This window comes from Bacteroides sp. An322, assembly GCF_002161765.1.
In the GTDB taxonomy this organism is placed as follows: Bacteria; Bacteroidota; Bacteroidia; order Bacteroidales; family Bacteroidaceae; genus Phocaeicola; species Phocaeicola merdavium.
Window position 1 is genome coordinate 115343 of the sequence record NZ_NFIN01000001.1, and the last position, 57671, is coordinate 173013.

Genomic DNA, 57671 nt, shown 5'->3' on the forward strand with positions numbered 1-57671 from the left:
GACACCATGCCGCAATCGGACAAGGCATTCGAATTGGCAAAACAAGCACTATTGAAACGTCTCGCTACTGCCCGTACCACAAAAATGGGTATTATCAATGCTTATCTCAATGCCAAACACAAAGGCATTGATTACGACATCAACGAGAAAGTGTACAATGCCGTAACCTCACTGACCTTGGACAACATTGCCCGTTTCGAAAAAGAAGCTATGGCAAACAAGCCTTACCGTTACCTCATCCTTGGCAACGAAAAGGAACTTGACATGAAGGCTCTTGAGAAAATCGGTCCAATTAAACGGCTGACTACTGAAGAGATTTTCGGATACTAAAATCAGTTGATAATTGATAGTTGAGGGTTGATAGCCTAATCATAACGGATTGCTTTTATAACTCTCAACTATCAATTAATCAAATAAATTTATTTTTGCAACAAAAAATGATACGGAAAATACAACCACAAGACATCCAAGCCATAACCGACATCTATAACTTCTACGTTGCCCATAGCACAGCCACCTTCGACCTCACTCCCCTCACTCTTGCGGAAATGCAAACCAGGCTGGACGCTATCACGGCGCATCACCCTTGCTTCGTATTCGACACAGACGGAGAAATCGCAGGATATTGCTATGCCCATCCATGGAAAGAACGCGCCGCTTATAGCCAAACATGGGAAACCACGGTCTATGTCGCGCCCGGCAAAGAACGGAAAGGAATCGGCAAGCAGCTCATGAACAAACTTATCGAAACCTGCCGCCAAGCCGAATGCCACTCACTAATAGCCTGCATCACCGAAGGAAACGAAGCCAGTTGCCGCCTGCACGAGGTTTTAGGGTTCACCCAAGTCTCCCGTTTCAAAGAAGTAGGATTCAAATTCGGAAAAACATTAGGGATAGTCGACTATCAACTGATTCTCTAAATAATCCCTACGGTCCGCATACCTCCCAAAGAAGAGCCGGCTCCCACTTTAAACGCATACGGCTTCATCAGCCATCGAAGCCGTATGCGTCGGGCAACGCACCCTGCTTCGTAGCCCGATGAAGCCGTATGCATTTTTGTCAGCAAGCAAATGACATACTGGCAGGACCTCAGCGTTTTCTTTTTTCAATGATTTTTCTTACCTTTGTGTATTCTAACAAACGAAAAGACACATGATGAATCTAACAGAATTATACAGCCGTTTCCTGGAATGCGGAACGGTGACTACAGATAGCCGGAATTGTCCGGAAGGCTCGATGTTTATTGCCCTGAAAGGCGAAACATTCAACGGCAATGCCTTTGCCGCACAGGCATTGGCAAAAGGCTGCCGGTATGCGGTAGTAGACGAAGCGGAATATGCCGGCGAACGGTGCATCTTGGTAGACGATTGCCTGAAGACACTCCAGCAACTGGCAAACTACCATCGGAAACAACTGAAAACACCTGTCATCGGCATCACGGGCACAAACGGAAAGACAACAACCAAGGAATTGGTTTCTTCCGTGCTGGGCAAAAAATACAACATCTTGTTTACCCAAGGCAACTTAAACAACCATATCGGCGTCCCCATGACCTTGCTACGCCTAACGAAAGCGCACCAAATGGCAGTAGTAGAAATGGGAGCCAATCATCCGGGCGAAATCAACACACTGGTACACATTGCCGAACCGGATTACGGACTGATTACCAACGTAGGCAAAGCCCACTTATTGGGCTTCGGCTCCTTCGAGGGAGTCATCAAGACCAAAGGTGAATTGTATGATTATCTGCGCGAGAAAGGCAATGCTACCGTCTTTATCCAAAACGAGAACCCGTATCTGAACGGCATCGCCCACGGATTGAATTGCATACGCTACGGACAGACACCCGGACTTTTCATAAGCGGAAAGCTTACGTCTTGCTCTCCTTTCCTCGCCTTCGAATGGACTTCAGGCGAACACACACATCAAGTACAGACCCGCCTCATCGGTTCTTATAACCTCGACAATGCGCTGGCGGCCATCGCCGTAGGCACATATTTCGGAGTTGCAGCCGAAGACATTTGCCAGGCTTTATCCGAATATACGCCTCAAAACAACCGTTCCCAGCTGGTAGACACCGGACATAACCAACTGATAGTAGATGCCTACAATGCCAACCCCACCAGCATGACGGCAGCACTGGAAAACTTCCGTCAGATAAAGGCAAGCCCTAAAATGGTCATTTTAGGCGACATGCGGGAATTAGGCGAAGCCAGTTTGATAGAACACCAGAAAATTATCCGTCTCTTAGACGAATATCGTTTCGAACGTGTGCTATTAGTAGGTCCTGAATTTGCTAAAGCCACTTCGGCATACGAACATTTTAATAACGTAGACGAAGTAAAGAAAGCCTTGGAACAAAACAAGCCCGAAGGCTTCACGATTCTGATAAAAGGCTCGAACAGCCTGAAGCTGAGCCTGCTTCCAACAAGTTTATAATCACAAAATAATAACCTTATAACGAACCTATTCCATGAAGACCAAACTCAAACCAATTTCTTTTTGCGGTGCTTTCCTTATGCTTGCCGCAATAGGGGCAAATGCCCAAAGTTACAATTGGATAAGCAGCACAGAAGAGGATGTCTGGCAACAGGCAAAAATCAGTCTCCAAAGTAAACCTACCGGTACGGTTGACCTGACAGTAAACGAAAATGAAAAGATTGTCACGTTCAAGGCATGGGGAACCACCTTTAATGAACTAGACTGGGATGCACTTGGTGTGCTGACCCGCAATGAACAGGATGAAATATTACACAACGTATTTTCGCCCGAAGGTGACTTGCGCATTACCCGTGGACGCATTTCTATGGGAGCAAACGATTATGCCCGCTCTTGGTATAGTTGCGATGAAGTGGAAGGTGATTTCGAATTACGTTACTTTAATATCAACCGTGACAAACAGGCGATTATCCCTTTCATACGTGCGGCTCAGAAGTATAATCCGAAACTGACCTTCTGGATATCTCCTTGGTCTCCACCCAGTTGGATGAAAATACATGGTGATTATCCGGTATTGAGCAGCAAATATAACAACCTTTCGCCCCAATTGGATTACCTGCTCTATGGGAACATAGGCGGAAAGACAGACCCTGATGAAATGAAGTTGACGGGCGAACGAAACGGAAAATTCCCCCGCCAATTAGCGACTACAGATTACATGATACAAGACCCGCGTTATTTGCAAACCTATGCCAATAGCTTCTGCAAGTTCATTGACGCGTATAAAGAGCAAGGTATTCCTATTGATATGGTGATTTACCAAAACGAAGCATACAGCTATACGCCTTATCCCGGATGTGCATGGACGGCAGAAGGAACTATCCGCTTCAATAAAGAATACCTTGGACCGACTCTCAAACGTCTGCATCCCGAAGTGAAATTGTACTTGGGCACATTCAATACGAACCGACAAGACCATGTAGAGAAAATCATTGCCGACAAAGAACTTCAAGCCTACATCAGCGGCATGGCTTTCCAATGGGAAGGAAGAGAAGTGCTTCCTTCTATCCGTCAACAACATCCCGAATGGGATTACATCTGTTCGGAAAGCGAATGCGGTTGGGGAAGCTTCGACTGGAAAGCAGGAGAACATACCTTTGAATTGATGAACCATTATCTGGGCAATGGATGCAAAGAATATACATTCTGGAATTTCATCCTGACCGATAATGGTGAAAGCCCCTGGGGCTGGAAGCAGAATGCGTTGATTCGTGTAGACTCGAAAGCACGGACATTTACTTATACGCCTGAATATTATGCCGTAAAGCATTATGCCCATTATATTGGTGCAGGAACGGAAGTGATAGCATACAAGCCGGAAGGTGAGGATAAGAAACCGGTCTTGGTAGTGCGGACTCCAGAAGGGAAATGGGTGGTTATGGTTGGAAACTTCCAAGACACAGAACAATCCTTGACTTTGCAAATCGGGAAACGTTATCTAAACGCTACACTGGCTCCCCATTCAATGCATACATTTGAGATGAGGTAATATTCATAAGGAATTAGGAAGAATTAAGAGAAGGAGTTGAGAAGTTAGGCTTCTTGGTTCCTTCTTTTTTGCCATAAGACAGGGGCGTAGGGATATTCTGAAATGTATTACCGGTTGGCGGGGGTCATCTTCCCTGATGTTTTCAAATAGATTATTTGCAGAAGTCAGAAAAACTTGCAAATATTGCAATAAAAAATTGAACTACATAAAAAAAGAAAGCGAACATGAAACGTAAACTCTTATTCCTGCTCTTGTTCTTATGTGGATATAGCATGGCATACCCTCAACTGGTTCAAGTAGGCGAAGGATATAGCAATACCTCGGTCAATACAACGGTTTTCCGAAATAGTTCGTTAGTGACCGATGGAGATGTGCAATACATCTCTTATTATGACCCCGAAGGCTATTTGGTATTAGGGAAACGGAAACTGAACGAATCCGACTGGACCTTGCAACGTTCTCAATATAAGGGCAATGTGGCAGACGCACACAATGTTATCAGTATGATGGTGGATGGCGAAGGCTATATCCATGTGTCTTTCGATCATCATGGGCATCCGCTCAATTATTGCCGAAGCCTAAAGCCCGGTTCATTGGAATTGGGTCCTAAAGAAGCAATGACCGGTACAGATGAGCAGGATGTGACCTATCCGGAGTTTTATAAAATGCCGGAAGGAGACTTGATATTCGTGTACCGTTCGGGAGCTTCGGGACGGGGAAACCTGATTATGAACCGTTATGACCTCGATACCCATAAGTGGGAGAGAGTGCAGGACATCCTGATAGACGGGGAAGGGCAACGCAATGCCTATTGGCAACTCTATGTAGACGAGAAGGGTACGATTCATCTTTCATGGGTATGGCGGGAAACATGGTTGGTGGAGACCAATCATGACTTGTGCTATGCCAGTTCGCCCGATGGAGGAAAAACGTGGTATAAATCTACGGGTGAGAAATACACGCTTCCTATCCGCAAGGACAATGCCGAATATGCATGGCGCATTCCTCAGAATAGTGAGTTGATTAACCAAACCAGCATGTGTACCGATGCCGACGGGCATCCTTACATCGTGACCTATTGGTGGGAAGCGGATTCGGATGTTCCGCAATACCGGGTCGTATGGAACGACGGGAAGCAATGGCAGATGCGTCCGGTGGTGGAACGTACATTGGCATTTTCCCTGAAAGGCGGAGGTACGAAGATGATACCCATTGCCCGTCCGCGTATTGTGGTAGACGGAAACAAGGCATACTTTGTTTTCCGGGATGCCGAAAGGGGAAGCAAAGTTTCCATGGCATATACCAAGGACTTGAGACAAGGCGAGTGGAAGGTGAAAGACCTGACCGATTTCCCGGTAGAAGCGTGGGAACCCAGCTTGGATACGGAGCTTTGGAAACAACAAAAACGCTTGCATCTTTTCGTCCAGACCACTTATCAGGGAGACGGAGAGAAGACCGTTGATAAAGCTCCTACACCGGTATATGTGTTAGAAGTAGATACGGAGTAGGGTTCATCTGTGTGCTATAAAAAACACATACGGTTGCGTAGCCCGATGCATGCGGGTGAGTTGCCCGATGCAGCCGTATGCGTTTGCTGATGCAGCCTAATGGGATGAAAAACGAATTTATTAACTTAAACCAATAACGACTATGAAACAAGTATGGAAAGGAGCAATGTTATTCTTGCTCACTTTATTACCTTTTGCGAGTGCGCTTGCCAAGCCTACTGAAGCAGAGCAAGTACGGAAAATCATTGATAAGGTCAATCAGCATTGGCAGGCGACTAATTCGCCCGAAGTGCGTTCCTTCTGGGACAATGCGGCTTATCATACCGGAAATATGGAAGCCTATTTCCTGACCGGAAATGAGGCTTATCGTGCTTATTCCGAAGCATGGGCGAAACATAACGAATGGAAAGGCGCAAAGAGCAATAACCGCGCAGAATGGAAATATTCGTATGGAGAGAGTGATGAGTATGTATTGTTCGGCGATTATCAGATTTGCTTCCAGACCTACGCCGACCTGTATATGCTCGACCCGGATGATTATAAAATCCGCCGGGCACGTGAAGTAATGGAATACGAGATGAGCACTCCCAATCACGATTATTGGTGGTGGAGCGACGGTCTGTACATGGTGATGCCGGTCATGACCAAGCTTTATAAGATTACCCATAATCCTCTCTATTTAGAGAAATTGTATGAATACCTGCTTTACTCGGATAGCATCATGTTCGATAAAGACGAGAACCTGTACTATCGTGACGCGAAGTATGTATATCCAAAACACAAAAGCCTGAACGGGAAAAAAGACTTTTGGGCACGAGGTGACGGATGGGTATTGGCTGGTCTGGCTAAAGTATTGAAAGACTTGCCCGAAGATTACGAGCACCGTGCTTTCTTTGTAGAAAAGTTCCAAAAAATGGCGAAAGCCGTTGCGGCTATCCAACAACCCGAAGGCTATTGGACCCGAAGCATGATGGACCCTGAACACGCTCCCGGACCGGAGACAAGCGGAACCGCTTTCTTTACCTACGGCATGTTGTGGGGAGTAAATCACGGTTATTTGGATGAAGCGACCTATATGCCCGTCATTCAGAAGGCATGGAAATACCTGTCGGAAAAGGCTTTGCAAAAAGACGGTTCGGTAGGTTATGTACAACCTATTGGCGAAAAGGCGATACCGGGTCAGGTAGTAGACGCGAAGTCTACGGCTAACTTCGGTGTAGGCGCATTCCTCTTGGCAGCTTGCGAATATGTGCGTTATTTGGAAGCATCTACTCAACCCGACCGGGCTTATTGGTGCCGGCTCGCTTATCAAATGGCTGAACCCGTATTGAGCAATATGGCGAAAGGAGAACTCCAAAAGAACATGCAAGTGGAAGTAAGCCCGACATGGGACGGACGCGACAAGCGGGTGACTTATATGGAGTGCTTCGGACGCCTGATGGCAGGTATCGCTCCGTGGTTAACCTTGCCCGATGATGATACCGAAGAAGGAGCCATGCGCAAACAATTGCGTGAATGGGCATTGAAGGCATATACAAATGCGGTAGACCCCAATTCTCCCGATTACTTATTGTGGCGCAATGAAGGACAACCCTTGGTGGATGCGGCATACGTAGCCGAAAGCTTCCTGCGCGCATTCGACCAATTGTGGATGCCTTTAGACGAAACGACCAAGAAACGCTATATTAAAGAGTTTACCCAGCTTCGACGCATCGACCCGCCTTATACCAACTGGTTGCTTTTCTCGGCGACTATCGAAAGCTTCTTGGCTAAAGCCGGAGCACCGTTCGATATCTATCGCATCAATTCGGCTATCCGTAAAGTGGAAGAATGGTATACAGGAGACGGCTGGTATGCAGACGGACCCTCGTTTGCGTTCGACTATTATAGCAGCTATGTGTTCCACCCCATGTACCTCGAAACTCTTGATGCGTTGATAGATGCCGATAAACATTCACGCCTGGATTATCCCAAATACTATCAGCGTGCCTTGAAACGTGCCCAAAAGTTTAGCTTGATATTGGAACGCTTCATTTCTCCGGAAGGGACTTTCCCTGTATTCGGACGTTCGATTCCTTATCGGATGGCAACGATGCAGCCTTTGGCGCTTATGGCATGGTACAAGGAATTGCCGGCTGGGGTTACTCCGGCTCAAGTGCGTTGTGGATTGACCGCGGTATTGAAACGGATGTTTGCTTCGGGAAACAACTTTAACGAAGGAGGCTTTCTTACTATCGGATTTACGGGCCGCCAGCCTAACATTGCCGATTGGTACACCAATAACGGAAGCCTTTATATGACTTCGCTTGCCTTCCTTCCATTAGGACTTCCTGCATCGGATGCTTTCTGGACCGATGCGCCTCAGGATTGGACTAGCAAGAAAGCTTGGAGTGAACAACCTTTCCCGAAAGATCATCACTGGTCGGATGATATTCAAACAAGAGATTTATACTAACAAATAATAAGAAGTCCTCGCAATTACGGCTCTTTCATTGAAAACACTAAATGGATTCCGCATTTGCCAAATACCTGTAGGGGCAAGGTTTGCCTACCCGAATACATCCACAAATAGAACGGTGATGTCTTCAGGCGGGCAACCCCCGCCCCTACGGTTAAATGAAAGAGTCGTGATTAAAACCCTAACCGCTTGAACTCGCTTTCAAAATTCGGAGTGAACACGCCTGTGCCCAAGGCGTTGCGGATGTCTTCTAAAGTCCAAAAGCGTCCGCCGTCTAATTCTTCGCTGGGAGTGATTGTGCCGTCGTAGGTCGTGCGGTGGCTGAATACCAGTTCCTTCTCGCGGTCGGATTCGAATACATAATGAGTCAATGGTTGAGGCGTGAAGCCGGTGATGCCCAATTCTTCGCGGGCTTCGCGTCTTAATGCCATTTCCACGCTTTCGCCCAAGTCGATATGTCCGCCTACCGAAGTGTCCCATTTGCCCGGCTGTATGTCTTTCCATTCGGGACGCTTTTGCAGGAACAGTTCTCCTTGGCTATTGAATACGTGCAGGTGTACTACGGGATGCAGCAATTTGCTTCCGTTATGGCATTCGCCCCGTGTCGCCGCTCCGGTGATATTGCCTTCCTCATCTACGATGGGGAACATTTCTTTGTTGTTGTCGCTTGTCATATTCAGTATTTTTTCAATGCCGCAAATATACGGATTTTCATCTGATTTATCCGATGTTTCCGGATGAATTATCAGGATGTCTTCGCGGTAAACCACCTGATTCAGGAATTTGTTTTAATCAGTTGAAGAACTCGTATCGGGGAAAGAATACTTCATGGAGCGGTTGTGATATTTTGTATAGAATTAGATAAGATCTCATTAGTGGGGATTCATAAACTTTTGTACCTTTGCGAAAACACATTAGATTATGAAAATGCACAAGAAATCTGTTTATCGTTTTTGTTTGATGGTGGGAGCTTGGCTAGCTTGCACCTCCATGTTTGCCGGAACTCAGGGTGAAGGCAGCGTATTCATTCCGGCGGATGATGCACACATTGTTTATATGGGACGCATCAGCCACCGCATCCCGAAAGCCGTGACGTTCACTTATCCGGGTGTGAGCATCTTTGTCAACTTCGAGGGAACTTCGCTCCGCATGAAAGCCAAACCGGGAAGCGGGGATTTTATGGTAGAGATAGATGACCAGTTGCCTTACCGCATCAGTTTTACAAAGGACGATTCGGTATTGACATTGGCAGAGGGATTGCCCGAAGGCGTACACCGTGCACGTATCATGTATATCTTGGAAGGATTCGAACTGAAGCCGGTGTTCGAAGGCTTCTACGTGGACGAGGGATGTTCGTTGGCTGAGGCTCCCGTATTGCCGGAACGCCGCATCGAGTTTATCGGAAATTCCATTACCTGTGGCTATGGCGTAGAATCGAACGACCGAAACGACCCTTTCACTTACGAAATGGAGAATCATTTCTATACGTATGCGGCAAAGACGGCACGTGCTTTGAATGCGCAACATTTGGTTGTGGCACGTTCGGGCATCGGCATTTACCGGAACTTCGGAGCACCTACTTCCGGAAGCAAAGACTGTTTGCCGGCGATGTATGAACAAGTCATGTTTACCGACCCCACAGAGTTATGGGACCATAGTCTATATACCCCCGATGTGGTCTGCGTAAATTTAGGCACGAATGATACAGGTGACGGCAAGTATGATTTCGGTTTGTTGACCGACGGGTATCGGAAATTTGTCAGTCATTTGCGCGATATCTATCCGAAAGCCAAAATCGTATTATTGAGCGGTTCGATGTTGAGTGGAAAACCATTGGACGATGTGAAGCGGGCTATGGATACGGTAGTGTCAGAACGTAAGCAAGCTGGAGATTCCGAAGTTTACCGTTTCGATATGTCTCCTCAAACAGGTGCGCTGGGATATGGGGCGAATTGGCATCCCTCGATGCGCCAGCAACAGAAGATGGCAAACGAGCTTGCGGCGTATCTGAAGGAATTGATGAATTGGTAAAAGATTATCAATTTGATATAATTTGTTAGGTTAAAAACGATTTGTTATGAAAAAAAACATTGTAATGGCTTGTCTGTTAGTAGCTATGCAGACAGGTGCGTGGGCAAAAGTTGTCTTGCCCGACATTTTAAGTGACAACATGGTGCTTCAACAACAAACTGAAGTGAAGTTGTGGGGAAAAGCCAATCCGAATGCACAAGTGAACATCCGGGTATCGTGGAGCGGACAGACTTACACGGTTCAAAGCGATGCTTCGGGCAAGTGGCTGGCTAAAGTACAGACTCCTGCAGCTACTTACGAAGCACAAAGCATCACATTCTCGGATGGTGAAGAGACCAAACTAAGCAACATCCTTATTGGTGAAGTATGGTTTTGTTCCGGCCAGTCAAATATGGAAATGCCGTTAAACGGTTTCTGGAATTGTCCGATAGAAGGGGCGAATGAGACCATTGCTACCGCTTCGCAATGGAAAGGCATCCGGGTGGCTACGATTGAGAAAAACGGACAGTTGGAGCCTGTGGAAACCTGTCCTGGTAAATGGAAAGTAAGTAATCCGGAAAATGCGCCTGCTTTCAGTGCCACAGCATTCAATTTTGCCATGATGATGAATCGGGTGTTGGATATTCCTATCGGCATTATCAATTGCAGTTGGGGTGGTTCAACCGTAGAAGGATGGCTTCCTGCAAGCATTGTGAAGAATTATTCTGATATTGACTTAAAACGTGACATCCGGAAAGAAGAGCCGCACGACTGGTGGCACTACATGAGCCCGACCATTATGTATAACGGTATGCTGAAGCCTTTGCAGAATTATACCATTAAGGGATTCCTGTGGTATCAAGGCGAATCAAACGTGGGACATCCCGATTATGCCGAACGTCTGAAAACAATGGTAGACTTGTGGCGTAGCGAATGGGGATTAGGCGAACTACCTTTCTATTTCGTGGAAATCGCTCCTTTTGGTTCATACGAGGGGACAGGTAGCGCATTTTTACGTGAACAGCAGTTTAAGGCACAATCTATTATTTCGAATAGCGCATTGATTTCGACCAATGACTTAGTAGAGCCGTATGAAGCGAAGAATATTCACCCGAAGAACAAGACCGATGTGGGCAAGCGTTTGGCTTACTTGGCTTTGGCGAAGACGTATGGCGTGAAAGGCATTGCGGCTACAGGTCCTTCGTATAAGTCAATGGAAGTAAAAGACGGCAGTGTTATCCTCTCTTTCAACAATGCCGAAGACGGATTCAGCCGTTTGAGCGATATGCAAGGATTTGAAGTGGCAGGAAGCGACAAAGTATTCTATCCTGCAAAGGCAGAAGTGTACAATAATCTTCAAATCAAAGTAACATGTGATAAAGTTGCCGCTCCGGTAGCGGTCCGTTATTGTTTCCGCGATTTCCAGCCGGGCAATGTAGCCGGTATGCGTGAACTTCCGCTGTTCCCCTTCCGAACAGATAATTGGTAATAAAATATAAAACCAAATACCAAAAAATGCCAACTTGCCTTATAAACAGACAGGTTGGCATTTCTTATATCTTATCAAGAAAGACTTACCAAATGTTTACTCGATTTTCTGGAGCCACATAAAGCGAATCATCTGGAGTGATATTAAATGCATCATACCATGCTTGAATGTGAGGCAAAGCACCATTTACACGCCATTCGCCCAATGAATGCGGATCAATTTTAGTATATACACGGATTTGTTCATCGCGGATATTACCAGCCCACAAAGTTGCGTATGCTATGAAGAAGCGTTGTTCGGGAGTGAATCCGTCTTTCACTTCCAACGGAGCATCTTTAGTCGCATTTTGGAAAGCCAAGTAAGCGATGTTCAATCCTCCATGATCGGCAATATTCTCTCCTAAAGTCAATTGACCATTTCCGTGCAAACCTGGAAGCACTTCAATGTTATTAAAGAAATCCACCATCACTTGTGCACGTTCTTTGAAACGGTCTGCATCACCTTCTGCCCACCAGTCTTTCAAGTTTCCGTCTTTATCAAACTGACGTCCTTGGTCATCAAATCCGTGAGTCATTTCATGACCGATGACTACACCAATAGCACCATAATTAGCAGCATCATCAGCATTCATGTTAAAGAACGGCGGTTGAAGAATTGCAGCCGGGAAGCAGATTTCGTTGGTAGACGGATTATAATAAGCATTTACCGTTTGCGGAGTCATTAACCATTCGTCTTTGTCTACCGGTTTACCCAAACGGCTCATCATATCATTGAAGCCCCATTCTGCAGCACGACAAATGTTAGCCCAATATGAATCGTTCTTGATTTCCAGTTTTGAATAATCTTTCCATTTATCAGGATAACCTACTTTTACATGGAAAGCATCCAGTTTCTCATGAGCACGCATTTTTGTACTATCGCTCATCCATTCTTGCGCATCAATACGTTCGCCCAAAGCTATTTGCAAATTCTTTACCAGATTAACCATACGTTCCTTGGCTGCTGCAGGGAAGTATTTTTCTACATACATCTGTCCGACCAGTTCTCCTAAAACGCCGTTTACCGAGTTTACAGCACGTTTCCAGCGCGGTTGGTTCACTTGGCGTCCCGACATCACCTTACCGTAGAAATCGAAGCGGGCAGCTACGAAATCATCGCTCAAACAAGATGCAGCTGCATCAAGCAAATTATATTGCAGGTAAGAGATATGTCTAGAAAGCGGAAGAGTCGAAATCAATTTTCCAACTTCTTGAATCGGTTCGATTTGTTCCACATTCAGTTCGGCAGGAGCTTCGATGCCCAAAGCTTTCATGTATGCGTCCCAGTCGATACCTTTGATTTGCTTCTTCAATTCATCGTAAGACATTTTATGATAGTTAGCTTCAGGGTCACGGCGTTCAGTCGCACTTTTCGATACCTTGGCAATAGCGGTTTCGATTTCCATTACATCTGCTACCTTTTGCTGAGCATCAGCTTCCGAGAATCCGGCAAGCGTAAACAATTTGCCGATGTATTTCTTATATTCGTTACGAATATTTTCAGTGATGCTATCGGTATCAAGATAATACGTCTTTTCACCCAAATTGATTCCGCCTTGGCTCATTTGGAATATATTGAGTGAACTATTCTTCGGATCGGCATATACATAACAACTGAAATAAGTGCCGATGCCCTGCGTACGCATCAATTCTGCAGAAGTCGGGATAATTTGGGCTTTATCAGTCAATGCGGCAATTTTATCCAACATCGGTTTGATAGGAGTTACACCTTGTTCATTGAGAGCTACGCTATCCATTGCCAATTTGTACAAATCGCCTACTTTTTGAGCAGTAGTTCCCGCTTCATTTTGCTGTGCTGCTAATCCTTCAATTAACTCACGCAATTGTTTTTGATTGTTCTCAGCCAGTTCATCGAATGTGCCGAAACGTGAATATTCGGCAGTCAAAGGATGTGCGTCATTCCAACCTCCACATGCATAGCGGAAGAAATCAGTACCTGCGGATACGGTAGTGTCCATATTCGCCAAATCAATGCCCGAAGTGTTCGTGGCATTCTTTTGTCCGGTGCAGCCTGCCATTGCCAGTGTAGCAAAAGCAGCTACAGCTACATAATGTTTTGTTTTCATATTGTTATTAATTAAAACTTAATTCTTCATTCTCAATTCTTCATGTTCAAGCGAAAGATTTTCCCATTCGGTTTCAGCTTCAGCTATCTGCTTTTTCAAGACCTGATGAGCTTCATAGAGTTTCATATCAGAAGCTCCTTCGGGAGTTGCCATTCTGGCTTCCAATTGAGCAACTTGTTCCTCCATATCACCGATAGAGTTTTCCAAACTCTCAATCTGTTTCTCCAACTTACGGATTTTGCGGTTCAACTCTTTTTGAGCTTCATACGAAAGTTTACCTTCGCTTGCAGGTTCTTTTTCTTCTTTTTCCTTCGGCTTGGAAAACGATGAAGAAAGTTGCAACTCATTCAAATTTTCCATATTTTTCTTTTGAAGGAAATCGTAAATACCCCCAATATGTTCTTTCACCAAACCACCTCCAAACTCATACACTTTAGTCACTAAACCATCAAGGAACTCGCGGTCATGAGAAACAACAATCGCTGTACCGTCAAATTCACGGATAGCGTCTTTCAATACATCTTTCGAACGCATATCCAAATGGTTGGTAGGCTCGTCCAATATAAGTAAGTTCACCGGTTCAAGCAGGAGCTTTATCATTGCCAACCGGCTCCTTTCACCTCCCGAAAGCACTTTTACCTTCTTGTCAGAAGCCTCGCCTCCAAACATGAATGCCCCTAAAATATCACGTATCTTCAACCGGATATCCCCTTTGGCTACTTGGTCAATCGTATCAAATACTGTCAGATTCTCATCCAACAATTGTGCCTGATTTTGTGCAAAATACCCTATTTGCACATTATGCCCAATAGTCAATTTCCCCTCAAAAGGAATTTCATCCATAATGCATTTCACTAACGTTGACTTTCCTTCGCCATTCTTTCCGACAAACGCCACTTTCTCTCCTCGATGAATCGTCAGATTTACATCGTGAAATACGACATGGTCCCCATACGCTTTTTTCAAATTCTCACATATTACCGGATAATTACCCGAACGAATGGCAGGAGGAAATTTCAAGCGCAAGGCAGAAGTGTCTTCCTCATCAATTTCGATAGGGACAATCTTTTCCAATTGTTTGATACGGCTTTGCACCTGTACGGCTTTAGTGGCTTTATAGCGAAAGCGTTCGATAAATTCTTCGGTGTCTTTTATTTCTTTCTGCTGGTTTTCGTAAGCACGAAGTTGCTGTTCCCGGCGTTCTTTCCGAAGAACGACAAACTGGTCGTAAGGCACTTTGTAATCGTAGATATGTCCGCAAGAGATTTCAATAGTACGATTGGTTACATTATTAATAAAAGCCCGGTCGTGACTTACTAGCACAACGGCTCCCGGTTCCATTTTCAAGAAATTCTCCAACCATTGAATACTCTCAATATCCAGATGATTGGTAGGCTCATCTAAAAGCAAGACATCCGGATGACGCAACAAAAGTTTTGCCAACTCAATACGCATACGCCAGCCTCCGCTAAATTCACTTGTAGGGCGGTCAAAATCAGAACGATTAAAACCTAACCCCACTAAAGTACGCTCGATTTCTGCTTTATAATTTGTGCCTCCCATCATCAAAAAGCGTTCATTTTCATGCGTAAAACGGTCTATCAATTCATGATAACTTTCCGAATCATAATCTGTACGATCAGCAAGTTCTTGATTCATTTTCGCTAACCGGTCTTGCATCTCGAAAATATGTTCAAATGCCATTTCAGCCTCAGCCCTTACCGTACGTGTGTCGCTCAATATCATAACCTGAGGCAAATATCCAATGGTTATTCCCCGTTGAACAGCAACAACTCCTGCAGTAGGATGTTGAAGCCCGGCAAGAATCTTCAGCATCGTAGATTTTCCTGCACCATTCTTGCCGACCAAGGCTATACGGTCTTTCTTATTGATGACAAATGAAACATTTTCGAATAACGGAGTCACACCAAACTCCACCTTCAAACTTTCTACAGAAATCATATATTCGTCTTTACTTTACAAAATGCAGGCAAAGGTAGCATTTATTTTTAGTATTTTGCGCATAAAACCAGAAAATAAACGCAGAGACTCAAAAGCGCAAAGAATAAATTTAGAAAAGGCAAAGCTCACAGAGAATAAAAAAACCTGCGACCTTTGCCTCCTCAAAAAAATAAAAAACTTTGCGTTTCTGCGTCTCTGCGTTTGCTTTCAAATCATTATTCGGTGTAACGTTCGATGGTCTGTGCACGGTCGGGACCTACCGATACAATCTTAATCGGTGTTCCGAGTTGTTCTTCCAAGAACGAGATGTATGCATTGAACTCTTCAGGGAATTCGTCTTCACTGGTCATCTTCGTCATATCGGTTTGCCAACCTGGCATTTCCACATAAACAGGTTCTACACCTTCTGTAATATCAAACGGGAAATCACTGGTTTCTTCACCGTTTACCTTATAAGCTACACATGCTTTTACCGTAGGGAATCCGTCGAGCACATCGCTCTTCATCAGGATAAGCTGAGTAACGCCGTTCACCATAATCGCATAGCGCAACGCTACCAAGTCCACCCATCCGCAACGGCGTTCGCGTCCGGTTACGGCTCCGTATTCATGCCCCAAGTCACGGATGGTCTTGCCGGTTTCATCAAACAATTCAGTAGGGAACGGTCCTGCACCTACACGGGTGCAATAGGCTTTCATGATACCATATACTTCACCAATCTTATTCGGTCCTAAGCCTAAACCGGTACAAGCACCTGCACAAATGGTATTAGAAGAAGTGACAAATGGATATGAACCGAAATCAACATCAAGCATCGTGCCTTGTGCGCCTTCGCACAATACGCTCTTACCTTCATTCAAGAGACGGTTTATCTCATGTTCACTGTCTACCAAATGGAATTGACGTAAATATTCAATACCTTCCAACCATTGTTTCTCTACTTCAGTTATATCATATTCATAATTCAGACTCTTCAGAATCTTCTCATGACGTGCTTTAGCAGCAGCATATTTCTCATCAAAGTTATGCAAAATATCCCCTACACGCAATCCATTACGACTTACTTTATCTGTATAAGTCGGTCCGATACCTTTCCCGGTAGTCCCTACTTTCGAATCGCCTTTAGCAGCTTCGTATGCCGCATCCAATACGCGGTGAGTAGGCAGGATAAGATGTGCTTTCTTTGAGATGTGCAAACGTTCTTTCAACGGATGTCCGCTTGCTTCGAGTGCTTCAGCTTCAGCCTTGAACAAAGCCGGGTCAAGCACCACGCCGTTTCCGATAATATTGACTTTATCTCCTTGGAATATTCCCGAAGGAATCGAACGGAGTACATATTTCTGACCTTCAAATTCCAGTGTATGACCGGCATTAGGCCCTCCTTGGAAACGAGCAACCACATCATAACGCGGGGTCAGTACATCTACGACCTTCCCTTTTCCTTCATCGCCCCATTGCAAACCTAACAATACATCTACTTTCATATATTTAAGTTTTTAAGTTTTTGAATTCTTTCTACGTTTGGCTGCCATGCATTTATTACACAATCCATATATATATAAGGAATAATGCAATACATGAAAACCTTTTACCTTCGTATCCACAATAGCCTGTTTCAGATTCTCGTCTTCAAACTCGGACACTTTTCCACACGAAGTACAAATTATATGATGATGCGTCTCATTGTTGTACGAACGCTCATATTGAGAAGTGTTACCAAACTGATGTTTAATCACCAGCCCTGCATCAATCAACAAGATAATCGTATTATACAATGTCGCACGACTGACCCGGAATTTTTCCTTTTCAGCCATATACGAATATAACATATCAATGTCAAAATGTCCCTTAATGGAATAGATAGTATCGAGTATAGCATAGCGTTCGGGCGTCTTTCGATGTCCGTTCTTCTGCAGATAATCTGTCAGAATCTGTTTTACTTTTTCTCTGATATTCTCTTCCATTCAGTCAGTCATTTGGGGTCAAAGTTAATCTTTTTTACGTAATTCTGAAAAGGATTCTTTGGAAATTTTAATTCTCAATTTCCAAAGCCAGCAAACGCACTTCGGGATTCTCCGATTTCAAATAGTGTGCCAATTGTCTTCTAAGCCCTTTACGGTGCTGCTCCGATTGCCCTGCATACTTACGCAATGCCAATGCAGCAGCTTTACGCACTGTAAAATACTCACTTTCAATCGAAGTCAACGCTTGGTCTAAAAATTCAGCTTCAGCACGTTCGTTCAGAACCAAGCCTTTACCCAACAGACGTGCCATGAGCAGGAAACCGCACAACTGGAAGTATTCACGTTCATCGGCAATCCATTGAAAAACAACGTCTGAAGCGTACGGAAGGCGTTGAAAAAGATTCATTACAGTATATTCAGCCAATTCCGGATACCGCATGTCCTCTATCCATATCTCTGCAATTTCAGGATAGAACGTCTCTACCGGTTGAAGCAAGCCTGCCATAATCTTACATTCACGGATATTTTCTTTCCATAATGCTTGAGCTAATTCATGATTGGCTGCATATCCTGCCGCTATCTCTTTTATGCGAGGATATTCAATGCCGAAATTGATTTTATAGTCCATCCCTTTTTCTCGCATACTCTGCGATACGGGTCCATTCATATACAAACGGAACTTTGACTTGATTTCTTTCAATATTTCATGTAAATCCATACCTCTATTATAAATTCGAATATTCACGGCTATAGCGTAACATCTGTTCGGCATAACCTTCGGTATAAGACACTTGCACATCGGTCACATTGCCTTCCGCATCGGTTTGCAGCGTATAAACCGGATTAACAAAGCCTTTATAGGGAGCCAGATGAAGACGTTCGTAGCGTTGCAACACTTCGACATGCAATTCCGGGTCTACCTGTACGCCATAGTCTTCCACCAAACGGCGTGCTGCTTCATAATCCCCTTCGCTTTTGATGCGTTGCACTTCTGCCAATAATTTCCCGAACAAGACACGGAGCTGCATGTAATCATTGACCCGCACGTAGTTTTTCCCTTCACGTACTACCATTTCCACCACATTTGCTTCCCGTCCTTGTTCCAATGCCCAGCGGGCAATCAACTGGCGGTTCCGCATGTGAGCTTCTTCCACTGTACGCCCAGGCTCTATCCGTACCAATTGAGTCATCAACCCGTTCATCATATACGAATAATATTCGGCTTTATAAGCTTCGGCATCGGGAACCAATCCTAATTCCACCAATTTAGCGTCAGCAAGATAATACAATCCGAACAAGTCGGCACGGGCTTCCTCAATGGTCGAGCCGTAAGCTTTCAGGGCATCTGCATCTACCCCCGGAAGTAATTTGCCAGACCCGTGCCCCAAGCATTCGTGCAAGTCTGTATGCAAATCATCGGTTATATCCGCATAAGTATCCAATAGCTTAAGTTCTTCTTCACTATATACAAATTCTTCCCGGAATCCGTTGCCACGTGCGGCACGATTATAGGCTTCAGTCAGATTTCCAATTGTCACTGATTTCGAACCATGTACACTCCGTATCCAATTTGAGTTCGGCAAATTAATGCCAATTGCCGTTGAAGGATATAAATCACCTGCAAGAATAGCCGCTGTTATGACTTTCGCCGATACGCCTTTTACCGTCTCCTTCTTAAAACGTACATCTACCGGCGAATGGTCTTCAAACCATTGTGCCTGACTACTGATAATTTCAGTCCGCCGTGTAGCTTCAGTATCTTTAAAGTCTACTATCGATTCCCAACTAGCTTTCATTCCCAACGGATCACCATAACTTTCAATAAATCCGTTTACGAAATCGATATGCGATGCCGTATCTTTCAACCACGCAATGGAATAAGCATCAAACGTGTGCAAATCACCCGTACGATAAAAATCTATCAAGAGACGGATGACTTCATGCTGGGTTTCGTTTTCAGCGATTGCCTTGGCTTTCTCTAACCAATCAACAATCTTTTCAAGGGCTGCCGAATACATACCTCCCAATTTCCACACTTGTTCCTGCATCTGTCCGTTTTCTTTTACCAAACGGCTGTTCATCCCATACATAACCGGCTCTGTTTGACTTCCTTTTGCCTTTTGAACAGCATAAAACGCCTCTGCCTCCTCTTGCGTCACCCCTTCGTAATAATTTGCAGCCGAAGTCAATACCAAATCTTCCCCATCTACCTGATTTACTCGTTTCGACATGACTTCCGGATCGAAAATCACGGGAAAAAGTTTATCGCACATGTCCTGTACTGTTTCTCCTTTACCCAAAGGCAACACCGCCACCTCAACCGATGCAATCAAATCCGTAAGGTATTCTGCCGAGAATCCGGGAACAAACTTATCGCAAGCATAATGATGATGAATGCCGTTTGAAAACCATACCCGTTTCAGGTAGACTTCAAACTGTTGAAAATCTGCTGTTGTCCGGTCTCCTTGACAATGTATGTAAATGGCTTCCAGCAGTTTTCTGATTTGTAAGTTGTATTTCCCATTTTGGTCAAACAATATGTCCCTGCCTTCCAATGCTGCCTGCGAAAGGTAGTATACCAGCATCTTCTGTCTCAAGGACAATTGTTCAAACCCCGGTACACGGTAACGCAATATCTGCAAGTCTGCAAACTGCTCTACCGTATAATGAAATGTTTCTTCCATGTTGAGCTTCTAAATTTTTGAATTTACAAGTTTCCGTTTCCGGTAACCATTCGGAGTTTCCCCGACATTCTTATAAAAAGCAGCATAAAACGACTGGCGGTTTGAAAATCCAACCATGGCACTGATTTCTTCCACATTCTTGTCGGCATACCGTTTGTCAACCAATAAATGCATCGCATCTTTAATACGATATTCATTTACCAGACACGAATAATTCATTCCAAAACGGGAATTAATCACTGCCGACAAATAACGTGTATTTGTTTTCAACTCTTTCGCCAAATTTTTAGCTGAATATTCCGGATCTTTGTATTTTTTGTGCAATACCAAGATCTCTAGAATCTTATCATATAATTCATCTGCCAGTTCTGCGCGAATCATGTCACGGTAAGCAGCTTCTTTTATTTTACGTTCATGCATATTATAAGGTTTCCTCTCGGAAGTTACAATATGCTCCAATTCTTTTTTTGTTGTTTCTCCCATCTGTCTCTGTTTTTTATTGAATAGTTATATTTATACAAAAATCGCAAGTTTTTTTCTATTCTACAATAAATCCTTGGCTTATTTTTCACAATACACTATTTTTTAGCAATAATTTCTATTTTTATTATCTTTGTGCCCGATAAATGAACGCACTTATGTACAAAATACTTAAATCCTATTTCGGATACACCAGTTTCCGTCCTCTGCAAAAAGAGATTATTACCTGCATCCTTCAGAAAAAGGACACATTGGTATTGATGCCTACCGGAGGAGGCAAATCTCTTTGTTACCAAATCCCAGCTTTAATGACGGAAGGGACTGCTATCGTTGTCTCTCCCTTGATTTCCTTAATGAAAGACCAAGTAGAAGCCTTGCAAGACAACGGAATCATTGCCCGTGCATTAAACAGCACGAATGACGAAACCGCCGATGCTGCCATCCGTTTCGAATGCCGTCAGGGAAGGGTCAAACTATTGTATATTTCTCCCGAACGCTTATTGAACGAAATCAATTTTCTATTGAAGGATATCCGTATTTCCTTGTTCGCCATCGATGAAGCTCATTGTATTTCCCAATGGGGACACGACTTCCGTCCCGAATACACGCGCCTAAATATCCTTCGGGAACAATTCCCTCAAGTGCCCATTGTAGCCCTGACCGCTACTGCCGACAAAATTACCCGCCAGGATATACTGAAGCAATTATCCATGCGTGACCCGCAAGTTTTCATTTCATCTTTTGACCGTCCCAACCTCAGCCTTGACGTAAAACGCGGTTATCAGCAAAAAGAGAAAAACCGTACGATTCTTGAATTTATCAACCGCCGTGCGGGAGAAAGCGGCATCATCTATTGCATGAGCCGGAACACGACCGAAAAAGTGGCTGATATGCTGGAAGAACACGGCATATCTACAGCGGTCTATCATGCCGGACTCAGCACAGCTGCCCGCGATGCAGCACAAGAAGACTTCATCAATGACCGTGTACAAGTGGTTTGCGCCACAATTGCTTTCGGAATGGGTATCGACAAATCAAATGTCCGTTGGGTCATCCATTATAACCTTCCCAAAAGCATCGAAAGCTTTTATCAGGAAATCGGACGAGCCGGCAGAGACGGCTTGCCCAGCGACACCTTGCTGTTCTATTCGTTTGCCGATATTGTATTATTGTCCCGTTTTGCCAATGAAAGCGGCCAGCAAGAGCTGAATATGGAAAAACTGAAACGCATGCAGCAATATGCCGAAGCCGATATTTGCCGAAGACGCATCTTATTGAACTATTTCGGTGAGAGCATGGAGCATGATTGCGGCAATTGTGATGTATGCCGTAACCCTCCCCAACGTTTCAACGGCACTATCTTGGTTCAAAAAGCATTAAGCGCCATAGCCCGCACCGACCAGCAGATAGGAACCAGCACCTTAATTGATATATTAAAAGGGGCAGCCAGTGCAGATATTATCGAGCGAGGATATGACAAACTGAAGACATACGGCGTGGGACGAGACATCCCGGCACGCGACTGGCAAGATTACTTACTGCAAATGCTGAATTTGGGTTACTTCGAAGTGGCTTATAACGAAAAGAACCATTTGAAAATCACGGAAGCCGGGAAAAAAGTACTATTCGGACACGAACAAGCCCAACTGGTGGTTATCAAGCGGGAAGCGTATGAAGCCAAAAACAAACAGAAAAAGAAAAGGGCTGAACCTCAAGCTCAAGCATTACCAATGGTATTTGAAAATGAAAACGACCAATTGTTCGAAGCGTTACGGGTACTCCGGAAAAAACTCGCCGACCAGCAAGCGATTCCTGCCTATATCGTTTTGTCTGACAAAGTGCTTCACCTGCTCGCATCTTCCAAGCCCGTCACAATCGAGGCATTTGGCGAAATCAGCGGCATCGGCGAATATAAGAAAGAACGGTACGGAAAAGATTTTATCAAAGTCATCCGTCAGTTTGTCCCACAATCTGAATAAATCCGTCACCTCTTAATCTCCGATGCTGGTTTCCGTCAACATGCGTTCCAGTTCTTCGGGAGTCAGGCGCAAATGGAATTCTCCTTGATAGGCTATGGAAATTCCCCCGGTCTCTTCCGAGACAATGATAGCCATCGCGTCCGTTTCTTGCGAAATGCCTAAAGCGGCGCGATGCCTCAATCCCAACTCTTTCGGGATATTCAGATTATGGGATACCGGCAAAATACAGCCAGCCGCCTTGATACGTTTATGGCTGATAATCATTGCCCCGTCGTGTAAAGGACTGTTTTTGAAGAAGATATTCTCTATCAGGCGTTGGTTGATACTGGCATCAATGATATCGCCAGTCCGGGCAATGTCATCCAACGGGAAGTCACGTTCCATGACTATTAATGCCCCCACTTTCCCTTTGCTCATATTCAGGCACGCCATAACGATAGGCATAATGTCTTCTTTTCCCCGTTCGCCTTTCTGCCCTCCTTTAAAGAAACGGAACAGGCTGCTGGTCCGATGGCGCGAACCCAACGAAAGAAGAAAATGCCTGATTTCATCTTGAAACAATACGATAAGGGCTATGACTCCCACGCTTACCAATTTATCGAAAATGGAACCTAAGAGCCTCATCTGCAACACTTGAGAAACAATGACCCAAATCACGATAAAAATCAAGATGCCTGTAAACACGTTGATAGAACCTGAGGCTTTCATCAACTTGTAGGTCTTATATAACAAGAAAGCGACAAGCAAGATGTCAATGACATCCTTTACGGTAAGTATAGTAAAACTGAACGGCATGGCTATGAACGTTTTTTTATTGGCTAATAGAAACAGGCTGGCGCATGGCGGATACGATTTTCACCGCTTCCGAAGCGGCTTTTACATCATGCACACGCAAGATAGCGGCACCTTTCATCAAAGCAATGGCATGAACGGCTGTCGTACCGTTCAAGGCTTCTTCCGGTCCCCCTCCCAGCAGTTTATAAATCATGGATTTGCGCGATACACCGACCAGCACAGGAAGTCCGAACACACTGAATTCCTCTAACTGGTTCAACAATGCATAATTATGGGCTAACGTCTTTCCAAACCCGAAGCCTGGGTCGAGAATGATGTCTTTTACGCCCAAATCACGCAAACGTTGCACCTTCTCCGAAAAATAGAAAAGCACATCTTTCACTACGTTTGCATAATGGGGATGCTCCTGCATAGTCTGGGGAGTCCCCTGCATGTGCATAATAATATAAGGTATACCCAAACGGGCTACTACAGAAAACATATCCGCATCCATATCGCCCGCCGAAATATCGTTTATCAGGGCAACTCCATATTCTTCGGCACACATCCGCGCCACATCTGCCCGGAAAGTATCTACCGATACGATAGCATCAGGAATTTCCCGTCGGATAATATCCAATCCGAAACGCAAGCGCCGCATTTCTTCCTCAGAACTGACATCTGCCGCATTCGGACGCGAAGAATATGCGCCAATATCAATGATACTTCCTCCTTCGTTTACGATTTGGTGCACACGTTCCACAATATCCGCCTCACTCTGCTTGCGGCTTCCGGCAAAAAAAGAGTCGGGTGTCACATTCAATATACCCATAACCTGCGGTTGCGACAAGTCCATCAACCTTCCGTTTATGTTTATCTGATTCGTCATGCTTTGCTTTATTCCCTATTTTTCGTTTTACGTGCGCAAATGTACGCACAATAATTCGTTTTTTTATGTTTTCAAGACGTATTTTTCTTTCAAGCGCAAAGAAGTTTTGCCCCCAACGGGCAAGTTTATAAACGCATACGGCTTCATCGCCTTACGAAGCCTGCTTCGATAGCTGATGAAGCCTGCTTCATCGGACAACGAAGCCTAATGTGTTTTCCTTAAACAATTATTCCCTTTTTTACTTCAAAAATTGAACGGAAAAAGTATCTTTGTCCTTAGAACAATTGTAAAACAATTCAACTATGGAACAGGCGAATATAAAAGGCATTCCCTACGGCGTAGCGAATTTCGAACAAGTAAGAAAAGAAAACCTATACTATGTGGACAAAACGATGTATCTTCCCCTATTGGAAGAAGCTAGTAATTACTTATTCCTCATCCGCCCCGGTGCTGATATCGAAGCCATGCTGACGGAAATGAAGCCATGGTATAACAACTATTGTTTTGCGGAAGAATGCATAAACCAAGAACGCTTGTACAATTGCGACATGGTGCTTTATTATTTGCGTCATCAAATCTTATACAAATGTTCCCCAAAGGAAATGGTGGACAAGAACATCCGTACCGACTACAAGAAGTTGAAAATGCTGGCAGACATCGACCGAGGCAACCAGCGGGAAAACCGCATGAGCGTCATCGAAGAGATAGCCGCTACGGGGTCTATAGTGATGAACCTGAAGACATCTTTCCCTGCCGAATACGTGACTGACGATGACAACTTCCGAAGTCTACTTTATTATTATGGTCTGCTCACCATGAAGAAGAATATAGGAAGAAGAATCGAAATGACCATACCGAACAACTGCATAAAGGAACAGTATTGGAACTTTATGAGAGACTTCTTCAATAAGAGTGTTACAATGAACATAGCCTACCTGCAGGACCAGATGGACCTAATGTCTTTTGACGGAGAATGGAAACCTCTGCTCACCCGAATCGCCACGGCATACAAGGAAAACTCATCCGTGCGCGACAGCATCTTGGGCGAACACAACCTACAAGGATTCTTTAAGGCATACCTTGCCCTGAACGGACTTTATTTAGTAGAACCTGAAATTGAACTGAACTATGGATACAGCGACTTCCTGATGTTGCCCGACAAAGCGCGCTATCCAGATATAGCGCACAGCTACATCATGGAACTGAAATACGTAAAGCCCACCGCATCGGATGCCGAAATAGAGGAAAAGAGCAAAGAAGCCGATGAACAGTTAAAGAAATACAGCCAGGACAAGATTGTCATACGACTCTGCGAAGGCACACAACTCCATCTGCTAAAGCTCGTATTCCGAGGTGCAGAACTAGCTGTATGCATAGAAAACAATCCAAGTTAATGTCATAAAAATGCGAAGAATAGCTTACAAGGCAAAGTAAGTGCATTGCGTTTGAAAAGGCAATTAAGTAGGCAAATCGCGACGTTCAAATAGCATAAAAAAGTCAAATAAAAACCGCTTATTCATGCAGTATTCCGCCCCATTCCGCATTTACCAAGAAAACGATGAAATCTATGAAAGATTCACTCACACTACGGAAACGGTTGGGGCTGGAAATCAACCGCAAACTGACCGACAACCTGATAGCGGCGCATCCGCTGAGGCAATTGTTTTGGGAATGTACTTTGCGATGCAACCTGCACTGCCGCCATTGCGGAAGCGACTGTAAGAAAATAGCCGGCTATCAGGATATGCCGAAAGAAGACTTCCTGCGGGTGCTCGATAACATAGCTGCCCATACCGACCCGCACAAAGTATTCGTCATCCTGACCGGAGGCGAGCCTTTGGTACGCGAAGACTTGGAAGACTGCGGACGGGCAATCTACGAAAAAGGATTCCCTTGGGGAATGGTAACCAACGGATTGTATCTCACTCCCGAACGGTTAGAAAGACTGCTACAGGCAGGCATGCACACGGCTACCGTCAGCTTGGACGGGTTCAAGGAAGAGCATAACTGGATGCGCGGGCATCCGCAAAGCTTCGACCGTGCCACGGCAGCTATCCGTATGTTAGCTGCCCTGCCCGGATTCGTGTTCGATGTAGTGACTTGCGTCAACAAGCACAACTACGCTTACTTGGAAGAACTGAAGCAATACCTCATCGGCATCGGGCTGAAACGCTGGAGGCTGTTCACCGTATTCCCCGTAGGACGAGCAGCACACGATGCCGAACTGCAACTCTCTCCCGAAGAGTTCCGCGGAATGTTAGAGTTCATCAAACGTACCCGCCAAGCCAAAGAAATCCATATCAGCTACGGATGCGAAGGATTCTTGGGCAGCTACGAAGGCGATGTGCGCGACCATTTGTTCAATTGCCAGGCAGGTATCACCGTCGGCTCGGTACTGATAGACGGGTCTATTTCTTCATGCCCCAGCATCCGTGCCGACTATCATCAGGGCAACATCTATCAAGACGACTTTATGGACGTATGGGAAAACCGTTTCCACCCCTACCGCGACCGTGAATGGATGCGGACAGGCGAATGTGCCTCGTGCAAGTACTTCCGCTACTGTAGAGGAAACGGCATGCACCTACGCAACGAGAAAGGCGAACTGCTGTTCTGCCATTTACATAAACTGAACCAAAAATAAAACCAAGCGTATGAAAACAAACAAGCTGATGATGCGCCTTCTTTCGGGCGCACTAATTGCATTGGGATTCACCTCATGCGAAGATATGGAGGATGAATACGGATCTCCATCAAGGGATTTTCAAGTGAAAGGTGTAGTGACTGATGAAAACGGGAAGCCCATCGAAAACATTCGGGTCATCATTCGGGATGCCTACGAATATGGGTACAACCCGGATACGACCTACACCGATGCGCAAGGGAATTTTTCCAGCAACGTCATTCGTGATTACGGCTTCGTCAACGAACAGACAGCCTATTTCGATGATGTGGATGGAGAAGCCAACGGAGGTGCTTTCCAATCGGACAGCACCAGCCTGAATGATATACCATCCAAGCAAACCGAAAAAGGAGACGGAAGCTGGTATCAAGGCAAATACGAGTTCGAAGTGCAGCAAAAGCTGAAGAAAGAAGAAACCAATTAATACATAGCCTATGAAAACAAACAAATTGATGACGCGCTTCCTTTCAGGCGCATTGGTCGCATTGGGATTCACCGCCTGCGACAATGAGACTACAGATGACGTTTATCCGTTAGAATACGGCAGTCCGTCCGTAGATTATCGGGTGAAAGGCATCGTAACCGATGAAGCGGGAAACCCCATTGAAAACATCCGGGTCATTATCCGGAATGCGTGGGACAATACCCCTAACCCTTATGCCGATGATACGGTTTATACCGACAAAGGAGGAGCTTTTGCCAATGAAATGACCGGAACTGTAGGCATCGACAAGCAGAAAGTCTATTTTGATGACGTAGACGGCGAAGCCAACGGAGGGCTATTCCAATCGGACAGTACAAACATCGCCGATATGGAAGCTACACTCGTCGAAGAAGGGCACGGGAGCTGGTATCAAGGCAAATACGAATTCGAAGTGCAGAAGAAACTAAAGAAAAAAGAGGGTGTATCAAAATAGAAATAAGCTTTCATTTTGTCATCCTGAACGGAGTGAAGATTCTCGAATACACAAGCTGATGCACACGAGATTCTTCGCTATGCTCAGAATGACATTACTTTTTGATAGGCAATTTTCATTTTGAGACACCCTCTACCGAATGTTAAAAACACGACTGCCCACATAGACTGATGCGAGCAGCCTCTTTCTCAATACATGCATTCACGATTACAATCTACTTAGAACTGGAAGTAAATGAAAGGCTGGATGTCGCTGCTCTTTACTTGAATCACAATGAATATCAAAGCAATGACCAGCAATGCCTGACCGACCAAAGGAAGGCGTACCACTCCCCTACTACACGTATCCTGCCAACTGTCGGGCAACCAATGAAGCACATAACCCACGCCCATCAAGGCAAACACTTTCCAATATCCCGTAACCAACTGCATGAACAGTTCGGGATGGAAAGACGTGAAGATTTGACGTATCATGGTCTGCGAACCTTCGAAAGTCGTATTGCGGAAGAATATCCAGCAGAAGCAAACGAAATGGAAAGTCAGGATGACCGCAAAGAATTTCTTAATGCCCGTACTGCGGTAGGTCTTCGGACGATGCAACAAGCTGCGCAAGAACTTATGGATAGCCAATGCCGCACCGTGCAATCCGCCCCAAAGGATGAAGTTCCACGATGCTCCGTGCCACAATCCGCCTAACAGCATCGTCACAATCAAATTGATATACGTACGGATTTTCCCTTTCCGGTTGCCGCCCATCGAGATATACAGGTAGTCGCGCAACCACGTAGAGAGGGAAATATGCCAACGGTGCCAAAAGTCGGTCACACTGTCCGACTTGTAAGGCGAATTGAAGTTTATCGGGAAACGGAAACCCAACAACAAGGCAAGCCCGATAGCCATATCGCTATATCCGGAGAAATCACAATAAATCTGCAAGGCATAACCATATACTCCAAACAAGTTTTCAATGCCCGAATAAAGCCCCGGATTATCGAAGATACGTTCCACGAAGTTAATGCTGATGTAATCGGAGATGACCGCTTTCTTGAACAAGCCGCTCACGATAAAAAAGATTCCCTGCCCGAACATCTCGTTCGTCACCGTCAAAGGCTGACGTATCTGAGGCACAAAATCACGGGCACGGACAATCGGTCCCGCCACTAACTGCGGGAAGAACGACACATAGAAAGCATAATCCAACAGGCTGGACAACGGTTTCAAGTCGCCCCGATAGACATCCAACGTATAGCTTAACGACTGGAAAGTGAAGAAGGAAATACCCACCGGAAGGAAAATGTCGAGCGCTTCGAAATGTCCGTTCCATAGCGGGCAAAGCATCTCGTAAAAGAAATTGGTGTACTTGAAGTAGCACAACAAGCCTAAATTAATGCACAAGCTGGTCACGACCAACAGTTTCCGTTTCCAATGCGCAACGGTATGCACCATTTGCCGGGCAAGCAGGAAATCGCTCACCGTCACGATGCCCAACAAGAAGAAATAAATGCCGCTGCTCTTATAATAGAAGTAATAAGAGAACGCCGTGACGAACAGCAAACGCGCCGTCATCTTCTTCTGCAACAATGCATAAACCAAGCTAAATCCTAAAAAGAGGAACAAAAACAGCCCGCTATTGAATATCATCGGTTGCTGAGGGTCGTAGGTCAACACCTCAGCCAACTTACTCCAATCTAATTGCCACATAATCGTTGTATGCCTTTATAAATGCTTCGTGAAGCAATAACCCTTGTAATATATATCCTTCTCTCGTGAAATGAATTTTATCCCGTTGGAAAAGATTTGCACCGTTCCAGTTCAGGCAAGCGCAGCTCTTTCCTCCGACAATATCGTATAAATCCCAAACGGCAATCCCATTCTCACGGGCAAACTTCAGTTCGTTGTTTACCACCAAAGGTGTCCTCGGATTGATGACCCGCGGACCGCGTCTTCCGTTTCTTACGTATGCACCCGGAGGCGTAGTCAGCAGGAAAGCCGCATCGGGACACGCTTGTTTCAATGCAGACAGCATCGTTTTCAGGGCTTCTGTATGTTCCGAAGCCGAATAACGCCGCCCGTGTGCCTCGTTGGTGCCGAAAGAAACAATCACCAAATCGGGATGCAAACTTGCCACCTTTTCCAAACGTTCGGGCGTGGAATACGAAGCGCAAGTGGCTCCATTCACTCCCAAGATATGATAAACCACTCCAGCCCTGCCCGTCTCTACCGCCAATCCCGAAGTCTGGTAAGACACCGGAAGGTCCTCGACCGCCTTTGCCCCGAAATCATCTTCCAGACAACGGCGCATCACATACGGAAAGACATGCCCACGCACATGAGAATCGCCGATATGCACAATCCGTACCGGACGGTCTAACCGCTTCAGCTTCGTCCAAAAAGACGCTAAAGAAGCCGTCGGATCCATCAAAACATTATCTGTAGTCTGCAAGAATTGCTCCGGCATCGGATTGTCTACGGCTATAAACTCCATCAGCCGGGTCATTTCCTCACTGGAATAAATCGGTGCCGAATGCCTGTCCGGTTTGGGCTGAATGGGTAAAGTATCTTGCGCGTATGCCCATTGCCCTATCAGAAGGAGCAGCGTCAGAATATATTGTAACCTATTCATTCTCATAAGCCTTCCGTTTCTCATGCTGTTCCATTCCGTACACCAACGACTCAAATAACAATTCAGCCAAATGTTTTCCTCCTCTGAAATTGATATGGGTATAATCGTAATTTGCCATTTGAGGTTTGCTCTCCACTAACTTCACCATGCTTCCTTCGCCTCCCATAGCTTGGTAGAGGTCCCAAAAAGCGATGTGTGTTTCGGCTGCCAATGCCTGTTGGTAACGCACCAGATTCTTCACTCCCGGCATCGTACGCAAATTTCCAGCCTCATCCTTCGACTCGCGGTCGCCGATGCTGACCAGCAGAATGGAAGCTTGAGGAAAAGCCTCCTTCAAGTGATTGATGACCCGTACCATGTCGGATGTATAATAACGGTAGTTCGTGATGCCTTCCGATGCCACGTTCAGTCCGTATTGCAAGACAATCAAGTCGTATGTCCGCAAGCGGTTATAAGCCTTCAATACCGGCATCGGCACCCCGCCTAACTGCTGGCCGCTGCTGCCCCGCGTACTGAAATTATCTACAACCACTCCGTCGCTTCCATCCATGGTCACGCCATAACAAACGGCAGCAGAATCGAATCTCTCAACCGTCCATTCCACATTCCGGATATTCCCGCTTACCGTAGCCACCTGCAAGGCACCGTTGCCGGGGAATGCATACGAAACCGTATCGCTTTGATTCGTCACGGCAGACAACCAAATAGAATCGGAAGCCACGAAGAAGAAAGAAGATTCATCGCATGACTCCAAATGAGAAGCATACACTCGTTGCCCCTTCAGCGCAACCTTTGCCCCGGCAGAAGGGACATAATAATGATTGGACAAATCCTGTAGCTGGCGGTTAAAACCGATAGAATCTGTCACGGAATGCGATTGCCAACCCGAAAATTCATGCCGCACCGTAGGACGGAAACCGGCAATACGAGAAGTTATCGGCACATAACCGACCCCGCATCCGCCGAAACGCGACTGAAGCATCGCACGCAAATCGGCAGTCAATATATCGCCCTCGATAAACGAATCGCCGAAATAAGCGATGCGCACCGGACGGCGGGAAGAAGCACGCTGCGCCAAAGCGTCATAAAAACGCGACATTCCACGCATAGTCGAATCGGAATAATCTTCGATGCAAACCATGCCGGTCTTGCAGGTATCTACAAACACCGGCTTGACCACGGGAAGCAACTCCAACGAATCGGAGTCACACAACACTTCCTCTACAGGCTCCGGACGCAGGTCGGACAACAAATCGACCTTGCGCAACGTGTACCCGTCAACTTTCAGCGTAGGAAGAAAATACATCGCCAATAAGCCGCCTGTCACCAACAAAGCGAAAACAAACGTGGCTGTCACTTTATTTTTCATCGTTCTTTACTCTAAAAACGCGGCAAAGATAACAGATTTTCAGGAGACAGGCATAGAAACTACTCATAAAACTTCCCAACAGAGCGTTAGCATAAGAAGATGCTTGCCCCGCTCCCCGATTTTCTTTATCTTCGCAAACAACTTCTAAAATAACGAATATGATCACCGAAAAAGACGCTATTGATTTAATCAACCTTGCTGAAAGCTTGGAGATAAATGTTTTCATCGACGGCGGATGGGGCGTGGACGCCTTGCTGGGCGAACAAACACGGGAACATCAAGACATTGACCTGTTTGTGGAGGAAAGACAGGCGGCGCGTTTCATCCATGCCTTGCACCAAGGGGGATTCAAGGAGCGAACCGAAGCCTACTCCACGCCTAATCATATCGTTTTTGCAGATGCGGATAGGCGGACAGTGGACCTGCATTTGTTTAATTATGACGCAGATGGCTGCATTGTCTTTGAAGGAGAAACTTATCCGGCGGATACGTTCAGCGGGGAGGGTTATATCGGCAAGAAGAAAGTGTCCTGCATCCCTCCGCAGGCACAAGTCGCTTTCCATACAGGATATGCTTTTGATGACAATGATATCAGAGATGTGCTTGCCTTATGCCGCCGTTTTCATCTCCCCGTTCCAAATGAATATCTGCCTTATGCAGATTAATCCTAAATCTCCTAAATGACTTCTTGCCCACGTCAAAAAATCTTCCAATCCGCCCCGACAACCGCCGTCCCCAGCGGGGACAACGCTAAAAATTTTCTGTAAGCATCGTCCCCGGCGGGGACAGTGCTAAAAAACTTCTGTAACCTCCGTCCCCGCCGGGGACAGCATTAAAAATTTTCTGTAAGCGTTGTCCCCGCTGGGGACGGAGTTAAAAAACTTCTGCAACTATTGTCCCCGGATTTGGCTGGCTGCTCCGAAATCGCTATATTTGCGTTAACCAAAATTTTAATTGTATGAAAAAGATTGTTACATTAAACGTCAAGCAACTTCGCACCGAAGAATGCTCGGCTATCTGAAACTCGTCCTCGCCGAGACTGAAAACCTGCCGAGCGAAGAACCCCCATCTATCCTCACCACTTCCGTAAACACATATACGGATAAATTCAACGGCTACGACACTGCATTGAAAGCGTCAGCTGTAAATCCTGCCACCGTTTCGGTGACCGCGACTGATGCGGGACGCGACGATGCGTGGCGCGGGGCGAATGCCTACGTGAAGGCGATGTGCAACCACCCGACCGCTGACGTGGCAAGCGCGGCTGCCGAGGTGAAGTCGCTCTTCGACAAGTACGGCGACCCGACATCGCTGGCGCAGACCGAGGAAAGCGGCGTATTGCACAATCTCTTACAAGACTTGGAAGCGTTCGATTCCTCGAAACGCACTTTGCTTGCTCTCGATGTGTGGATTACCGACTTGAAAACGAAAGAAGAAGCGTTCCTTGCCGCAGCCGCCGCACGCACGGAAGCCGACGCAGCCCGTCAGGTGGGCATCGTGAAGGAAACGCGCACCGCAGCCGAAGCCGCCTACCGCTCGTTGGTAGATACGGTGAACGCGCTGGCGATGATAAACGGCGATACGGATTATGCCACCTTTATTGACCACGTGAACGCGATGATTGAGCGTCAGAAAGCTATCTCGAAGGCTCGCTCCACGCGGGCGAAGAAGGAGGACGAGGAAAAACCGTCGCTCTGATATTCAGAAATAAATCAATAGGGAAAAGGAGGTTGTATCGGTTTGAAACGACCTCCTTTTTGTGTGCTGTATCTCCGTGTTTTATGTTTTCCACAGAAAATCCACGAATCGTGAAAATATCCCGACGCATTATGTAACGCCTTTCCGCATCAAGCCGTGTAAATTTGCGACATCAACAAAAAGACAATGGATATGAAAGAAGTAAGATTAAACAATGGTGTCGAAATGCCCCTGATGGGCTACGGCGTCTGGCAGATTGCTCCCGCGGAATGTGAGCAATATGTATCGGAAGCCTTGAAAGCCGGATATCGCTCTATCGATACGGCTCAGGCTTATTATAATGAGGAAGGCGTGGGCGAAGCCATCAGCAAAAGCGGCATTCCACGACAGGAATTGTTCCTGACTACCAAAGTTTGGATAAGCAATGCGGGTGAAGAGAAAGCGGCACGAAGCATCGACGAGTCGCTTCGCAAACTGAAGACAGACTATATCGACCTGCTGCTCATCCACCAGCCATTTGGTGATTACTACGGAACTTATCGTGCCATGGAAAAGGCATACAAGGCAGGAAAGGCGCGTGCTATCGGACTGAGCAATTTCTACGATGCCCGTTTCGTGGACTTGGCTGAAAATATGGAAGTAAAACCTGCCGTAGTACAACTGGAGACGCACGTTTTTTCCCAACAGGTAAAGATGCGTGAGTTGATGAAGGAATACGGCACACGCCTGATGGCTTGGAGTCCGTTGGCGAGAGGGATGAACAACCTCTTCGGCAATGAAATGCTGAAAGAGATTGCCGACAGGCACGGCAAGGACATCGCCCAAATCTGCCTGAAATTCCTGACGGATGAAGGCATTATCGTCATTCCTCAATCCACCAAGCCGGAACGCATAAGAAGCAATTTTGCTCTTGATGATTTCGAACTGACGGACGATGAACAGAAAGCCATCCGCCGTTTGGATGCGGGACATCCTTTTGCAGCCGACTTCAATGACCCGGCATTGGCAAAGTATCTGCTTGGCTATGACAAGCAATTCAATCCCAATAACCAGAAATAAGAAAAAGAGGGTGTCTCAAAATAGAAATAGGCTTTCATTTTGACACACCCTCTTTTCAATATCAGATGAACCGCTCTGTTTAGTGGATAATACCCAACTTAGACGATTCCACAAACTGAATGATGTTATCGATTTCCTTGCTATGCGGAACCTGTTCGCGGATTCGGATTAACGCATCGTGTTGTGAAGTATTCGCCTTATACAGGATGCGGTATGCCTGCGCAATGTGCTTAATCAAGGTTTCCGAGAAACCGAAACGCTCCAGCACAATCGTATTGATGCTATAGAATTCAATCGGTTCGTGAGCCGCTACGATATAAGGAGGAATATCACGCACGAAACGGCATCCGCCTTGTACTACCGAGAAACTGCCCAAACGGGTATTGCCCTGCATCAATACATTCGATGTCAGAATCGAATAGTCATAAATAGTACAGCAACCTGACACTTGCGAGCCATTACCAATGATGCATTTGTTGCCGACTGTCACATCGTGCGACAAACGTGCACCTGTCATAATGAAATTTCCGTCACCGATAGAAGTCTCATGATCGGCGTGTGTACCACGGATAATCACAGCATTCTCACGAATCACGTTGTTATTGCCGACACGTGCAATGGTATCTTCACCTTTGTAAGCAAAGTCCTGCGGAACAGCCGCAACGACTGCTCCCTGATAAACTTTGTTTCCGTTCCCCATGCGCGTACCGCTCATCAAGCTGGCGTAAGGCATGATTTCATTGTCATCGCCTATCTCTACATTCTTGTCGATATAGGCGAACGGATGTACCGTTACATTGTTGCCTATCTTTGCAGACGGGTCAACATAAGCTAAAGGGCTAATCATAGTTGTTCATATTTTAAGGTTAGTATTACTGTCTGCCTCCACCCAATGCACTATACAGGTTGATGACAGCCTGCATACGCTGGAAGTTATCAGAAACTTCAGTCAGTTGCGCGCTCAACAAGTTCTGTTGTGCCGTCAGGATTTCCAAATAAGTAGCGTCTCCGCTTTGGAACAAGGCTTTGGTATAAGTCACCGCCTTATCCAATTGATCTACCTGATTGCGGTCGTGACCCAACTTCTCGTTCTGAGTATCATACAGGTGAAGCGCGTCGCTCACTTCCTGACCTGCTTCTAAGATGGTCTGCTGGTAATTCATACGAGCAATCTCCTCTTCAGCTTTCGAAACTTTCAAGTTAGCCACCAACTTACCGTTATTAAAGATAGGCTGTGCCAACGAAGCCAATGCCTGAAACATGAACTCAGCCGGATTAGCAACCGAAATTCCTGAACCATTGGTCCAACCTGCAGTACCCGTGATGTTCAATCCCGGATAGAATGCTGCCCGTGCCTGATTGGTCGTATAATATGCACTTGCTAAAGTCATCTCAGCAATCTTCACATCCGGACGGTTTTCCAATAATTGCAAAGGAACGCCCACTGTCAAGTCTTCCGGCATCACCTGCTCATCCAACGTATTACGATCTATCGGTTGAGGAGCTTTCGCCAACAATACACAGAGTGAGTTCTCTGTTTCACGCACTTGACGTTGCAGGTCAAGTAATGAAGCCTGTACTTGAGAATAAGCCGCACGCATCTGAGCTACAGCAGCTTCGGTAGTCATACCGGCAATCTTCATGGCTTCCATCGTACGCACGTTCTCCTTATAGATATCTACCGTCTGACTGGTAATCTCCACCTGACGGTCGAGCATCAACAAAGAATAATACATATTCGCAATGCCACAGATGATTTGCGAACGCACAGCTTGTTCAGAATATTGACTTTGAAGATAAGCCACTTTCTGTCCACGCTTTGTATTCAGAATCTTACCAAAGAAGTCAAGTTCCCAACTGGCTGCAACCGGAAGCGTATAAGCTTTTACATAACTTCCTCCGTCCATGCTGGTTGCAGTTCCCTGCGGAGCCAAATTGATAGAAGGCAAATAAGATAATTTGGCAGCAGTAAGCATTACTTTTGCCTCTTTCACCCGAAGGGCAGCCGCCTGCATATCCACATTGTTAGCCAATCCTTCTTCAATCAACGCCTGCAGCTTGGCATCGCGGAACACTTCCTGCCAAGGCAGGTTTCCCATATTCGTTGTATCGGTCGCAGCCAATGTATCCGTAGGCGAAACCGGGTCACGGTAGATGCCCGAGGCATCTATCGTTTCCGGACGGTCGTATGATTTATAGATGTGGCAGCTGCTCATCATAGCAGCTACACACACGATTCCTATTATTTGTTTCTTCATTATCATCTTATTTAGTAGGAGTATACTGTTCAATTTCGGATTCAACTTCGCTTTCGTCCAAGCTATCCCATTCCATCGGTTTAACCTTTTCTTGCAACCACTGGAACACCACGAACAAGATAGGCACGATGAAAATCTGGAAAATCATACCGATTAACATACCACCGATAGCAGAAGCACCCAATGTACGGTTACCGTGGGCACCTACACCGAAGGCGAACATCAACGGAAGCAAACCGATAATCATTGCCAAAGAAGTCATCAAGATAGGCCGCAGACGGGCAGAAGCACCAAGGACAGCCGCCCAAGAGATACTCATGCCTTGCTTACGGCGGTCGAGCGCGAACTCTACAATCAAGATGGCATTCTTAGCCAACAGACCCATCAACATAATCAACGCAATCTGCATATAGATGTCGTTCGACATAGTTCCCAATACCATCTTCAATGCCGGGATGCTGCCCAATGCCGAGAATCCGTTGACAAACAAGAAGCTACCCAACAGACCGCAAGGAATAGAGAGCAACACAGCCAATGGCAACAAGTAACTTTCGTACTGCGCACTCAGCAACAGGTAAACGAATACCAAGCAGAGTACGAAGATGATTCCGGTTGTATTGGTAGTCTGAGCCTCTTCACGTGCCATACCTCCCAACTCGTAACCGAAACCGGCAGGCAAGTTATCGTTAGCCACTTCGGCAATCGCCTGCAAAGCCTGACCGGAAGAGTAACCGGCAGCCGGAGAAACCATCACCTGAATAGAGGTATACAGGTTGAAACGGCTGATGACATCCGGACCGTAAATCTTCTTCAACGATACGAACTGCGAAATCGGTGCCATTTCACCGTCGCTGCTGCGTACCTTGATGCCGTTCAACGATTCAAGATTCTTCGTAGCATCGGGTTCTGCCTGAATCATGACACGGTACATCTTACCGAAGCTATTGAAGTTTGAAGCGTAAATACCGCCGAAGTAACCTTGCATCGTGGTCAAGATGTCGCTCGGGCTGATACCTGCTTTCTTACAAGCAGCCGCATCGATATCCAACTGATATTGCGGGAAGCTCGGGTTGAAGTTGGTAGAAGCCGAATTGATTTCCGGACGTTCCTGCAAAGCGGCAATGTAATCATTTACCACTTGGAAGAAGTGATCCAGACTACCACCGGTCTTATCCTGCATGTTCAACTCGATATCGGTTGAAATAGAATATCCCGGAATCATCGGAGGAGCGAAGAACAATACCTGCGCATCCTTAAAGAGTTTCTGTGAACGCATGAACAACGTGGCGACCACAATATCCGAACTCTGCTGCGTACTTCGTTCTTCCCAGTCTTTCAGCTTGATAATGATAGAACCGTAAGAAGGTCCCTGACCGCTACCGATGAAACTAAATCCGGAAATCACGGTACGTGACTGAACAGCTGGTTCGGCTGCAATCAGACTGTCCACCTGTGCCAACACTTCACGCGCACGTTCTTGAGAAGTACCGGGAGGCAAAGTCACCGAACCCATGATGGTACCCGTATCTTCATTCGGAATCATACCGGTCGGCGTAATGCTCATAAAGACAACCAGCAAAGCAATCGTACCGGCAACCAATCCCATAGACAGCCAACGCTTGTGGATAAAGAACACAACACGTTTCTTGTACTTGCCCAACAACGAATTATACGACTTGTTGAACGAAGCCTTAAACTTATCAGTCGTCATGCCGGCAAAAGCCAAGATAGCGATGATAATCATCAGCACGCAGATTACCGGATGTTCTTCGAAACTGAATAGACCGAAAATCATACCCAAAATGGCAACTATTGTAAAGAGAATGACAATCTTCGGATTCATCCACTTGCCAATCGCATCGGTATAACGTGCCACCATAATCTTACGAGATTCCTTATAGGCTGTACCCATGCGTTCTTTCAACGTAGCCTCTGAATTGTGCGGCTTCAAGAACAAGGCACACAGTGCCGGAGAAAGCGTCAAGGCGTTCAAAGCCGAGAAACCGATAGAGATAGCCATGGTCAAACCGAACTGTTGGTAGAACGTACCAGCCGTACCGCTCATGAAACTTACCGGGATAAACACGGACATCATCACCAAGGTAATGGAAACGATAGCGCCACCCAATTCGCTCATGGCATCGATAGAAGCCTCACGGGTCGACTTATACCCTTGGTCCAACTTGGCATGGACACCCTCGACGACGACTATGGCATCGTCGACCACTATGGCAATCGCAAGCACCATTGCAGACAGGGTCAGCAAGTTGATACTAAAGCCGATTAACTTCAAGGCGAAGAAGGTAGCAATCAACGCTACCGGGATAGCAATCGCCGGAATCAACGTAGAACGCATATCCTGCAAGAAGATATACACCACGATGAACACCAAGATAAAGGCTTCAATCAAAGTCTTGACTACCTCATGGATAGAAGCGAACAAGAAGTCGTTAGCACTCTGTGCAATATTGATACCCAAACCTTCGGGGAGGTTCTTTTCATAATTGGCAAGCACCTTTTCCAAATTGGCAATAGTTTCCGTCGCATTGGTTCCCGCCATCTGGTAGACAATACAAGATACCGCCTTGTGACCGTTTACTGTATTGTTGAAGTTATAAGTCAAACGGCCCAATTCCATCTCAGCTACATCTTTCAAGCGAAGCAATTCACCGTTCGGCAACGATTTGATAACGATGTCACCAAATTCGGTTTCGCTCGACAAACGTCCCTTGTAACGGATGGTGTACTGGAACGACTGGTTACCGCGTTCACCAAATTGTCCCGGAGCGGCTTCCACGTTCTGTTCTGCCAATACTCCCGTAATGTCGCTCGGCACCAACTTATATTGTGCCATCACGTCCGGTTTCAACCAAATACGCATAGAGTAGTCGGTACCCATCACATTGGCATCACCCACACCACTTACACGCTTGATTTCCGGAATCAAGTTGATACTTGCGTAGTTTTCGAGGAACTCGATGTTATATTTATCCTCCTTATCATATACGGAGAAAATCATCAACATGGAAGTCTGACGTTTCATCGTAGTCACACCGACTTTGGTTACTTCGGCAGGCAACAGACCTTGTGCCTGAGTTACACGGTTCTGTACGTTGACCTGCGCCATATCCGGGTCAGTACCTTGATTAAAGTACACCGTGATACGTGCCGAACCGTTGTTAGTAGCGGTAGACTGCATGTACATCATGTTTTCCACACCATTGATCTGGTCCTCCAACGGAGAAATCACAGAGTTCAATACGGCTTGCGCATTGGCGCCCGTATAAGTCGCGCTCACCGAAACGGTAGGAGGCGCGATGTCCGGATATTGGGTAATAGGCAGTGTGGCAAGTCCGATGATACCCAAGATTACCAACAAGATAGAAATAACGGTTGATAATACCGGACGGTTAATAAATTTATCTAGTCTCATTCTATATATACCTTATTATATATAACGATTCAGGTTTATCAATTAAATGCTGTAGCCAAATTTCCTTCACGCTGGTCTTTCAAAGCTTGCTGGTATTTGGCTTCCTTCTGTGCCGGGGTAATCGGAGTAATCTTCATACCGTCGTTCAAACGGGTTACGCCTTCTACCGCAATCTTATCGCCCGACTTCAGACCATCAAGCACAATGTAATTCTTTCCGTCGTTCAGATTCGAGATTTGGATTTCCGTGTATTTCACGGTGCTGTCCGGTTGTAATACATACACGAACTTCTTGTCCTGAATATCTACCGTAGCCGACTGCGGAACCAGCAATACGTTTTCCATAGTGTAAGGGAAGATGACATTCGCCATACCTCCGCTTCGCAAAATATTCTGCTTGTTCGGGAAAATGGCACGCATACTTACCGAACCGGTAGTCTGGTCGATAACACCACTCACGGCATCAATCTTTCCTTTTTCTGCATAGATGCTTCCGTCAGCCAATTCCAACTGCACTTCCGGCATCTTTTCCAATTGTTCTTTCAATGTGCCGCCCGCTCTGGTCAGGTTCAGCAATTCTTTCTCAGTCAAAGAAAAATACACATACATATCACCGATTTGAGACACCGTGGTCAACGGTTCTGCAATGGATGCGCTGACCAATGCGCCGATACGATACGGGAATGTACCGATAACGCCGTCCGAAGGACTGGTCACCGTGCAGAATCCCAAGTTCTGCTTAGCAGCTGTATACGAAGCTTCCGCTTGAGCTAGGCTTGCTTTTGCTGTCAACAAGTTATTAACAGCTGTCTGATATTCAAAATCACTGATAATCTTTTGCTCGTGCAGCATTTTCTTGTTGGCTTCCGTTTCGGCCAAAGTCTTCAAATTCGCCTTTGCCGATTCCACTCCGGCAGCAGCTTGATCGAAAGCAGCTTGATACTGAGTCGGGTCGATTTGGAACAACGCCTGACCTTTACGAACCGTTGCGCCTTCGTCTACACACAACTTCACAATGAATCCTGATACTTGCGGACGTATTTCGATATCCTGCAAACCTTTGATAGTCGCCGGATACTTCGTCACTTGGTTACTGGAAGTCGCGGTAATCTCTTTTACCGTGAACTCATTGTCACCCATTTGACCGCTTTGACCGCCACATGCAGTCAATACCGATATACCCAATGCCATAAGGGCTATCCGGCTAGAAGAAAAACTTCTGTTTTTTTTCATGCTCATATTCATATAATATAACTATTAGTGTTTTCTAACTTGCTTTTGATTACGAAAAATGATAAACGCACTTGTTTTTAGCAGTGCAAAGATAGAAAAAAAAATCACACCTAAGGAGGGGCGTTTAACTAAGTATAACCATAAAATAAAGAAGTTATTACATTTAGTCCTATTATTCCGACCAATTGACAAATCTTACCGACCAAATAAAAAAGCAAATTCAACAATTTACAGTTTTTTAAGCTGAAAAATCGTCTATTTGTTATTTTATTCCTACATTTGCACAGCACATTAACGATAAATCTATAAGAAGATGGTGAAAATAACAAAAGAAGCTGCCTTGCTCTACCATTCGCAAGGCAAACCAGGTAAAATTGAGGTCGTTCCGACCAAACCCTATCAAACCCAACGTGATTTGTCTTTAGCTTATTCTCCCGGGGTGGCAGAACCTTGTTTGGAAATCCAGAAAGACCCTGACACCGCATACGACTACACAGACAAAGGAAACTTGGTAGCGGTTATCTCAAACGGAACTGCCGTTTTAGGATTAGGTGATATCGGTGCCATGAGTGGCAAACCGGTAATGGAAGGTAAAGGATTGTTGTTTAAGATTTATGCAGGCATCGATGTTTTCGATATCGAAGTCAACGAAAAAGATCCGGATAAATTTATCGAAGCGGTAAAAGCGATTGCCCCGACATTCGGAGGTATCAATCTGGAAGATATCAAAGCTCCTGAATGTTTCAAAATAGAACAACGTCTGAAAGAAGAACTGGATATTCCGGTCATGCACGATGACCAACACGGAACTGCCATTATTTCAAGCGCAGGCTTACTAAACGCATTGGAAGTAGCAGGCAAGAAAATCGAAGATGTAAGAATCGTTGTAAACGGAGCAGGAGCGTCTGCCATCTCTTGTACAAAACTTTACATTTCATTAGGCGCACGGTTGGAAAATATTCTGATGCTGGACAGCAAGGGAGTCATCACCAAACAACGTACCGACCTGAACGAACAGAAAAAATACTTCGCTACAGACCGTACCGATGTACATACTTTGGCTGAAGCCATCAAAGGTGCCGATGTATTCTTAGGCTTGTCAAAAGGGAATGTCCTTTCACAAGACATGATACGCAGCATGGCTGACCACCCGATTGTATTCGCCCTTGCCAATCCGACTCCGGAAATCTCTTACGAAGACGCCATGGCGTCACGTCCCGATGTATTAATGTCTACCGGACGCTCCGACTATCCGAACCAAATCAACAACGTTATCGGTTTCCCGTATATCTTCCGTGGAGCACTTGACACCCGTGCCACCGCTATCAATGAAGAGATGAAACTGGCTGCAGTACGCGCCATTGCCGGACTGGCAAAGAAACCGGTACCCGATGTCGTAAATAACGCTTATCACGTAAATAACCTGACATTCGGTCCTGATTACTTCATCCCGAAACCCGTAGACCCGCGCTTGATTACCGAAGTGTCTATGGCTGTAGCCAAAGCTGCAATGGATTCGGGTGTGGCACGCAAACACATTACCGACTGGGACGGATACAAGAATCATTTACGCGAATTGATGGGACAAGAAAACAAGCTGACCCGCCAATTGTATGAAACAGCACGCCAAAATCCGCAACGTGTTGTATTTGCAGAAGGTATCCACCCCAATATGCTGAGAGCTGCAGTAGAAGCTAAATCCGAAGGCATCTGCCACCCGATTCTGTTGGGTAATGAAGAACGTATCGAAAAACTGGCAAAAGAATTGGATTTAAGCTTGGAAGGCATCGAAATCGTCAACTTGCGTCATGACCGTGAGGCAGAACGCCGCGAACGTTATGCACGTATCTTGAGCGAAAAACGCGCCCGCGAAGGTGCTAACTACCAAGAAGCCAACGATAAGATGTTCGAACGCAACTATTTCGGTATGATGATGGTAGAGACCGGCGAAGCAGATGCTTTTGTAACAGGTCTGTATACTAAATATTCTAACACCATTAAAGTTGCCAAAGAAGTCATCGGCATCCAGCCTGAATATAAACACTTCGGCACCATGCATATTTTGAACTCAAAGAAAGGGACTTATTTCATCGCCGATACGCTTATCAATCGTCATCCCGATACAGATGCATTGATTGATATAGCCAAATTGTCTGCAAAAGCAGTCCGTTTCTTCAACCAAGAACCGGTTATGGCAATGCTTTCTTACTCAAACTTCGGTTCCGACCAAGAAGGAAGTCCGGCTAGAGTACATGAAGCTGTAGCTTATATGCATCGTGAATTCCCTGATTTGGCAATCGACGGTGAAATGCAAGTGAAATTTGCATTAAACAACGAACTTCGTGACGAGAAATATCCGTTCACCCGCCTGAAAGGCAAAGAAGTCAACACATTGGTATTCCCGAACTTGACTTCAGCTAATGCCACTTACCAACTCATCCAAAACATGAGTGAGACAGAAGTGATTGGCCCGATTCAAATGGGGTTGAACAAACCGATTCATTTCACCGACATCGAAAGTTCTGTACGCGATATTGTAAACATCACCGCTATCGCCTGCATCGATGCCATTGTAGAAAAGAAGTTGCATAATCAAGAATAAAGGATTTATGCTTTCCTTATAAACGCAGATTAACACAGATTTATGCAGATTAATTAAAACAAAAGACATCCGCGTAAATCTGCGTTAATCTGCGTTTCTTTTATCAATATAATAATCCAACCATCATGCGCAAACCCCTTACCACTTCACAATGTGTCGTGCTTGCCTTGTTTTGGGCGGCACTTTGCTTTATTGTCCTTACTTCCAGCCCGCAAATTGACGGCATGCTTATCCTTACGATACTCATTTCGGGCGCTTTGGTGTTCATTCCTATTGTCAAAGCGTTAAAAAAGGGACGAAACAAGTAGTCATTTCCACACAAAAACAAAACAAAAACAGCTTTTTGATGTTTTTTCTTCAATTCCCTTAGTAAATTGTTGCACAAATAAAAAATAATCTATACTTTTGCCACATCAAACAACAGCGAAAATAATTTATAACCTCTAATAATTTAAAGAATGAATGCAGCTAAAGTACTGGAAGATCTGAAAAGAAGATTTCCGAATGAACCTGAGTACCACCAGGCAGTAGAAGAAGTGTTAGGTACAATCGAAGAAGAATACAACAAACATCCCGAGTTCGATAAAGTGAATCTGATTGAACGTTTGTGTATTCCAGACCGTGTTTATCAGTTCCGTGTGACCTGGATGGACGATAAAGGCAACATCCAGACTAATATGGGTTACCGCGTACAACACAACAACGCCATTGGTCCCTACAAAGGCGGTATCCGTTTCCACAGTTCTGTAAACCTCGGCATCTTGAAGTTCTTGGCTTTCGAACAAACATTCAAGAACTCATTGACTACACTCCCGATGGGTGGTGGTAAAGGTGGTTCAGACTTCTCTCCGCGTGGTAAGTCAAACGCTGAAGTAATGCGTTTCTGCCAAGCTTTCATGTTGGAATTGTGGCGTCACATTGGTCCTGAAACCGATGTTCCTGCAGGCGATATCGGCGTAGGCGGACGTGAAGTAGGCTATATGTTCGGTATGTATAAGAAACTGACCCGCGAATTTAGCGGTGTATTGACCGGTAAAGGACGCGAATTCGGTGGTTCTCTGATTCGTCCCGAAGCAACAGGTTACGGAAACATCTACTTCCTGCTCGAAATGCTGAAGACCCGCAACATCGACATCAAAGGCAAGACTTGCTTGGTATCAGGTGCAGGAAACGTGGCTCAATATACAGTAGAAAAACTGATTCAATTGGGAGCAAAAGTTGTTACCATGTCCGACTCAGACGGTTATATCTACGACCCGGACGGTATCGACCGCGAAAAATTGGATTACATCATGGAATTGAAGAACCTCTACCGTGGACGTATCCGCGAATATGCAGAAAAATACGGATGCAAATACGTAGCAGGCGCACGTCCTTGGAACGAAAAGGCAGATATCGCCCTTCCTTCTGCTACTCAGAATGAAATCAACGGCGACGACGCGAAAGCATTGATTGCAAACGGTGTATTTGCCGTATCGGAAGGTGCAAACATGCCTTCTACTCCTGAAGCTATCCGCGTATTCCAGGAAGCTAAAATCCTCTACGCTCCGGGTAAAGCAGCCAACGCCGGCGGTGTATCGGTATCTGGTTTGGAAATGACTCAGAACTCTATCAAGCTGAGCTGGAGCCAAGAAGAAGTGGACGAAAAACTGAAGAGCATCATGAAGAACATCCACGAAGCTTGCGTGAAATACGGAACAGAACCCGATGGTTACATCAACTACGTGAAGGGTGCCAACGTTGCCGGATTCATGAAAGTGGCTAACGCCATGATGGCTCAAGGCATTGTATAATCAGCCCGCACATGCGACATATTCCAATCCGGTTCTCTGCAAAGGGGACCGGATTTTTCTTTTTCCTCCTCTTCCCGTCTCTTTTTAACATTCTACTTATCCATACCTATCAGTTATTTCATTACCTTTGCATCCAAATATTTACCAAAAAGACGATTATGAACTTCAGAACATGTGCGGCAGGTTTTCTCCTGTCACTCTTTACCGCTTCGTGTATTCAGGACGAAGTGCCCAATGTAGAAGCAGCTATTGACGGCTGCACCGGAGCGAATATCCAATTAGCAAGTATTGATGCCACACACAAAGAAATTGAAATCTATGTGCTTGACGGCACGGACATATCAAGACAAGAACTGAATTTTACCCTTGCCGACGGAGCAACCATCCAAACCGACGAACAAGAGGCTGGTGACCAACCGCCTTATTACAACTTCAGCCAACAACCATTACGCCGCTTTACCGTAACGTCCGAAGATGGAAACACCCAAGCGACATACATAGTCCGCATCAACAAAATGGAACTTCCAACCCATTTTTCATTTGAAAACCTGCGGGCAACTACTCCTTATCACATATTCTATCTGACCAACGAATCGGGCATCATGCAATGGGCAAGCGGAAATCCCGGATACGAACTGAGCGGTATGGCACTCAACGAACTAGAATATCCTACCACACAACACCCTGTAGGATATAGCGGAAAATGTGTCCGCCTTACCACCAGCGATACCGGTTCTTTTGGCGCCCCTATCGGTATGCCCATCGCAGCCGGCAACTTATTTATCGGCTCGTTCGATGTGCAAAATGCTGTAATGGATCCACTTGGAGCCACCCGCTTCGGCTTTCCTTTTACCAAAAAGCCCGCACGCATCACTGGCTGGTATAAATATAAAAAAGGAGAAACCTTTACAGATGAAAACAAAAATGCAGTAGAAGGGAAAACAGACATGGGCGACATCTATGCGCTTCTTTATGAAGCTCCTACCAGCGACTACACTTTGGCAGGAGACGCACTCCCTCTAGTAGGTGCCATTAACGGAAATATCGCCCTCATGGCACGCATCGACAATATGATAGAAACGGATGAATGGACCTATTTCGACCTACCTTTCGAACCGCAAAATGGCAAGACTGTAGATGCGGAAGGATTGGCAAACGGCAAATACAAACTGGCTATCGTCTTCTCTTCCAGCATCGAAGGAGCTTATTTCCGCGGAGCTATCGGAAGCGAACTATACATAGACGAAGTAGAAGTCATCTGTGAATAAAACAACCTTCAAACATGTAAAACGATATGAAAAAATACATACTTACTCTCGTTGCAATCTTCACGCTTGGTTTTGGTACAGCCCAAGCGCAATGGTCTGAACACAAAGGCTTGATTTGGTCAACCTTACACGGGCTGGAATACGAATTCAAGGCAGGCGTAAACATCGGAGGCACCTCCCCTCTTCCGCTTCCGCATGAAATCAGAAGTCTGGACAGCTACAGCCCAGGGCTTGCTATCACCATTGAAGGAAACGCTACCAAATGGATAGACGAAGCAAAAAAATGGGGCGTAAGCGTAGGACTTCGCCTCGACAGCAAGAGCATGACAACCGAAGCCACCGTAAAAAACTACGGTATGGAAATCCTGAGCGAAACCGGTGGGAAAATCCAAGGATTATGGACCGGAGGCGTAAAGACCAAAGTGAAAATGTCACTCCTCACCGTACCGATTCTTGCCAATTACAAAATAGGTGAACGCTGGAAAATGGTATTCGGTCCCTACTTCTCCTACATGATGGACGGCGATTTCAATGGAAACGTCTACGAAGGCCATCTCCGCACTCCCGATGCTACCGGAAGCCGCGTAAACTTTTCAGGAGACAACATTGCGACATACGACTTTTCGGAAGACCTTCGTCATTTCCAATGGGGATTGCAGTTAGGCGGCTCATGGAGAGCTTACAAACACCTCACTGTACATGCCGACCTTACATGGGGACTGAACGACATCTTCCAAAAGGATTTTGAAACCATCACCTTCGCCATGTACCCCATTTACCTGAACTTCGGGTTCGGATATGTATTCTGAAACATCCTAATCTACAGGCTTAAACATGCCAGTCCTCCCCTAATCCTACTAGGGTAGGACTGCAGTCCTACCCTAGTAAAACAGCAGTACTGCCCCATACCAAACAGCAGTCCTACCGAGGTAGGACTGAAAATTCAACAATTTAACCGTTGTGCCACAAGCGGTTAATTCCTCCAATTATACCGTTGCTCGTAAGCGTCGAACTTAAACTCCACTTCCACCCCTACTTGTTGGGCAACATCCACAATCTGCTGCTGTTCGGCAGGCGAAATCAGCCGCTTACCGTTCCTACGTTCAAAATAAGGATTCCGTCCGAAGTAAGGGATAAGTTTCCACATAAAAGCATTATATTGTTCGGGCAACATCCGCTTCTGCATCTGAGTAAACCCACGGGCAAAATTCACTGGACCCGCATCACGGAAATAAGCACATTGCCCATCCTTCGTACAAAACCGTGGATTTACCACCGTAAATACTTTTACCGTTTCTGCCTGCTGAAGATAAGCCCGATGACGCAAACACCCCTCAGCACAAAGGCATTCCGCCTCCCCGCATAAAGCAAAACCATGCGGAATCTCTAATTTCTGGTTCATTGTATCCTTGTTTTAAGATAAACGAATAAAGGCTTCCCGATGAAGCCGTCTGCGAATGTAATGCTTTTATTTCAAAATCCATGCACAAAGCACTCCAATTTTTCATCCGCCAACACAGTTCTTTCATTTAAAAATATAATGAGTGTCCGCTTTTTATCAAATTATTGGTAGGGGTGTATTGTAGCATTCATTATGCTTTAAATGAAAGAGCCGTGTACTCCATGCAGAAAAATGTACCAACTATATGGAACAAATTGCTTTATAACAACTTATAGAACATGCCGAACGATATTCGATGCTGCCATATAAAGTGCAAGCCAATTTGACTAACATCCCGCTTTATGCGGTGTAAGAGCAAATAAGGCTTGCCTGAATATTAAATAAAAGGAAGAGGCATGAAAGCGAAACCAACGCGCTTGCTTTCATGCCTCTTTGTTGTTTACAGAAATAAGTTCAAATTATTCTGCTACGGCTTCTACCTCAATATTGTCAATCCACAATTTACTGCCGACTGCACCTTGAGCTGTAGCTCCGTTTACACTTGACTGGCAAACAATTGCCAATTTATAAGACTTGGCAGAATCGTAAGTACCGAGTTCTTCGAAGGGAATAGAAACCGTCTTCCATTCTCCGTTTGTATCGCTGACTCCTTCTGCACCTTCTACCCATGCACTCATTACATGATACTGTGTGTCAGCAAGTGTGCTTCCATCCAAATGAAAATCAGCACCTGCAGCATCAACAGCTTCATACAGAACGGCAACGATTAAACCTTTATCTTCTTCAGTTCCGGTCTCACCGCCCACATATTCAGCACCTTTTTCATATTTATAAGTAACATTCAATGTCGCGGGTTTACCTTTAAAAGGAACACCAAAATGAGTCATTATCAAATAATTTCCTTGAAGACCTGCCATCATATCAAAATCAAAAGAACCTGTATAAAGACTTCCAGGAGTGATAACAGGAGCAGGACTATAATCTTCTGTATCTAATGTTTGAAGCAATACAGCAGAACCATCTTGTCCTTCACCCTTTACCATTGCCCAATCACCAGCATATCCCAAAATCTTCATACCAGCCATTCCTTCATTCGCACTAGCCCACATATCTACAGGTGAAGGAGCTTCCCATGATGAACTTTGAGTCAAAATATTTGTTCCTGAAATAGTCTCCCATGTATTGAAGTCATTAGCCAATGTAGTAGGCACGTAGGTCAAATTAGCCTTTACAGTCCATTCCGTTTTCGTAGTACCGTCTTCTGCCGTTACCGTAATAACTACAGAATTGTTTTCACCTAAAAAGTCCATAACTTCGCCTGATGCAGGAGTGCTTATAGCCTTTTCAGATAAAGTGAAAATAGGATACAGGTTAGCCAATGCATCTGCATATTTCTCAGTAGCCAGCGAATCACGGTCTACATTGAATGTAATAGTATGAGTTTCTGCATCAATAGCTACCGAATTGGCAATAATTACTTGATGCATCGGATGAGCGTCATAATCAGTATCAAAACTGAATGCGGTAATATCTGCTTCCGAACTTGCCGTTTCTACCGTTACACCACGTTCACCTGTAAAAGTCACCTCTACACTTTGCTCCATGCCTGCCAATTGAGCGTCGATACCCAAGTTCAAAGTTAAGATTTCATTTACGATTGAGCCGCTATTCAATGTTACCGTACAAGTCATTTGTCCGTCTTTCGAAGCCAATTCGAATGGTTCTGCGGTAAAGCTATACGCATTCTCTCCGGTTGAAGTCAATGCACAATTATTCAAGTTAATATCACCTACCTGAATTTTGAGAAAAGAGAAATCAGTTATAGATAAAGAAATCGCATTATCACCCGCTTTAGTCACACTTACATTCTGGGCAATACCATCACCCGAAATAGGTTGACCCATCAATTTAATATCCAGCTTACCACCATAATTTCCGGCAATTTCTTCATCCACCGGAATCACTACCGGAGCGTCGTCATCACTACATGAAGTGAAGAGAGGCATCGTGCACAGCACGGCAAACAAATAAAAAAACAAATTCTTTTTCATTTCTTTCAAATTAAAGTTTAGTCTGTTTTTAAGTTTTGCTGCAAAGTTGGTATAAATTACGCACTTACGCAAGAGTCAACTTCAATATTTATGGTCTATTCTTAAAAACAGGACATAAAAAACACGGAAGTAAAGACTAATAAGCATTTTACTTCCGTGAATTATTTATTAGTTTCCGGCAACTTTTGTGCCTTCGTATTTTACATCTACTGTATAGGTAACGTCATTTCCGTCCAATGCAATATCGGTAATATCCAAATTCAAAGTCAATGTATTGCCTGAAAATTCACCTGTTCCATTGACCGTAGCCGAAAGCATACCAACTACATTCAAGTTTGAAGAAGCCGTAAAATCATATACACCGTCTCTGACCTCTGTCAATTGGCAATTCTTCAACTCAATATTCCCCAAATCCATACCGATAATCGAGAAGCCTTGAATACGCAAATCAACCGCCGCATCGGTCACCTTAGTCACTTCAACCGTTTCCTCAATATCTTTACCAACCGATACCGACATACCTCCCATATCCATAGCAATATCCAATGTACCGTCATAATCTCCAGCTACAATTTCAGCTAAAGAAACCGCATCGTCATCATCACTACAAGAAGTGAACAAGCTCATCGTGCAGAGCACGGCAAACAAATAAAAAAACAAACTCTTTTTCATAATTCCATTAATTTAAGTCTAAGAATAAGCAAGGCTGCATTCCTGCTAAGCCGAAGAATGCAGCCTATTATATAATAAGGAGTATCCTATTAAGCCTTCACGCGGCCTACGTATGAACCGTCGCGGGTATCTACTTCGATGGTTTCATCTTGGTTGATGAACAAAGGCACACGTACCGTAGCACCGGTTTCTACCGTAGCCGGTTTCGTAGCGTTGGTAGCGGTATCGCCCTTCAAGCCCGGCTCGGTGTAAGTAACCTTCAACTGAACTTTTACCGGAAGTTCGGCAAACAGGATCGTTTCGGTAGAAGCATCCGACACAACGTCTACCACCATTTCTTCTTTCAGGAAGTCAACGCCTTCAATCAGGTCGTGAGCGATAGGCACTTGCTCGAAAGTTTCCTGGTTCATGAAGATATAGTCTTCGCCTTCTTTATAAAGGAACTGATACGGACGACGTTCTACACGTACATCTTCCAATTTCTCACCGATGTTGAAACGACGTTCCAACACATAACCGTCTACTACGTCTTTCAGCTTCGTACGCATGAACGTGTTTCCCTTACCCGGCTTTACATGCAAGAAATCGATGCAAAAATACAACTTGCCATCCATGCGGATAGCGGTTCCAATCTTAATGTCTTGAGCATTAATCATAACTAAAATCTTTATTTATTGTGATTATTGAATTATCTTCTCACTCTCAAATCGGGTGCAAAATTAATCTAAATCAGGGAAAAACACAAAAAGATTTGTCTAAAAATGATTTACCGTTTGGTTTATTAAAAAAAAGTCACTACTTTTGCAGCCCGAACGCATGGAATAATAACATAATAGATACGAAAGATGAAAAGAACTTATCAACCCTCGAACAGAAAGAGAAGAAACAAACACGGTTTCCGTGAAAGAATGGCAACCGCTAACGGTCGCCGCGTATTGGCTGCACGTCGTGCTAAAGGTCGTAAGAAACTGACCGTCTCTGACGAATACAACGGCGTAAAAGCATAAGCCTGAGAAAGAAAAAAGCAAAGAGCCGCAAGATGCTGAGACAGTGTTTTGTGGCTTTTCTTTTTTGATGCTCACCCCAAACCAATTATGAATTATGATAAAGCTGAAAGACTTTTTTTCGTTCAAACATAACCGTTTCTTCTGGTTGAACCTCATCGGAATGGTAATTGCCGTTATCGGATGCATCGGCGGAACGTTGTTCTGGCTCGATGCTTACACGCATCACGGACAATCGTATGTAGTGCCCGACATCAAGCACAAATCACTGGAACAAGCCCAATTCCTGCTCCAGAACCAGCAGATGCAAGGCATAGTGGTGGACTCTACGTTCGTAAAAGAACTCTCTCCCGGCATTGTCCTCGAACAAAAGCCCGAAGCCGGCATGAGGGTAAAAGAAGGGCGGACGGTCTATCTGACCATCAACACGCGCGAAGTGCCCCGCGTAAGAATCCCCGACATCATCGACAACAGTTCCGTGCGCCAAGCCGCCGCCAAGCTGAAGGCGATGAAGTTCAAGCTGACCGAACCCGAACTGGTGCCCGGAGAGCAAGACTGGGTATATGGCATCAAATACCGAGGACGGAAACTGAAGTCGGGCGACCGGGTGCCTTTCGAAGCCCTGCTCACCCTCTGCATCGGGAATACCCACCTGCGCGACTCGCTCACGACCGATTCGCTCAATTTCCAACTCAACCGGGAGGAAAGCGAGGCGCAAGTAGATGAATCGTGGTTTTAATATAGGTGAATAGACAAACGCATATAGATGAATAGCCTCATGGAGATAGATGACCTAACCGAACTGGACGAATCGCTGGACGACATCGAGCCGGTAGGCTCCTCGCCCGAACTATACGAACACTTCCGCGTAACGGTAGACAAAGGGCAAGCCCCGATACGTATCGACAAGTATCTGTTCGAACGCATCGTCAACGCATCGCGCAACCGCATCCAGATGGCTGCGGATAATGGATATGTCATGGCTAACGGGAAACCCGTAAAAAGCAGCTATAAGGTGAAGCCGCTCGATGTATTGACGGTGATGATGGACCGCCCGCGGTATGAAAACGACATTATCCCCGAAGACATCCCCTTAGACATCGTTTACGAAGACGATGACTTGATGGTGATAAACAAGCCGGCAGGGTTAGTGGTGCATCCGGGTTGCGGAAACTATCACGGCACCTTGGTGAACGCCATTGCCTGGCACCTGCGCAACGTGCCTACGTATGACCCGAACGACCCGCAAGTGGGATTAGTGCACCGCATCGACAAAGACACTTCGGGCTTATTAGTCATAGCCAAGACTCCGGACGCCAAGACCCATTTGGGCTTGCAATTCTACAACAAAACCACAAAGCGTGAATACAACGCCTTGGTATGGGGCATCATCGATGAAAACGAAGGCACCATCGAAGGAAACATCGGACGCAACCCCAAAGACCGGATGCAGATGGCGGTGCTGAGCGACCCTACGCAAGGAAAACATGCCGTTACCCATTACAAGGTATTGGAACGTCTGGGCTATGTCACCCTCGTGAAATGCGTGCTCGAAACCGGTCGCACGCATCAGATACGTGTACACATGAAACACATCGGACACGTGTTGTTCAACGATGAACGGTACGGAGGGCACGAGATATTAAAAGGAACTCATTTTAGTAAATACAAACAATTTGTAAACAATTGCTTCGCCATTTGTCCCCGGCAAGCCCTGCACGCCAAAACATTGGGATTCGTACATCCCCGCACGGGCAAGGAAATGTTCTTCTCTTCCGAATTGCCCGAAGACATGACACTCTTACTGGAGAAATGGAGAGCATACATCAGTAACAGAGAAATATAAGTATGAAACGTATTATTGCAATCGTAGCAGGAGGAGACTCGTCGGAACACGATGTCTCCATGAAAAGTGCAGAAGGAATCTATTCTTTCATCGACAAGGATATATATAAGGTATATGTAATCGAATTAGGGCGCAAAGGCTGGAACGCCCTGTTGGAAGACGGCTCGAAGAGTGCGGTAGACAAGAACGACTTCACCTTCATGGAGAACGGGCAAAAGATAAAGCCCGATTTCGCCTACATCACCATCCACGGCACTCCGGGCGAGAACGGCATCCTGCAAGGTTACTTCGAGTTGCTCGGAATCCCTTATTCCACCTGCGATGTATTGGTTTCGGCATTGACGTTCAACAAGTTCGTAACCAACCAATACTTGAAAAGCTTCGGTGTACGGGTTGCCGAGTCGATGTTGGTACACAAGCGGAACGGCATCAGCGATGAAGAAGTTATCGAAAAGATAGGCTTGCCTTGCTTCATCAAGCCCAATGCCAGCGGTTCGAGCTTCGGCGTAACCAAGGTGAAGACCAAAGAACAAATCCAGCCTGCCCTGCAAGCCGCCTTCGCCGAATCGGACGATGCCATGATAGAAGCCTTTATGGACGGCATCGAATTAGCAAACGGATGCTACAAGACACGGGACAAGTCGGTGGTATTGCCTATCACCGAAGTGGTGAGCAAGAACGAGTTTTTCGACTTCAACGCGAAATACAACGGGCAAGTGACCGAAATCACTCCCGCACGCCTCAGCCCCGAATTGACCGACCGGGTACAAAAACTCACCTCTGCCATTTACGACATCTTGGGATGCCGGGGCATTGTGCGTGTGGACTACATCATCACCGAAGGCGAGAAAATCAATTTGCTTGAGATAAACGCAACTCCCGGAATGACCGCCACCAGCTTCATTCCCCAGCAAGCCCGTGCCGCCGGCATTGATATGAAAGAAATTATGACCGACATCATAGAAAACGCTTTTTAAATTAAAAATTAAGAATTATATGAATATCCGCAAACAGCCCATGTAGGGGCGTATCGCATACGCCCGAAGATACTTACTAACCCACAGGGATGTTTTCAGGGCGTATGCAATACGCCCCTACATAATTAGGTAAATGCGGATATTCATAATTTTTAATTTTCAATTTTCAATTCTCAATTTAAAGAGTTATCTTTGGGACAAACTTTAAAACCAAGCATTATGAACATTCCTGCTGAATTCGACGAGATACGTCCGTATACACCCGAAGAACTTCCGCAAGTATTCGAGGAACTTCTGGCTGACCCTGCTTTTCAGGCGGTTGCCCATATCATCATGCCGGGAGTCCCCCTCGATGCGCTTCACCAGCGGCTACATCAATGCAAAACCAATTTGGAGGTGCAAGCCACGATATTCTACCCTATCCTGCACAAAATCATCGAAGAACATAGCGACGGATTTACCCTGAACGCTTCTTCATTGCCCGATAAAGGGAAGAATTATACATTTATCTCCAACCATCGCGACATCGTGCTCGACCCCGGTTTCCTTTCGGTCGGACTATTGGAAAACCACTTTCCTAATACCGTAGAAATCGCCATTGGGGATAACCTCCTCATTTATCCATGGATAAAGAAATTAGTGCGGGTAAACAAGTCGTTCATCGTGCAGCGTGCGCTCAGCATGCGCCAGATGCTATTGTCATCGGCACGTATGTCACGCTACATCCATTTCGCCATTACCGAGAAAAAAGAAAACATTTGGATTGCCCAACGCGAAGGACGTGCCAAAGACTCGAACGACCGCACACAAGAAAGCGTATTGAAAATGTTAGCATTGGGCGGGAAAGAAGATGTCATCGACTCCTTAAAAGAGCTAAACATTGTCCCGACCTCTTTATCGTATGAATACGACCCCTGCGATTTCCTGAAAGCCAAGGAAATGCAACAGAAACGGGACATCGAAGGATTCAAGAAAACGCAACAAGACGACCTTATCAATATGCAGACGGGCATCTTCGGATATAAAGGCAGAGTCTATTTCCAAACGGCTCCCTGCCTCAACGAAGAACTGGAGACTTTGCGCGGATTGCCGAAGAACGAGATTTTCGTAAAAGCAGCCCAACTTATCGATCTGCACATACACCGTAATTACCGCTTATATCCTGGTAATTACATCGCATACGACTTGCTGGAAGGGAAACACGAATTTGCCGGAAAGTATGACGAGAAAGACCAAGCGAAATTCGAAGCATACCTGCAAAAGAAACTCGCCCTGATTGATTTGCCGAATAAGGACATCCCGTTCTTGCGGCAATGCATCCTGACCATGTATGCCAATCCGGCCATCAACCACCTGAAAGCATTAGAGGCATGAACAAACGGATACTCCCTATCGCCTTTCTTCTTTGCCTGCTTCTTGCCGGAAGCTGCAAAGAAGAAACGTATGTCTACCCCAATGTCATTACCGAATTCATTGATATCCAGACAGACGAAAGCGGAACAATCACCCACTTGGTGGCAGACAATGGGAAGCGTTATGCCGTGCAGCCTCGTGAAGGTCTAAACGGACTTCACGCCGACACCATCTACCGCACCGTATCTATTTATCAGTTTCTAACGGAAAAAACCAATTCAAGCGAAGCGGAAGTAATGCTCTATTCCAGCAAAATCGTCATTTCACCCTATCCGGCTAAAGCATCCGAATGGAAAGACAGCATCTATACCGACCCGGTGGATATTCAGAGTATATGGCTTTCAGGCAATTACCTGAATCTGATAGCAGAAGTAAAACGGAAAGACCAGGCACATGCTTTCCATTTCATTGAAGACAGCATCTCTACCGATTCTCAAGGCGTACGTACATTATACCTACGGCTTTTCCATAATAGCAACCAGGATTACGAAGCATTCACCAACCTGACTTACCTCTCCGCTCCGCTTCGGAACTACCAAGACACCCTGCGCACCGGAGACAAAATATGCTTCCGCATCCATACTTATAAAGAAGGACAAACCTACAGAGAATTCACCTATTAAAAAATTCCCTACTTATGATTAAACCACTCTATTTCTTTTTCTTCGTAATCGTCTGCCTGCTCGGACTAATGGCATGCAGCGCAAAGCCTCAAGACAAGTTCAAGAACCTAACCGCCGATGAGTTCGACCGCCTGATACAAGACGAGGACGTGCAACGCCTGGACGTGCGTACCGTTGCGGAATATAGCGAAGGACACATACCGGGCAGCCTGAATGTCAATGTATTGGAAGACCATTTCGCCGCAGCCGCCGAAGAAGTACTCGACAAGAACTATCCCGTAGCCGTATATTGCAAAAGCGGACGCCGAAGCCGGAACGCCGCACGCATCCTTACCAACTTAGGCTACAAGGTCTACAATTTAGATAAAGGATTTGACAATTGGAAAGAATACGGCAAGGAAGTGGAAAGATAAATATAAAAACTCACCACAGATTACAC

The 57671-nt window shown here is 45.5% G+C and carries 50 protein-coding genes (1 of these 50 cut by a window edge); 28 read left to right on the top strand and 22 right to left on the bottom strand.

Annotated features, from left to right (window positions below; genetic code table 11):
• Positions 1 to 330: the 3' end of a M16 family metallopeptidase gene (locus B5F91_RS00435; RefSeq protein ID WP_087427162.1), read on the top strand. 2577 nt of this gene lie to the left of the window's left edge; the window shows 330 of its 2907 coding nt (coding positions 2578-2907); its start codon lies off the left edge, out of view; its stop codon occupies positions 328 to 330.
• 107 nt (positions 331 to 437) lie between these two features.
• A complete protein-coding gene (locus B5F91_RS00440) occupies positions 438 to 920 on the top strand; it encodes a GNAT family N-acetyltransferase (RefSeq protein ID WP_087427163.1) in 483 nt (160 codons plus the stop codon).
• Here B5F91_RS00440 and B5F91_RS15085 read toward each other — a convergent pair.
• The gene (locus tag B5F91_RS15085) at positions 917 to 1054 is read right to left on the bottom strand and encodes a hypothetical protein (protein ID WP_158099871.1); all 138 of its coding nucleotides are present in this window, start codon (positions 1052 to 1054) and stop codon (positions 917 to 919) included. The two genes, B5F91_RS00440 and B5F91_RS15085, sit on opposite strands and share 4 nt — an antisense overlap.
• 101 nt (positions 1055 to 1155) lie before the next feature.
• Between B5F91_RS15085 and murF the strand changes: the two genes are divergently transcribed.
• The 4 genes from murF (at position 1156) to B5F91_RS00460 (ending at position 7951) form a co-directional block, all read left to right on the top strand.
• Positions 1156 to 2439, top strand: a complete 1284-nt coding sequence (gene murF / locus B5F91_RS00445) for a UDP-N-acetylmuramoyl-tripeptide--D-alanyl-D-alanine ligase (protein WP_087427270.1) — start codon at positions 1156 to 1158, stop codon at positions 2437 to 2439.
• 79 nt (positions 2440 to 2518) lie between these two features.
• Positions 2519 to 3988 (top strand): beta-glycosidase, encoded by a 1470-nt coding sequence (locus B5F91_RS00450; RefSeq protein WP_239416121.1) that lies wholly within the window; start codon positions 2519 to 2521, stop codon positions 3986 to 3988.
• A gap of 224 nt (positions 3989 to 4212) precedes the next feature.
• Entirely contained in the window at positions 4213 to 5496 is a 1284-nt protein-coding gene (locus tag B5F91_RS00455; protein ID WP_087427165.1) for a BNR repeat-containing protein, read from the top strand.
• Positions 5497 to 5638: 142 nt separating this feature from the next.
• Positions 5639 to 7951, top strand: a complete 2313-nt coding sequence (locus B5F91_RS00460) for a DUF2264 domain-containing protein (protein ID WP_144025034.1) — start codon at positions 5639 to 5641, stop codon at positions 7949 to 7951.
• 176 nt (positions 7952 to 8127) lie between these two features.
• Here the strand turns inward: B5F91_RS00460 and B5F91_RS00465 are convergent, their stop codons facing one another.
• A complete protein-coding gene (locus B5F91_RS00465) occupies positions 8128 to 8628 on the bottom strand; it encodes an NUDIX domain-containing protein (protein ID WP_087427272.1) in 501 nt (166 codons plus the stop codon).
• A gap of 247 nt (positions 8629 to 8875) precedes the next feature.
• On the opposite strand from B5F91_RS00465, the gene B5F91_RS00470 reads away from it, so the two are divergent.
• The gene (locus tag B5F91_RS00470) at positions 8876 to 9985 is read left to right on the top strand and encodes an SGNH/GDSL hydrolase family protein (RefSeq protein ID WP_087427166.1); all 1110 of its coding nucleotides are present in this window, start codon (positions 8876 to 8878) and stop codon (positions 9983 to 9985) included.
• A 46-nt stretch (positions 9986 to 10031) separates the two neighbouring features.
• Positions 10032 to 11453 carry a sialate O-acetylesterase gene (locus B5F91_RS00475; RefSeq protein WP_087427167.1) on the top strand — a complete coding sequence of 474 codons (1422 nt, stop codon included), beginning with the start codon at positions 10032 to 10034 and terminating at the stop codon, positions 11451 to 11453.
• 85 nt (positions 11454 to 11538) lie between these two features.
• On the opposite strand, the gene B5F91_RS00480 is transcribed toward B5F91_RS00475, so the two are convergent.
• The 7 genes from B5F91_RS00480 to B5F91_RS00510 form a co-directional block, all read right to left on the bottom strand.
• Positions 11539 to 13578 (bottom strand): M13 family metallopeptidase, encoded by a 2040-nt coding sequence (locus tag B5F91_RS00480; protein ID WP_087427168.1) that lies wholly within the window; start codon positions 13576 to 13578, stop codon positions 11539 to 11541.
• 18 nt (positions 13579 to 13596) lie between these two features.
• Positions 13597 to 15540 carry an ABC-F family ATP-binding cassette domain-containing protein gene (locus tag B5F91_RS00485; RefSeq protein ID WP_087427169.1) on the bottom strand — a complete coding sequence of 648 codons (1944 nt, stop codon included), beginning with the start codon at positions 15538 to 15540 and terminating at the stop codon, positions 13597 to 13599.
• A gap of 215 nt (positions 15541 to 15755) precedes the next feature.
• Positions 15756 to 17024 (bottom strand): adenylosuccinate synthase, encoded by a 1269-nt coding sequence (locus B5F91_RS00490; protein ID WP_087427170.1) that lies wholly within the window; start codon positions 17022 to 17024, stop codon positions 15756 to 15758.
• A 12-nt stretch (positions 17025 to 17036) separates the two neighbouring features.
• Positions 17037 to 17504, bottom strand: coding sequence for a transcriptional repressor (locus B5F91_RS00495; protein ID WP_087427171.1), 468 nt, complete (start codon positions 17502 to 17504; stop codon positions 17037 to 17039).
• Positions 17505 to 17571: 67 nt separating this feature from the next.
• The gene (locus B5F91_RS00500) at positions 17572 to 18222 is read right to left on the bottom strand and encodes a DNA alkylation repair protein (RefSeq protein ID WP_087427172.1); all 651 of its coding nucleotides are present in this window, start codon (positions 18220 to 18222) and stop codon (positions 17572 to 17574) included.
• Between the two features lie 7 nt (positions 18223 to 18229).
• Positions 18230 to 20188: a dihydrofolate reductase gene (locus B5F91_RS00505; protein WP_087427173.1), complete on the bottom strand. Its 1959-nt coding sequence runs from the start codon at positions 20186 to 20188 to the stop codon at positions 18230 to 18232.
• Between the two features lie 9 nt (positions 20189 to 20197).
• Positions 20198 to 20671 carry a helix-turn-helix domain-containing protein gene (locus tag B5F91_RS00510; protein WP_087427174.1) on the bottom strand — a complete coding sequence of 158 codons (474 nt, stop codon included), beginning with the start codon at positions 20669 to 20671 and terminating at the stop codon, positions 20198 to 20200.
• Positions 20672 to 20826: 155 nt separating this feature from the next.
• On the opposite strand from B5F91_RS00510, the gene recQ reads away from it, so the two are divergent.
• Positions 20827 to 22647, top strand: a complete 1821-nt coding sequence (gene recQ, locus B5F91_RS00515) for a DNA helicase RecQ (protein WP_087427175.1) — start codon at positions 20827 to 20829, stop codon at positions 22645 to 22647.
• A gap of 12 nt (positions 22648 to 22659) precedes the next feature.
• Here recQ and cdaA read toward each other — a convergent pair whose 3' ends face one another.
• On the bottom strand, positions 22660 to 23442 hold the full coding sequence (gene cdaA / locus B5F91_RS00520; RefSeq protein WP_087427176.1) for a diadenylate cyclase CdaA: 783 nt from the start codon (positions 23440 to 23442) through the stop codon (positions 22660 to 22662).
• A gap of 16 nt (positions 23443 to 23458) precedes the next feature.
• Positions 23459 to 24310 carry a dihydropteroate synthase gene (gene folP / locus B5F91_RS00525; RefSeq protein WP_087427177.1) on the bottom strand — a complete coding sequence of 284 codons (852 nt, stop codon included), beginning with the start codon at positions 24308 to 24310 and terminating at the stop codon, positions 23459 to 23461.
• A gap of 302 nt (positions 24311 to 24612) precedes the next feature.
• On the opposite strand from folP, the gene B5F91_RS00530 reads away from it, so the two are divergent.
• The 4 genes from B5F91_RS00530 to B5F91_RS00545 all read left to right on the top strand — a co-directional run bounded on the left by B5F91_RS00530 (position 24613) and on the right by B5F91_RS00545 (position 27910).
• Positions 24613 to 25704 carry a PD-(D/E)XK nuclease domain-containing protein gene (locus B5F91_RS00530; protein WP_087427178.1) on the top strand — a complete coding sequence of 364 codons (1092 nt, stop codon included), beginning with the start codon at positions 24613 to 24615 and terminating at the stop codon, positions 25702 to 25704.
• Positions 25705 to 25877: 173 nt separating this feature from the next.
• Positions 25878 to 26954: a TIGR04133 family radical SAM/SPASM protein gene (locus B5F91_RS00535; protein ID WP_087427179.1), complete on the top strand. Its 1077-nt coding sequence runs from the start codon at positions 25878 to 25880 to the stop codon at positions 26952 to 26954.
• 10 nt (positions 26955 to 26964) lie between these two features.
• Complete coding sequence (locus tag B5F91_RS00540) at positions 26965 to 27417, top strand: radical SAM-associated putative lipoprotein (RefSeq protein ID WP_087427180.1); 453 nt, start codon at positions 26965 to 26967, stop codon at positions 27415 to 27417.
• Positions 27418 to 27427: 10 nt separating this feature from the next.
• A complete protein-coding gene (locus B5F91_RS00545) occupies positions 27428 to 27910 on the top strand; it encodes a radical SAM-associated putative lipoprotein (RefSeq protein WP_087427181.1) in 483 nt (160 codons plus the stop codon).
• Between the two features lie 218 nt (positions 27911 to 28128).
• Here the strand turns inward: B5F91_RS00545 and B5F91_RS00550 are convergent, their stop codons facing one another.
• From B5F91_RS00550 to B5F91_RS00560, 3 genes are read right to left on the bottom strand one after another with little or no spacing between them, the layout of a single operon-like run.
• On the bottom strand, positions 28129 to 29610 hold the full coding sequence (locus B5F91_RS00550; RefSeq protein WP_087427182.1) for an MBOAT family protein: 1482 nt from the start codon (positions 29608 to 29610) through the stop codon (positions 28129 to 28131).
• A complete protein-coding gene (locus tag B5F91_RS00555; RefSeq protein ID WP_087427273.1) occupies positions 29588 to 30538 on the bottom strand; it encodes a GDSL-type esterase/lipase family protein in 951 nt (316 codons plus the stop codon). The genes B5F91_RS00550 and B5F91_RS00555 overlap by 23 nt, the downstream gene beginning before the upstream one ends.
• Entirely contained in the window at positions 30525 to 31901 is a 1377-nt protein-coding gene (locus B5F91_RS00560) for a hypothetical protein (protein WP_087427183.1), read from the bottom strand. Before B5F91_RS00560 ends, B5F91_RS00555 begins: the two co-directional genes overlap by 14 nt.
• A gap of 158 nt (positions 31902 to 32059) precedes the next feature.
• Here B5F91_RS00560 and B5F91_RS00565 point away from each other — a divergent pair, with 158 nt between their 5' ends.
• From B5F91_RS00565 to B5F91_RS00575, 3 genes are all read left to right on the top strand, one after another.
• Positions 32060 to 32566 carry an aminoglycoside nucleotidyltransferase gene (locus tag B5F91_RS00565; RefSeq protein WP_087427184.1) on the top strand — a complete coding sequence of 169 codons (507 nt, stop codon included), beginning with the start codon at positions 32060 to 32062 and terminating at the stop codon, positions 32564 to 32566.
• A 340-nt stretch (positions 32567 to 32906) separates the two neighbouring features.
• Complete coding sequence (locus B5F91_RS00570; RefSeq protein ID WP_239416104.1) at positions 32907 to 33599, top strand: DUF6261 family protein; 693 nt, start codon at positions 32907 to 32909, stop codon at positions 33597 to 33599.
• Between the two features lie 192 nt (positions 33600 to 33791).
• Positions 33792 to 34658 carry an aldo/keto reductase gene (locus B5F91_RS00575; RefSeq protein WP_087427274.1) on the top strand — a complete coding sequence of 289 codons (867 nt, stop codon included), beginning with the start codon at positions 33792 to 33794 and terminating at the stop codon, positions 34656 to 34658.
• 79 nt (positions 34659 to 34737) lie between these two features.
• On the opposite strand, the gene lpxA is transcribed toward B5F91_RS00575, so the two are convergent.
• Genes lpxA through B5F91_RS00595 form a run of 4 tightly spaced genes read right to left on the bottom strand, consistent with a single transcriptional unit; the run spans position 34738 to position 41593 of the window.
• On the bottom strand, positions 34738 to 35505 hold the full coding sequence (gene lpxA, locus B5F91_RS00580; RefSeq protein ID WP_087427185.1) for an acyl-ACP--UDP-N-acetylglucosamine O-acyltransferase: 768 nt from the start codon (positions 35503 to 35505) through the stop codon (positions 34738 to 34740).
• A 25-nt stretch (positions 35506 to 35530) separates the two neighbouring features.
• Positions 35531 to 36922 (bottom strand): TolC family protein, encoded by a 1392-nt coding sequence (locus B5F91_RS00585; RefSeq protein ID WP_204244643.1) that lies wholly within the window; start codon positions 36920 to 36922, stop codon positions 35531 to 35533.
• 1 nt (position 36923) lies between these two features.
• On the bottom strand, positions 36924 to 40349 hold the full coding sequence (locus B5F91_RS00590; RefSeq protein WP_087427186.1) for an efflux RND transporter permease subunit: 3426 nt from the start codon (positions 40347 to 40349) through the stop codon (positions 36924 to 36926).
• Positions 40350 to 40387: 38 nt separating this feature from the next.
• Positions 40388 to 41593 carry an efflux RND transporter periplasmic adaptor subunit gene (locus B5F91_RS00595; RefSeq protein ID WP_087427187.1) on the bottom strand — a complete coding sequence of 402 codons (1206 nt, stop codon included), beginning with the start codon at positions 41591 to 41593 and terminating at the stop codon, positions 40388 to 40390.
• A gap of 301 nt (positions 41594 to 41894) precedes the next feature.
• Between B5F91_RS00595 and B5F91_RS00600 the strand changes: the two genes are divergently transcribed.
• The 5 genes from B5F91_RS00600 to B5F91_RS00620 all read left to right on the top strand — a co-directional run bounded on the left by B5F91_RS00600 (position 41895) and on the right by B5F91_RS00620 (position 48053).
• Positions 41895 to 44183, top strand: a complete 2289-nt coding sequence (locus B5F91_RS00600) for an NADP-dependent malic enzyme (protein WP_087427188.1) — start codon at positions 41895 to 41897, stop codon at positions 44181 to 44183.
• 125 nt (positions 44184 to 44308) lie between these two features.
• Positions 44309 to 44491: a hypothetical protein gene (locus tag B5F91_RS00605; protein ID WP_087427189.1), complete on the top strand. Its 183-nt coding sequence runs from the start codon at positions 44309 to 44311 to the stop codon at positions 44489 to 44491.
• Positions 44492 to 44641: 150 nt separating this feature from the next.
• Positions 44642 to 45976 (top strand): NADP-specific glutamate dehydrogenase, encoded by a 1335-nt coding sequence (locus B5F91_RS00610; protein WP_087427190.1) that lies wholly within the window; start codon positions 44642 to 44644, stop codon positions 45974 to 45976.
• Between the two features lie 158 nt (positions 45977 to 46134).
• Complete coding sequence (locus B5F91_RS00615) at positions 46135 to 47244, top strand: PCMD domain-containing protein (RefSeq protein WP_087427191.1); 1110 nt, start codon at positions 46135 to 46137, stop codon at positions 47242 to 47244.
• Between the two features lie 26 nt (positions 47245 to 47270).
• Positions 47271 to 48053, top strand: coding sequence for a porin family protein (locus tag B5F91_RS00620; protein ID WP_087427192.1), 783 nt, complete (start codon positions 47271 to 47273; stop codon positions 48051 to 48053).
• A gap of 164 nt (positions 48054 to 48217) precedes the next feature.
• On the opposite strand, the gene B5F91_RS00625 is transcribed toward B5F91_RS00620, so the two are convergent.
• From B5F91_RS00625 to efp, 4 genes are all read right to left on the bottom strand, one after another.
• On the bottom strand, positions 48218 to 48646 hold the full coding sequence (locus tag B5F91_RS00625; protein WP_087427193.1) for a DUF6078 family protein: 429 nt from the start codon (positions 48644 to 48646) through the stop codon (positions 48218 to 48220).
• 458 nt (positions 48647 to 49104) lie between these two features.
• Positions 49105 to 50697 (bottom strand): PCMD domain-containing protein, encoded by a 1593-nt coding sequence (locus tag B5F91_RS00630; protein ID WP_144025035.1) that lies wholly within the window; start codon positions 50695 to 50697, stop codon positions 49105 to 49107.
• Positions 50698 to 50865: 168 nt separating this feature from the next.
• Positions 50866 to 51369 carry a calycin-like domain-containing protein gene (locus B5F91_RS00635; protein WP_087427195.1) on the bottom strand — a complete coding sequence of 168 codons (504 nt, stop codon included), beginning with the start codon at positions 51367 to 51369 and terminating at the stop codon, positions 50866 to 50868.
• 89 nt (positions 51370 to 51458) lie between these two features.
• The gene (gene efp, locus B5F91_RS00640) at positions 51459 to 52025 is read right to left on the bottom strand and encodes an elongation factor P (RefSeq protein WP_087427196.1); all 567 of its coding nucleotides are present in this window, start codon (positions 52023 to 52025) and stop codon (positions 51459 to 51461) included.
• A gap of 189 nt (positions 52026 to 52214) precedes the next feature.
• Between efp and rpmH the strand changes: the two genes are divergently transcribed.
• The 7 genes from rpmH (at position 52215) to B5F91_RS00675 (ending at position 57645) form a co-directional block, all read left to right on the top strand.
• The gene (gene rpmH, locus B5F91_RS00645) at positions 52215 to 52376 is read left to right on the top strand and encodes a 50S ribosomal protein L34 (protein WP_007571228.1); all 162 of its coding nucleotides are present in this window, start codon (positions 52215 to 52217) and stop codon (positions 52374 to 52376) included.
• A 94-nt stretch (positions 52377 to 52470) separates the two neighbouring features.
• Complete coding sequence (locus B5F91_RS00650) at positions 52471 to 53112, top strand: PASTA domain-containing protein (protein ID WP_087427197.1); 642 nt, start codon at positions 52471 to 52473, stop codon at positions 53110 to 53112.
• Between the two features lie 39 nt (positions 53113 to 53151).
• Positions 53152 to 54219, top strand: a complete 1068-nt coding sequence (locus tag B5F91_RS00655) for an RluA family pseudouridine synthase (protein ID WP_087427276.1) — start codon at positions 53152 to 53154, stop codon at positions 54217 to 54219.
• A 2-nt stretch (positions 54220 to 54221) separates the two neighbouring features.
• On the top strand, positions 54222 to 55196 hold the full coding sequence (locus tag B5F91_RS00660) for a D-alanine--D-alanine ligase (RefSeq protein WP_087427198.1): 975 nt from the start codon (positions 54222 to 54224) through the stop codon (positions 55194 to 55196).
• 219 nt (positions 55197 to 55415) lie between these two features.
• A complete protein-coding gene (locus tag B5F91_RS00665) occupies positions 55416 to 56570 on the top strand; it encodes a 1-acyl-sn-glycerol-3-phosphate acyltransferase (protein WP_087427199.1) in 1155 nt (384 codons plus the stop codon).
• Positions 56567 to 57232, top strand: a complete 666-nt coding sequence (locus tag B5F91_RS00670) for a NigD-like protein (RefSeq protein ID WP_087427200.1) — start codon at positions 56567 to 56569, stop codon at positions 57230 to 57232. Before B5F91_RS00665 ends, B5F91_RS00670 begins: the two co-directional genes overlap by 4 nt.
• A 14-nt stretch (positions 57233 to 57246) precedes the next feature.
• Entirely contained in the window at positions 57247 to 57645 is a 399-nt protein-coding gene (locus B5F91_RS00675; RefSeq protein ID WP_087427201.1) for a rhodanese-like domain-containing protein, read from the top strand.
• Positions 57646 to 57671 lie beyond the last annotated feature (26 nt).

Coding starts and splice junctions, on each gene's coding strand:
- B5F91_RS00490 (WP_087427170.1), bottom strand. CDS start 17,024: ATGAAAGTAGATGTATTGTTAGGTTTGCAATGGGGCGATGAAGGAAAA.
- B5F91_RS00575 (WP_087427274.1), top strand. CDS start 33,792: ATGAAAGAAGTAAGATTAAACAATGGTGTCGAAATGCCCCTGATGGGC.
- B5F91_RS00550 (WP_087427182.1), bottom strand. CDS start 29,610: ATGTGGCAATTAGATTGGAGTAAGTTGGCTGAGGTGTTGACCTACGAC.
- B5F91_RS00530 (WP_087427178.1), top strand. CDS start 24,613: ATGGAACAGGCGAATATAAAAGGCATTCCCTACGGCGTAGCGAATTTC.
- cdaA (WP_087427176.1), bottom strand. CDS start 23,442: ATGCCGTTCAGTTTTACTATACTTACCGTAAAGGATGTCATTGACATC.
- B5F91_RS00605 (WP_087427189.1), top strand. CDS start 44,309: ATGCGCAAACCCCTTACCACTTCACAATGTGTCGTGCTTGCCTTGTTT.
- B5F91_RS00535 (WP_087427179.1), top strand. CDS start 25,878: ATGAAAGATTCACTCACACTACGGAAACGGTTGGGGCTGGAAATCAAC.
- B5F91_RS00475 (WP_087427167.1), top strand. CDS start 10,032: ATGAAAAAAAACATTGTAATGGCTTGTCTGTTAGTAGCTATGCAGACA.
- recQ (WP_087427175.1), top strand. CDS start 20,827: ATGTACAAAATACTTAAATCCTATTTCGGATACACCAGTTTCCGTCCT.
- B5F91_RS00480 (WP_087427168.1), bottom strand. CDS start 13,578: ATGAAAACAAAACATTATGTAGCTGTAGCTGCTTTTGCTACACTGGCA.
- B5F91_RS00510 (WP_087427174.1), bottom strand. CDS start 20,671: ATGGGAGAAACAACAAAAAAAGAATTGGAGCATATTGTAACTTCCGAG.
- B5F91_RS00465 (WP_087427272.1), bottom strand. CDS start 8,628: ATGACAAGCGACAACAACAAAGAAATGTTCCCCATCGTAGATGAGGAA.
- B5F91_RS00505 (WP_087427173.1), bottom strand. CDS start 20,188: ATGGAAGAAACATTTCATTATACGGTAGAGCAGTTTGCAGACTTGCAG.
- B5F91_RS00590 (WP_087427186.1), bottom strand. CDS start 40,349: ATGAGACTAGATAAATTTATTAACCGTCCGGTATTATCAACCGTTATT.
- lpxA (WP_087427185.1), bottom strand. CDS start 35,505: ATGATTAGCCCTTTAGCTTATGTTGACCCGTCTGCAAAGATAGGCAAC.
- B5F91_RS00560 (WP_087427183.1), bottom strand. CDS start 31,901: ATGAAAAATAAAGTGACAGCCACGTTTGTTTTCGCTTTGTTGGTGACA.
- rpmH (WP_007571228.1), top strand. CDS start 52,215: ATGAAAAGAACTTATCAACCCTCGAACAGAAAGAGAAGAAACAAACAC.
- B5F91_RS00545 (WP_087427181.1), top strand. CDS start 27,428: ATGAAAACAAACAAATTGATGACGCGCTTCCTTTCAGGCGCATTGGTC.
- B5F91_RS00565 (WP_087427184.1), top strand. CDS start 32,060: ATGATCACCGAAAAAGACGCTATTGATTTAATCAACCTTGCTGAAAGC.
- B5F91_RS15085 (WP_158099871.1), bottom strand. CDS start 1,054: ATGCATACGGCTTCATCGGGCTACGAAGCAGGGTGCGTTGCCCGACGC.
- B5F91_RS00635 (WP_087427195.1), bottom strand. CDS start 51,369: ATGAAAAAGAGTTTGTTTTTTTATTTGTTTGCCGTGCTCTGCACGATG.
- murF (WP_087427270.1), top strand. CDS start 1,156: ATGAATCTAACAGAATTATACAGCCGTTTCCTGGAATGCGGAACGGTG.
- B5F91_RS00500 (WP_087427172.1), bottom strand. CDS start 18,222: ATGGATTTACATGAAATATTGAAAGAAATCAAGTCAAAGTTCCGTTTG.
- B5F91_RS00600 (WP_087427188.1), top strand. CDS start 41,895: ATGGTGAAAATAACAAAAGAAGCTGCCTTGCTCTACCATTCGCAAGGC.
- B5F91_RS00485 (WP_087427169.1), bottom strand. CDS start 15,540: ATGATTTCTGTAGAAAGTTTGAAGGTGGAGTTTGGTGTGACTCCGTTA.
- B5F91_RS00470 (WP_087427166.1), top strand. CDS start 8,876: ATGAAAATGCACAAGAAATCTGTTTATCGTTTTTGTTTGATGGTGGGA.
- B5F91_RS00455 (WP_087427165.1), top strand. CDS start 4,213: ATGAAACGTAAACTCTTATTCCTGCTCTTGTTCTTATGTGGATATAGC.
- B5F91_RS00670 (WP_087427200.1), top strand. CDS start 56,567: ATGAACAAACGGATACTCCCTATCGCCTTTCTTCTTTGCCTGCTTCTT.
- B5F91_RS00450 (WP_239416121.1), top strand. CDS start 2,519: ATGCTTGCCGCAATAGGGGCAAATGCCCAAAGTTACAATTGGATAAGC.
- B5F91_RS00675 (WP_087427201.1), top strand. CDS start 57,247: ATGATTAAACCACTCTATTTCTTTTTCTTCGTAATCGTCTGCCTGCTC.
- B5F91_RS00615 (WP_087427191.1), top strand. CDS start 46,135: ATGAACTTCAGAACATGTGCGGCAGGTTTTCTCCTGTCACTCTTTACC.
- B5F91_RS00620 (WP_087427192.1), top strand. CDS start 47,271: ATGAAAAAATACATACTTACTCTCGTTGCAATCTTCACGCTTGGTTTT.
- B5F91_RS00540 (WP_087427180.1), top strand. CDS start 26,965: ATGAAAACAAACAAGCTGATGATGCGCCTTCTTTCGGGCGCACTAATT.
- B5F91_RS00555 (WP_087427273.1), bottom strand. CDS start 30,538: ATGAGAATGAATAGGTTACAATATATTCTGACGCTGCTCCTTCTGATA.
- B5F91_RS00440 (WP_087427163.1), top strand. CDS start 438: ATGATACGGAAAATACAACCACAAGACATCCAAGCCATAACCGACATC.
- B5F91_RS00660 (WP_087427198.1), top strand. CDS start 54,222: ATGAAACGTATTATTGCAATCGTAGCAGGAGGAGACTCGTCGGAACAC.
- folP (WP_087427177.1), bottom strand. CDS start 24,310: ATGACGAATCAGATAAACATAAACGGAAGGTTGATGGACTTGTCGCAA.
- B5F91_RS00495 (WP_087427171.1), bottom strand. CDS start 17,504: ATGGAAGAGAATATCAGAGAAAAAGTAAAACAGATTCTGACAGATTAT.
- B5F91_RS00570 (WP_239416104.1), top strand. CDS start 32,907: ATGCTCGGCTATCTGAAACTCGTCCTCGCCGAGACTGAAAACCTGCCG.
- B5F91_RS00655 (WP_087427276.1), top strand. CDS start 53,152: ATGGAGATAGATGACCTAACCGAACTGGACGAATCGCTGGACGACATC.
- B5F91_RS00460 (WP_144025034.1), top strand. CDS start 5,639: ATGAAACAAGTATGGAAAGGAGCAATGTTATTCTTGCTCACTTTATTA.
- B5F91_RS00625 (WP_087427193.1), bottom strand. CDS start 48,646: ATGAACCAGAAATTAGAGATTCCGCATGGTTTTGCTTTATGCGGGGAG.
- B5F91_RS00610 (WP_087427190.1), top strand. CDS start 44,642: ATGAATGCAGCTAAAGTACTGGAAGATCTGAAAAGAAGATTTCCGAAT.
- B5F91_RS00585 (WP_204244643.1), bottom strand. CDS start 36,922: ATGATAATGAAGAAACAAATAATAGGAATCGTGTGTGTAGCTGCTATG.
- B5F91_RS00665 (WP_087427199.1), top strand. CDS start 55,416: ATGAACATTCCTGCTGAATTCGACGAGATACGTCCGTATACACCCGAA.
- B5F91_RS00650 (WP_087427197.1), top strand. CDS start 52,471: ATGATAAAGCTGAAAGACTTTTTTTCGTTCAAACATAACCGTTTCTTC.
- efp (WP_087427196.1), bottom strand. CDS start 52,025: ATGATTAATGCTCAAGACATTAAGATTGGAACCGCTATCCGCATGGAT.
- B5F91_RS00595 (WP_087427187.1), bottom strand. CDS start 41,593: ATGAATATGAGCATGAAAAAAAACAGAAGTTTTTCTTCTAGCCGGATA.
- B5F91_RS00630 (WP_144025035.1), bottom strand. CDS start 50,697: ATGAAAAAGAATTTGTTTTTTTATTTGTTTGCCGTGCTGTGCACGATG.